Annotated in this window: 52 protein-coding genes (1 of these 52 cut by a window edge); 35 read left to right on the top strand and 17 right to left on the bottom strand. The window is 60.0% G+C overall.

Annotation, left to right across the window (positions count from 1 at the left end; genetic code table 11):
- Positions 1-81: 81 nt before the first annotated feature.
- On the bottom strand, positions 82-2673 hold the full coding sequence (locus tag AC4PS6_RS02325; protein ID WP_034126823.1) for a glycosyltransferase: 2592 nt from the start codon (positions 2671-2673) through the stop codon (positions 82-84).
- A gap of 217 nt (positions 2674-2890) precedes the next feature.
- On the opposite strand from AC4PS6_RS02325, the gene tcdA reads away from it, so the two are divergent.
- Positions 2891-3700, top strand: coding sequence for a tRNA cyclic N6-threonylcarbamoyladenosine(37) synthase TcdA (gene tcdA, locus AC4PS6_RS02320; RefSeq protein ID WP_019817865.1), 810 nt, complete (start codon positions 2891-2893; stop codon positions 3698-3700).
- A gap of 117 nt (positions 3701-3817) precedes the next feature.
- Here the strand turns inward: tcdA and AC4PS6_RS02315 are convergent, their stop codons facing one another.
- From AC4PS6_RS02315 to AC4PS6_RS02300, 4 genes are all read right to left on the bottom strand, one after another.
- Positions 3818-4231 carry a SufE family protein gene (locus AC4PS6_RS02315; protein ID WP_058410371.1) on the bottom strand — a complete coding sequence of 138 codons (414 nt, stop codon included), beginning with the start codon at positions 4229-4231 and terminating at the stop codon, positions 3818-3820.
- Positions 4228-5433: an aminotransferase class V-fold PLP-dependent enzyme gene (locus tag AC4PS6_RS02310; protein ID WP_019817863.1), complete on the bottom strand. Its 1206-nt coding sequence runs from the start codon at positions 5431-5433 to the stop codon at positions 4228-4230. The genes AC4PS6_RS02315 and AC4PS6_RS02310 overlap by 4 nt, the downstream gene beginning before the upstream one ends.
- Positions 5434-5500: 67 nt before the next feature.
- Positions 5501-6535 (bottom strand): 2,3,4,5-tetrahydropyridine-2,6-dicarboxylate N-succinyltransferase, encoded by a 1035-nt coding sequence (gene dapD, locus AC4PS6_RS02305; protein ID WP_014717226.1) that lies wholly within the window; start codon positions 6533-6535, stop codon positions 5501-5503.
- 31 nt (positions 6536-6566) lie between these two features.
- Complete coding sequence (locus tag AC4PS6_RS02300; protein WP_229999207.1) at positions 6567-6875, bottom strand: arsenate reductase; 309 nt, start codon at positions 6873-6875, stop codon at positions 6567-6569.
- 279 nt (positions 6876-7154) lie between these two features.
- Between AC4PS6_RS02300 and AC4PS6_RS02295 the strand changes: the two genes are divergently transcribed.
- The gene (locus tag AC4PS6_RS02295; RefSeq protein WP_014717228.1) at positions 7155-8798 is read left to right on the top strand and encodes a Na+/H+ antiporter; all 1644 of its coding nucleotides are present in this window, start codon (positions 7155-7157) and stop codon (positions 8796-8798) included.
- Between the two features lie 11 nt (positions 8799-8809).
- Here the strand turns inward: AC4PS6_RS02295 and dapC are convergent, their stop codons facing one another.
- From dapC to map, 3 genes are all read right to left on the bottom strand, one after another.
- Entirely contained in the window at positions 8810-10009 is a 1200-nt protein-coding gene (gene dapC / locus AC4PS6_RS02290) for a succinyldiaminopimelate transaminase (RefSeq protein ID WP_020300963.1), read from the bottom strand.
- 143 nt (positions 10010-10152) lie between these two features.
- Positions 10153-12855 carry a [protein-PII] uridylyltransferase gene (locus AC4PS6_RS02285; protein ID WP_014717230.1) on the bottom strand — a complete coding sequence of 901 codons (2703 nt, stop codon included), beginning with the start codon at positions 12853-12855 and terminating at the stop codon, positions 10153-10155.
- 64 nt (positions 12856-12919) lie between these two features.
- Positions 12920-13702 (bottom strand): type I methionyl aminopeptidase, encoded by a 783-nt coding sequence (gene map / locus AC4PS6_RS02280; protein ID WP_003189156.1) that lies wholly within the window; start codon positions 13700-13702, stop codon positions 12920-12922.
- A 387-nt stretch (positions 13703-14089) separates the two neighbouring features.
- On the opposite strand from map, the gene rpsB reads away from it, so the two are divergent.
- The 23 genes from rpsB to ispD all read left to right on the top strand — a co-directional run bounded on the left by rpsB (position 14090) and on the right by ispD (position 40256).
- Positions 14090-14827, top strand: a complete 738-nt coding sequence (gene rpsB / locus AC4PS6_RS02275) for a 30S ribosomal protein S2 (RefSeq protein ID WP_003189158.1) — start codon at positions 14090-14092, stop codon at positions 14825-14827.
- Between the two features lie 191 nt (positions 14828-15018).
- Positions 15019-15882 carry a translation elongation factor Ts gene (gene tsf, locus AC4PS6_RS02270; RefSeq protein ID WP_005785711.1) on the top strand — a complete coding sequence of 288 codons (864 nt, stop codon included), beginning with the start codon at positions 15019-15021 and terminating at the stop codon, positions 15880-15882.
- Between the two features lie 211 nt (positions 15883-16093).
- Positions 16094-16837, top strand: a complete 744-nt coding sequence (pyrH, locus tag AC4PS6_RS02265) for a UMP kinase (RefSeq protein WP_003189161.1) — start codon at positions 16094-16096, stop codon at positions 16835-16837.
- Positions 16834-17391, top strand: coding sequence for a ribosome recycling factor (frr, locus tag AC4PS6_RS02260; RefSeq protein ID WP_003189163.1), 558 nt, complete (start codon positions 16834-16836; stop codon positions 17389-17391). Before pyrH ends, frr begins: the two co-directional genes overlap by 4 nt.
- A 17-nt stretch (positions 17392-17408) precedes the next feature.
- Entirely contained in the window at positions 17409-18164 is a 756-nt protein-coding gene (gene uppS, locus AC4PS6_RS02255) for a polyprenyl diphosphate synthase (RefSeq protein ID WP_003189167.1), read from the top strand.
- Positions 18165-18971, top strand: a complete 807-nt coding sequence (locus tag AC4PS6_RS02250) for a phosphatidate cytidylyltransferase (protein WP_336826875.1) — start codon at positions 18165-18167, stop codon at positions 18969-18971. It begins immediately after the preceding gene.
- Positions 18968-20158, top strand: a complete 1191-nt coding sequence (ispC, locus tag AC4PS6_RS02245) for a 1-deoxy-D-xylulose-5-phosphate reductoisomerase (RefSeq protein ID WP_014717232.1) — start codon at positions 18968-18970, stop codon at positions 20156-20158. The genes AC4PS6_RS02250 and ispC overlap by 4 nt, the downstream gene beginning before the upstream one ends.
- 53 nt (positions 20159-20211) lie before the next feature.
- The gene (rseP, locus tag AC4PS6_RS02240) at positions 20212-21564 is read left to right on the top strand and encodes a sigma E protease regulator RseP (protein ID WP_014717233.1); all 1353 of its coding nucleotides are present in this window, start codon (positions 20212-20214) and stop codon (positions 21562-21564) included.
- 74 nt (positions 21565-21638) lie between these two features.
- Positions 21639-24026: an outer membrane protein assembly factor BamA gene (gene bamA, locus AC4PS6_RS02235; protein ID WP_020300966.1), complete on the top strand. Its 2388-nt coding sequence runs from the start codon at positions 21639-21641 to the stop codon at positions 24024-24026.
- Between the two features lie 45 nt (positions 24027-24071).
- Entirely contained in the window at positions 24072-24575 is a 504-nt protein-coding gene (locus tag AC4PS6_RS02230; RefSeq protein ID WP_003189173.1) for an OmpH/Skp family outer membrane protein, read from the top strand.
- Positions 24576-24578: 3 nt separating this feature from the next.
- Positions 24579-25634: a UDP-3-O-(3-hydroxymyristoyl)glucosamine N-acyltransferase gene (gene lpxD, locus AC4PS6_RS02225; RefSeq protein WP_020300967.1), complete on the top strand. Its 1056-nt coding sequence runs from the start codon at positions 24579-24581 to the stop codon at positions 25632-25634.
- 111 nt (positions 25635-25745) lie between these two features.
- Positions 25746-26186 (top strand): 3-hydroxyacyl-ACP dehydratase FabZ, encoded by a 441-nt coding sequence (gene fabZ / locus AC4PS6_RS02220; protein ID WP_003172281.1) that lies wholly within the window; start codon positions 25746-25748, stop codon positions 26184-26186.
- Positions 26183-26959: an acyl-ACP--UDP-N-acetylglucosamine O-acyltransferase gene (lpxA, locus tag AC4PS6_RS02215; RefSeq protein ID WP_492180634.1), complete on the top strand. Its 777-nt coding sequence runs from the start codon at positions 26183-26185 to the stop codon at positions 26957-26959. The genes fabZ and lpxA overlap by 4 nt, the downstream gene beginning before the upstream one ends.
- A 2-nt stretch (positions 26960-26961) precedes the next feature.
- Positions 26962-28101 carry a lipid-A-disaccharide synthase gene (gene lpxB / locus AC4PS6_RS02210; RefSeq protein ID WP_020300968.1) on the top strand — a complete coding sequence of 380 codons (1140 nt, stop codon included), beginning with the start codon at positions 26962-26964 and terminating at the stop codon, positions 28099-28101.
- Between the two features lie 2 nt (positions 28102-28103).
- Positions 28104-28730 carry a ribonuclease HII gene (gene rnhB / locus AC4PS6_RS02205; RefSeq protein WP_161793220.1) on the top strand — a complete coding sequence of 209 codons (627 nt, stop codon included), beginning with the start codon at positions 28104-28106 and terminating at the stop codon, positions 28728-28730.
- A 76-nt stretch (positions 28731-28806) separates the two neighbouring features.
- Positions 28807-32328 carry a DNA polymerase III subunit alpha gene (dnaE, locus tag AC4PS6_RS02200; protein ID WP_003189180.1) on the top strand — a complete coding sequence of 1174 codons (3522 nt, stop codon included), beginning with the start codon at positions 28807-28809 and terminating at the stop codon, positions 32326-32328.
- 129 nt (positions 32329-32457) lie between these two features.
- Entirely contained in the window at positions 32458-33405 is a 948-nt protein-coding gene (locus AC4PS6_RS02195) for an acetyl-CoA carboxylase carboxyltransferase subunit alpha (RefSeq protein WP_003189182.1), read from the top strand.
- Between the two features lie 174 nt (positions 33406-33579).
- A complete protein-coding gene (gene tilS, locus AC4PS6_RS02190; RefSeq protein ID WP_336826876.1) occupies positions 33580-34899 on the top strand; it encodes a tRNA lysidine(34) synthetase TilS in 1320 nt (439 codons plus the stop codon).
- A gap of 273 nt (positions 34900-35172) precedes the next feature.
- The gene (pyrG, locus tag AC4PS6_RS02185) at positions 35173-36804 is read left to right on the top strand and encodes a CTP synthase (RefSeq protein ID WP_003189189.1); all 1632 of its coding nucleotides are present in this window, start codon (positions 35173-35175) and stop codon (positions 36802-36804) included.
- A gap of 5 nt (positions 36805-36809) precedes the next feature.
- Complete coding sequence (gene kdsA, locus AC4PS6_RS02180; protein WP_014717240.1) at positions 36810-37655, top strand: 3-deoxy-8-phosphooctulonate synthase; 846 nt, start codon at positions 36810-36812, stop codon at positions 37653-37655.
- 157 nt (positions 37656-37812) lie between these two features.
- Positions 37813-39102, top strand: a complete 1290-nt coding sequence (gene eno, locus AC4PS6_RS02175) for a phosphopyruvate hydratase (RefSeq protein ID WP_003189193.1) — start codon at positions 37813-37815, stop codon at positions 39100-39102.
- A gap of 171 nt (positions 39103-39273) precedes the next feature.
- Positions 39274-39552 carry a cell division protein FtsB gene (gene ftsB / locus AC4PS6_RS02170; protein WP_003189195.1) on the top strand — a complete coding sequence of 93 codons (279 nt, stop codon included), beginning with the start codon at positions 39274-39276 and terminating at the stop codon, positions 39550-39552.
- Positions 39549-40256 (top strand): 2-C-methyl-D-erythritol 4-phosphate cytidylyltransferase, encoded by a 708-nt coding sequence (ispD, locus tag AC4PS6_RS02165; protein ID WP_014717241.1) that lies wholly within the window; start codon positions 39549-39551, stop codon positions 40254-40256. The genes ftsB and ispD overlap by 4 nt, the downstream gene beginning before the upstream one ends.
- 129 nt (positions 40257-40385) lie before the next feature.
- On the opposite strand, the gene AC4PS6_RS02160 is transcribed toward ispD, so the two are convergent.
- Entirely contained in the window at positions 40386-41282 is an 897-nt protein-coding gene (locus AC4PS6_RS02160; RefSeq protein WP_019817856.1) for a LysR substrate-binding domain-containing protein, read from the bottom strand.
- 109 nt (positions 41283-41391) lie between these two features.
- Between AC4PS6_RS02160 and AC4PS6_RS02155 the strand changes: the two genes are divergently transcribed.
- From AC4PS6_RS02155 to rpoS, 8 genes are all read left to right on the top strand, one after another.
- Entirely contained in the window at positions 41392-42504 is a 1113-nt protein-coding gene (locus AC4PS6_RS02155; RefSeq protein ID WP_014717243.1) for an S-(hydroxymethyl)glutathione dehydrogenase/class III alcohol dehydrogenase, read from the top strand.
- Positions 42505-42512: 8 nt separating this feature from the next.
- Positions 42513-43358, top strand: coding sequence for an S-formylglutathione hydrolase (fghA, locus tag AC4PS6_RS02150; RefSeq protein WP_020300971.1), 846 nt, complete (start codon positions 42513-42515; stop codon positions 43356-43358).
- Positions 43359-43412: 54 nt separating this feature from the next.
- Positions 43413-43886 carry a 2-C-methyl-D-erythritol 2,4-cyclodiphosphate synthase gene (gene ispF, locus AC4PS6_RS02145; protein WP_003189207.1) on the top strand — a complete coding sequence of 158 codons (474 nt, stop codon included), beginning with the start codon at positions 43413-43415 and terminating at the stop codon, positions 43884-43886.
- Entirely contained in the window at positions 43883-44941 is a 1059-nt protein-coding gene (truD, locus tag AC4PS6_RS02140; protein WP_014717246.1) for a tRNA pseudouridine(13) synthase TruD, read from the top strand. Before ispF ends, truD begins: the two co-directional genes overlap by 4 nt.
- Entirely contained in the window at positions 44929-45678 is a 750-nt protein-coding gene (gene surE / locus AC4PS6_RS02135) for a 5'/3'-nucleotidase SurE (protein ID WP_014717247.1), read from the top strand. The genes truD and surE overlap by 13 nt, the downstream gene beginning before the upstream one ends.
- Positions 45679-45719: 41 nt before the next feature.
- A complete protein-coding gene (locus AC4PS6_RS02130) occupies positions 45720-46355 on the top strand; it encodes a protein-L-isoaspartate(D-aspartate) O-methyltransferase (protein WP_169850588.1) in 636 nt (211 codons plus the stop codon).
- A 209-nt stretch (positions 46356-46564) separates the two neighbouring features.
- Positions 46565-47401: a peptidoglycan DD-metalloendopeptidase family protein gene (locus AC4PS6_RS02125; RefSeq protein WP_032893170.1), complete on the top strand. Its 837-nt coding sequence runs from the start codon at positions 46565-46567 to the stop codon at positions 47399-47401.
- A 106-nt stretch (positions 47402-47507) separates the two neighbouring features.
- A complete protein-coding gene (gene rpoS, locus AC4PS6_RS02120; protein WP_003189214.1) occupies positions 47508-48515 on the top strand; it encodes an RNA polymerase sigma factor RpoS in 1008 nt (335 codons plus the stop codon).
- Between the two features lie 156 nt (positions 48516-48671).
- Here rpoS and AC4PS6_RS02115 read toward each other — a convergent pair whose 3' ends face one another.
- Positions 48672-48881, bottom strand: coding sequence for a cold-shock protein (locus tag AC4PS6_RS02115; RefSeq protein ID WP_002554837.1), 210 nt, complete (start codon positions 48879-48881; stop codon positions 48672-48674).
- Positions 48882-49269: 388 nt separating this feature from the next.
- On the opposite strand from AC4PS6_RS02115, the gene dcd reads away from it, so the two are divergent.
- A complete protein-coding gene (gene dcd, locus AC4PS6_RS02110; RefSeq protein ID WP_003189215.1) occupies positions 49270-49836 on the top strand; it encodes a dCTP deaminase in 567 nt (188 codons plus the stop codon).
- A gap of 108 nt (positions 49837-49944) precedes the next feature.
- Entirely contained in the window at positions 49945-50142 is a 198-nt protein-coding gene (locus AC4PS6_RS02105; RefSeq protein ID WP_005785769.1) for a hypothetical protein, read from the top strand.
- A gap of 21 nt (positions 50143-50163) precedes the next feature.
- Here the strand turns inward: AC4PS6_RS02105 and pdeM are convergent, their stop codons facing one another.
- The 7 genes from pdeM to AC4PS6_RS02070 all read right to left on the bottom strand — a co-directional run.
- Positions 50164-50814, bottom strand: coding sequence for a ligase-associated DNA damage response endonuclease PdeM (gene pdeM / locus AC4PS6_RS02100; RefSeq protein WP_020300973.1), 651 nt, complete (start codon positions 50812-50814; stop codon positions 50164-50166).
- Entirely contained in the window at positions 50814-53294 is a 2481-nt protein-coding gene (locus tag AC4PS6_RS02095; RefSeq protein ID WP_032903245.1) for a ligase-associated DNA damage response DEXH box helicase, read from the bottom strand. The genes pdeM and AC4PS6_RS02095 overlap by 1 nt, the downstream gene beginning before the upstream one ends.
- A 216-nt stretch (positions 53295-53510) precedes the next feature.
- Positions 53511-54275 (bottom strand): ABC transporter ATP-binding protein, encoded by a 765-nt coding sequence (locus AC4PS6_RS02090; protein ID WP_014717251.1) that lies wholly within the window; start codon positions 54273-54275, stop codon positions 53511-53513.
- A 13-nt stretch (positions 54276-54288) separates the two neighbouring features.
- Positions 54289-55407: a succinylglutamate desuccinylase/aspartoacylase family protein gene (locus AC4PS6_RS02085; protein WP_032903244.1), complete on the bottom strand. Its 1119-nt coding sequence runs from the start codon at positions 55405-55407 to the stop codon at positions 54289-54291.
- A 9-nt stretch (positions 55408-55416) separates the two neighbouring features.
- Positions 55417-56127, bottom strand: coding sequence for an ABC transporter permease (locus AC4PS6_RS02080; protein WP_003189226.1), 711 nt, complete (start codon positions 56125-56127; stop codon positions 55417-55419).
- A complete protein-coding gene (locus tag AC4PS6_RS02075) occupies positions 56124-56852 on the bottom strand; it encodes an ABC transporter permease (RefSeq protein ID WP_014717254.1) in 729 nt (242 codons plus the stop codon). The genes AC4PS6_RS02080 and AC4PS6_RS02075 overlap by 4 nt, the downstream gene beginning before the upstream one ends.
- A 57-nt stretch (positions 56853-56909) precedes the next feature.
- Positions 56910-57671, bottom strand: the 3' portion of a protein-coding gene (locus AC4PS6_RS02070) for a transporter substrate-binding domain-containing protein (RefSeq protein WP_014717255.1). It continues 18 nt past the right edge of the window; the window shows 762 of its 780 coding nt (coding positions 19-780); the start codon falls outside the window, past its right edge; the stop codon is at positions 56910-56912.

Genomic DNA, 57671 nt, shown 5'->3' with positions numbered 1-57671 from the left:
CCAGGCCAAGTCTCACAAACGGCCGTTATCTTATAGCAAAACGGCGGCCAAGGGCCGCCGTTTAGTGCATCGCGTGACTTTTTACGCCGCCGGCGCAGCCTCAGGCGCCGTCGAAGGTTTGGGCAGCGACGACAAGAACGCCATGATCAGCGCCGCCACGTACGGCAGCGACTGCACCAGCAACATCACCACCCAGAAGCGAATGTCATTGCTCGGCAGGCCTTGCACCAGGTAGATCCCCAGCGCCGCGCCCCATAGCAGCAGCATGATGAACATTTCTTCGCGGGCTTCGGAAATCGCCACCCAGAAGCCGTGGTTATCCGCGTTTTTCGGTGTACGAAAGAACGGAATGCTGCTGGTGAAGAAGCCGTACAACACCGCTTTGGCGATGGTATGAGACAGCGCCAACCCGGCCAGTGCCGCGCAGAACGCATCTTTCAAGTTCACACCTACCGCACGACGATAGAGGAAGATGATCTTGCCGACTTTGAACACAAACAACGCCAACGGCGGGATCGCGAAAATCAGCAATGGCGGGTCGACCCGAGTCGGCACGATGATCATCGCCGCAGACCACAACAGGGCGCCGACGGTAAAGAAGATGTTCATGCCGTCGGCCACCCACGGCAACCAGCCCGCAAGGAAGTGGTAGCGCTGGCCACGGGTCAGTTCGGTGTCTTTACCGCGCAACAGGCTGGCGGTGTGGCGCTTGATGATCTGGATCGCGCCATAGGCCCAGCGGAAACGCTGTTTCTTGAAGTCGATAAAGGTATCCGGCATCAAACCCTTGCCGTAGCTGTCGTGGTAGTACGCCGCCGACAAGCCTTTCTCGAACACACGCAGGCCCAGTTCGGCGTCTTCACAGATGCACCAGTCGGCCCAGCCCAGCTCTTCGAGCACCGAGCGGCGGGTCATGGTCATGGTGCCGTGCTGGATGATCGCGTCGCGGTCGTTACGGGTGACCATACCGATATGGAAGAAGCCCTTGTATTCGGCGTAGCAGAGCTTCTTGAAGGTGCTTTCGTTCTGGTCGCGGTAATCCTGGGGCGACTGCACCACGGCGATTTTCGGGTCGGCGAAGTGCGGCACCATGTGCTTGAGCCAGTTGGGCGATACGCAGTAGTCCGAGTCGATCACCGCGATCACTTCGGCATCCTTGGCGGTGTGCGGGATCAGGTAGTTCAGCGCGCCGCCCTTGAAACCGGCCAGGGGCGCGACGTGGAAGAACTTGAAGCGCGGGCCCAGGGTTTCGCAGTAATCGCGCACCGGCTCCCACACCGCCGGGTCCTTGGTGTTGTTGTCGATGATCAGGACTTCGTAGTCCGGATAGTCGAGGGCGGCCAGCGCGTCGAGGGTCTGTTTGACCATTTCCGGCGGCTCGTTGTAGCACGGCACATGGATCGACACTTTCGGGCGGTAGTCCGAGTCGCCTTCCACGGGCAGGAATTCACGCCGACGCTTGTGGGTCCAGACTGCTTCTGCCAGCTCATGGGCTTCGGTCAGCAACACAATGAACACGCCCAGGGCGCCGAGTGCCAGCAACACACCGACCGTCACGCTGAACCAGGTGCTGTATTGCTGGCTGTAGTCGTAGCCGATCCAGACCAGCACCGACCCGCACAGGAACGCAATAAAGGTCAGGAAGGTGCGGCCACGCTGGCGCAGGGCCGAGCCATCGATCATCAACAGGGTCAGGGACAGCAGCGCAAGCACCACTGAACCGATGGCCAGTACCCGCCATTGCGGAATCGCCACCACCGGGCCGTCAAAATTGAATTTCTGCTGGCGCGCGGCGTTGAATACACCCCAATACGCACCCGCCGAACCTTCATCGCTGACCTTCCACGGCTGGTCGAAGGCCTCGATCACGAAGTAGTTGTAACCCTGGCGATTGAGCTTGTTGACCAGTGTACGCAGGTAAATCGCCTGGTCTGCCGGCGACGATTCATTGCCGCCGCGCATACGGCCGTTGCTCGGCCAGCCCACTTCCGACAGCAGCAGTGGCTTTTTCGGGAAGGCTTTCTTCAGGTCCTTGGCGCGGTCCAGGACGTACTGGCCGGCCTTGTCCATTGGGATGTATTCCCAGAACGGCAGGATGTGCGCGGCGATCAGGTCGACGTGCTTGGCCAGTTGCGGGTTCTTTTCCCAGATGTGCCATTGCTCGGAGGTGGTCACCGGGACTTTCACGGCGGCGCGCACGCGGTCGAGCAGCACGATCAGGGCTTCGGGGGTGATTTCTTCCCGGAACAACGCTTCGTTGCCCACCACTACGCGCACGACACTGCGCGAGGTGTTGGCGATCTCGATAGCGCGCTGGATCTCCCGCTCGTTACGCTCAAGGTCCGGGCTGATCCAGATCCCCAGGGTCACGCGCAGGCCAAACTCTTCGGCCAGCTTGGGAATATCCCCCAGGGGGCCGTCCACCGAGTAGGTACGGATGTTGTCCGTCAGCTTGCTCATGATCGCAAGGTCCTGACGCATCTGTTCGTCGGTAGGGTACTGGCCTTTCTGCGGGTACTGGCCTTGCTGGAACGGCGAGTAGGAAAAGCCGGAGATCTGATCTGGCCAGTTGGGAGCGGTGACCGGGCGGTTGATCAGCGCCCAGAAACCGGTGAACAGCGCGGCAATCGCCAGCACCACCACCAGGTTGAGTCCAAATTTACGCGATGCCATGGTTATGTCGGGTTCCAAAGGGTGCGGAACGAAAGAGGTGTCGGCCTACGCCGAACGGCGCGCATCCTACACTGGCGCTTCCCTGAGCGTACAGCAGACAGAGAAAAGCCGGACGTTAGTCTGCGAAACTCCATCTAAGTTCTTCACTTGTAACTTGTAGCTTAAAACTTGCTGCTGCGTAGCCCTATAATGCGCGCCGGTTTTTGGGGTAATGATGATGAGTACAGAAGATCCGCGGTTTGCAGGCGTTGCCCGCTTGTACGGCCTTGAGGGCCTGGAACGCTTGAAAGCGGCCCATGTGGCGATTGTCGGCGTCGGCGGCGTGGGTTCCTGGGCGGCAGAAGCGATTGCCCGCTGCGGGGTGGGTGAGATTTCGCTGTTTGACCTGGACGATGTCTGCGTCAGCAACAGCAACCGCCAGTTGCATGCCCTGGACAGCACCGTGGGCAAGCCCAAGGTCGAAGTGATGGCTGAGCGCCTGCGCGGCATCAACCCCGATTGCACCGTGCACGCGGTGGCAGACTTCGTCACCCGCGATACCATGGCCGAGTACATCACGCCGACTATCGACTGTGTGATCGACTGCATCGACGCGGTCAACGCCAAGGCGGCGCTGATTGCCTGGTGCAAGCGCCGCAAGATCCAGATCATCACCACCGGCGGCGCCGGTGGGCAGATTGACCCCACGCTGATCCAGGTGTGTGACCTGAACCGCACCTTCAATGACCCGTTGGCCTCGAAAGTGCGCTCTACCTTGCGCCGCGATTATGGCTTTTCGCGCACCGTGACTCGTCATTACAGCGTGCCGTGCGTGTTTTCCACCGAGCAACTGCGCTACCCCAAGCCTGATGGCAGCATCTGCCTGCAGAAGAGTTTTGTCGGTGATGGCGTGAAGCTGGACTGCGCGGGCGGGTTTGGCGCGGTGATGATGGTCACAGCCACGTTCGGCATGGTGGCGGCCACCAAGGCGGTAGACAAGATCGTGGCGGGAGTGCGCAGGCCGTCGGAGCGCATCAAACCCAGCTAAATCTCATTGCCGAACATAGATCCAAATTGTGGGAGCTGGCTTGCCTGCGATAGCGGTGTGTCAGCCACTGAAAATACTGACTGATTCGCCGCTATCGCAGGCAAGCCAGCTCCCACATTATTTCTGTGTACGCGTCAGGTCTCGCATGCGTTGCAGTACGGCATTCAAGCCATTGCTGCGCGACGGCGATAACTGGCGCGACAAGCCCAGTTGATTGAACCAGTCAGGCAGGTCAACGGCTTGCAGTTCATCAGCCGACAGCCCATTGACCCGCGCCAGCAGCAACGCCACCAACCCACGAATCATCCGCGCCTCGCTGCTCGCCGTAAACTGCCAATGGCCGTCCTGCAAGCGCCCCACCAGCCACACCAGGCTTTCGCAACCGTGCACCAGATTAGCGTCGACCTTTTCGTCATCAGCCAGGGCGGGCAAGCGTTCACCCCATTGCATCAGCACCCGGGCGCGCTGCTCCCAACTGCCAATGGCCTGGAAGGCTTGCAGTGCGGCGTGTGCCTCCAGCGGCAAGCTCATCGCAGCATGTCCAGCGCCTGGTCCAACGCTTCAAAAAAGCGCTCCAGGTCGTCGGAATCGTTGTAGAGCGCCAGTGAAACGCGGATGGCGCCTGACAGATTCATCGCCTTCAACAGCGGCATTGCGCAGTGGTGACCGGCACGCACAGCAATGCCTTGCTCGGTCAGCAGGTGGGCGAGGTCGGCGTTGTGCACGCCCGCCACCACAAAACTCACCAGCGCCACCTGCGGCGATCCCAGCACGCGTACGCCATTGCGGGCCTTAAGCCCACGCAGCAGGTAGTCATGCAGGGCGGCTTCGTGGGCGATCACCGCTGAGGGATCCAGTGAACTCAGGTAATCCAGGCTCGCGCCCAGGCCGATCACACTGGCAATCGGAGGAGTGCCGGCCTCGAAACCCAGCGGCGCGGGGCGAAAGCTGGCGCTGTGGTAGTCGGCCTGTTGCACCATCTCGCCGCCGAACTGCCAGTGGCGCAGGTGGTGCAGGGCCTCATTACGGCCATACAGCACACCCACGCCGTCCGGGCCGTAGAGTTTGTGGCTGGAAAATACGTAGAAGTCGCAGCCCAGGGCCTGCACGTCGTGACGGCCATGGACGATGCCTTGGGCGCCGTCCACCACCGTGAGGGCGCCGTGTGCCTGGGCCATCGTCAGCAAGGCTGGCAGCGGCTGCCAGGCACCGAGCACGTTGGATAACTGGCTCACCGCCAGCAAGCGTGTGCGTGGGCCAACCAAGCTGGCCGCGGCGTCCAGGTCGATGACGCCGTCATCGTCCAGAGGCAAGACCACCAGTGTGAGTGCGCGGCGTTTGGCCAATTGCTGCCAGGGCAACAGGTTGGCGTGGTGTTCCAGGGCGCTGATGGCAATCTCATCGCCCGCATTGAATAAGTGCTCCAGGCCATAGGCCAGGAGGTTCAGCGCAGAGGTTGCGCCGTGGGTAAACACGACCTGCCCGCTGTCACCTGCGTTCAACCACTGCGCGACCTTGCTGCGGCTGTCTTCGAACGCCTGGGTCGCATGGGCTCCGGGCAAATGCTGAGCACGGTGCACATTGGCTGCGCCATTGGCGTAGTAATGACTGATGGCATCCAGCAGGGCTTGGGGTTTTTGCGTGGTCGCGGCGCTGTCCAGATAGGTCTGGTCTTGCCGTTGCAGGGTGGCGATGGCCGGGAAATCGGCGCGCCAGGGGGAGGGCACAAGCATGGTGATCAAGACTCGTATAAGCGAGCCGCCCCCGAAGGTGCGGCCGCTAGTGGCATCGAGTGGCTGCTTAGTTGTGAGCGTGCAGCGCTTCGTTCAGTTCGATGGCCGATTTGTGGGTTTTGCACTCCACGGCACCGGTCTCGGAGTTACGACGGAACAGCAGGTCTGGCTGGCCAGCCAACTCACGCGCCTTGACCACCTTGACCAGTTGGTTCTGCTCATCCAGCAGGGCAACCTTGGTGCCGGCGGTGATGTACAGGCCCGACTCCACGGTGTTGCGGTCGCCCAATGGGATACCGGTACCGGCGTTGGCGCCGATCAGGCAGCCTTCGCCCACCTTGATCACGATATTGCCGCCGCCCGACAGGGTGCCCATGGTGGAGCAACCGCCGCCCAGGTCCGAGCCCTTGCCGACGAATACGCCCGCCGATACGCGGCCTTCGATCATGCCCGGGCCTTCGGTGCCCGCATTGAAGTTGACGAAGCCTTCGTGCATCACGGTGGTGCCTTCGCCTACGTACGCGCCCAGGCGGATACGTGCAGCGTCAGCGATACGCACGCCAGCCGGTACGACGTAGTCGGTCATTTTCGGGAACTTGTCCACCGAGAACACTTCCAGCAGGTCGCCACGCAGGCGCGCTTCCAGTTGGCGCTCGGCCAGTTCATTGATGTCGATAGCGCCCTGGCTGGTCCAGGCCACGTTCGGCAACTGCGGGAACACCCCGGCCAGGCTCAGGCCGTGGGGCTTGACCAGGCGATGGGACAGCAGGTGCAGCTTGAGGTAGGCCTCAGGCGTGGAGGTCAGCGCTGCGTCTTCGGCCAGCAAGGTCGCGACCAGCGGCGTGTGGCTTTCGGCCAGGCGGCTGAGCAGGGCGGCCTGGGTAGCATCGACGCCTTTGAGCGCGTCGGCCAGTTGCAGGGCCTGGCTCACGGTGAAGGTGATCGCCTGGTTGCCTTCGGTGTAACCGAGGATCGGTGCGATGGCGGCAACGATTTCAGCCGACGGGTTGAGCAAGGGCTGTGCGTAAAACACTTCCAGCCAAGCACCTTGGCGGTTCTGAGTGCCGACGCCGAAGCCCAGGCTGAACAGGGAATTGGACATGCTGTTACCTCTACAAAAATGGAAGGCTGGCCTACTTGAGGGCCGCCGAATAACTATCTGGCTTGAAGCCAATCAGGGTTCTGTCACCGAGATCGAGCACCGGGCGCTTGATCATCGAGGGTTGTGCGAGCATCAATTCAATGGCTTTCGACTGATCGAGATCGGCTTTGCGTTCGTCTTCGAGTTTGCGAAAGGTGGTGCCCGCACGGTTCAAAACCACCTGCCAACCGTGCTCGTTGCACCATTGGGTCAAGTGTTCGCGGTCGATACCGGCTGTTTTGTAGTCATGGAACTCATAGCTCACCCCGTGCTCATCGAGCCAGGTGCGCGCCTTTTTCATGGTGTCGCAGGCTTTGATGCCGAAAAGGTGCAAGGTTTTGCTTGAAGCACTCAAGGAATTGCCCCCCTTTGGACGTATGAAAATGAAAGATCGCCGATTATGCCACGACCAGCGGGTTTCGGCGCCGCTCGTCAACAGCGTGCGACTTTTGCGCAAAGTGCCAGTGCGCAGCATAGGCGAGTAACATAGCCAGGTAACATAGCCGGGTAATATGGCACTTCAACGGCCAGTTGTTGCCTGATGTGTCGTTGCAAGTCGATTGTCCGGGAAACCCGCGTTATGCAAACCGCCTACACCGTTCTTATCCTGCTGATGCTGGTCAGCCTTTCGCGCCTGGTCGGGCGCATCATCCCACTGCCGTTGCCTCTGGTGCAGATCGCCGCCGGCGCCTTGCTGGCCTGGCCCACGTTGGGGCTGCATGTGGCGCTGGACCCGGAGCTGTTCCTGTTTCTGTTCCTGCCACCGCTGCTGTTTTCCGATGGTTGGCGCATGCCCAAGCGCGAGTTGTGGCGCCTGCGTGGTCCGATCCTGACGTTGGCGGTGGGGCTGGTGCTGTTCACCGTGGTGGGCGCTGGTTACTTTATTCATTGGTTGCTGCCCTCGATCCCCTTGCCGGTGGCCTTTGCCCTGGCAGCGGTTTTATCCCCGACGGACGCCGTGGCAGTGTCGGCCATTTCCCAGAATCGTTTGCCCAAGCCGCTGATGCACATGCTCCAGGGCGAAGCCTTGATGAATGACGCGTCGGGCCTGGTGACCTTCAAATTTGCCCTGGCCGCGGCGTTGACCGGGGTCTTTTCCCTGGCGGATGCCAGCCTGACGTTTGTACTGGTGGCAGTGGGTGGGTTGGCGATCGGCGTGGCGCTGAGCTGGCTGGTCGGCCGCCTGCGCGCCTGGATGATCGCGCGCGGTTGGGATGACCCGGCGACCCATGTGGTGTTCATGTTGCTGCTGCCCTTTGCTGCGTACGTACTGGCTGAACGCCTGGGCGCGTCCGGCATTCTCTCGGCGGTGGCGGCGGGCATGATGCAAAGCTGGCTCGACCTGCTGCCGCGCCAGACCAGCACGCGTTTGCTCAACCGCAGCGTCTGGTCGCTGCTGGAGTTTGCCTTCAATGGCCTGATTTTCCTGCTGCTCGGCCTGCAACTGCCGGACATCATCAAGGCTGTGGTCAGTCATGAAACCACGCTGTGGCCCACCTTGATGTATCGCTGCCTGGATGTGGTGGCGATCTTTCTGGTGCTGGTGGTATTGCGCTTTATCTGGGTGCAGAGCATCTGGCGGCTGTCGGGGTTGCTGCGCAGGCTGCGTGGCAAAAGCGCGCTGACCCTGGTGCCGACGGCCCGCTCCTGCTGGTTACTGACCGTCGGCGGTGTTCGCGGAGCGGTGACCCTGGCGGGCGTCATGTCGGTGCCCTTGTTGCTGGCGCCGGGCCAGGATTTCCCTGAGCGTGACCTGCTGATCTTTATCGCTGCCGGGGTGATCCTGCTGTCGCTGGTCGCTGCCTGCATCGCGCTGCCGTTACTGCTGCGTGGCGTCGAAAAAGGCCCGGATGAAAAACGCCACAACGAAGTGCGCGAGGCCTGGAAAAAGACCGCCGTGGCTGCAATCCATGCACTGGAGGCCCAGGAACCCGCTGAAGCCGAAACACCGGACGCCGCTCAAGCGGCACTGGCCACCGAGCTCAAGGCGCGGCTGATGGCGGAGTATCGTCATCAACTGGACGTGTTTAATGATTCGGCTGAAGCCCAGGCGCTGGCGCTGCAGATGGACCAATTGGAGCGCAAGCTGCGGCTCAAGGCCCTACGCGCGCAACGGTTGGAGTTGTACAGCTTGAGCCGTCATCACCAGATTGGTGATGACGTGTTGAGGGAGGTGTTGGCGGAGTTGGATATGAGCGAGGCGAATTTGGGTCACATGAAGTGACCGGTAGGCCCTTAACGGCGACGCTGGATAAAGTCGCGAATCCGCTCAGCCGCTTCCACGCATTCGGCTAACGGCGCAACCAATGCCAGGCGCACACGCCCCGCGCCAGGGTTAAAGCCGTCCACTTCGCGCGACAGGTAAGAGCCCGGCACCACCGTCACATGTTCTTCCACGAACAAATCGCGGCAGAAAGTGGCGTCGTCACCCTCTACATTCGGCCACAGGTAAAAGCCGCCGTCCGGGCTTTGCACGTCCAGCACCGGCTTGAGGATCGCCAGCACCGCGTCGAACTTCTCGCGGTACAGGTCGCGGTTGGCCAGTACGTGGGCTTCGTCCTGCCAGGCCGCAATGCTTGCAAGCTGGGTTTGCACGGGCATCGCGCAGCCGTGGTAGGTGCGGTACAGCAAAAAGGCCTTGAGGATCTCGGCGTCGCCGGCCACGAAGCCTGAGCGCAGGCCTGGCAGGTTGGAGCGCTTGGACAGGCTGTGGAACACCACGCAACGCTTGAAGTCCTGGCGCCCCAGCTCGACGCAGGCGCTGAGCAGGCCCGGCGGTGGGGTTTGCTCGTCGAAGTACAACTCGCTGTAGCACTCGTCGGCGGCGATGACGAAGTCATATTCGTCGGCCAGGGCGATGAGTTTTTTCAGGGTGTCGACCGGGATCAGCGCGCCGGTCGGGTTGCCTGGGGAGCACAGGAACAGGATCTGGCAACGTTTCCAGATGTCGGGGGAGACGGCGTCGAAGTCCGGGTTGAAGCCATTGCTGTCCAGGCACGGCAGGTAATGCGGCTTGGCCCCGGCCAGGAACGCGGCGCCTTCGTAGATCTGGTAGAACGGGTTGGGGCTCACCACCAGCGCGTCGTCGCCACGGTTGACCACGGTCTGGGTGAAGGCAAACAGCGCCTCGCGCGTACCGTTGACCGGCAGGATGTTGCGTGCCGGGTCCAGCCAGCCCTTGGGCACGTTGAAGCGACGTTCGCACCAGGCGCCGATGGCTTCGCGCAGGGCCGGAATACCCAAGGTGGTGGGGTACACCGCCATTTGATCGAGGTTATTGCTCAAGGCCTCGGCAACGAAGGCCGGTGAGGTGTGCTTGGGCTCGCCGATGGATAGCGCAATCGGGCGCTTGTCCGGGTTCGGCGTCACGCTGCCGAGCAGAGCGCGCAGTTTCTCGAAGGGGTAGGGCTGCAACTGGTTAAGGGCGTTGTTCATATAAGCCTCTGTCACGGTGAGCGCGGATCCTGTGGGAGCTGGCTTGCCTGCGATGGCCTCACTGCGGTCGACCTGACGCACCGAGGTGTCTGCATCGCAGGCAAGCCAGCTCCCACATGACTCCTGTTCACAAAGTTAAGAATTCAAATGGTCAGGCGTGTCAGCTCGACGCCGGGTTCCTGGCTCACGCTCAATTGCTCCACGATCGCCGCTTGCAAACGCAGGCACAGCTGCGGGTCGGACAGCGGCTGGTTATCGGCATCGGTGATAAAGAACACGTCTTCCACACGCTCGCCCAGGGTCGCAATCTTGGCGTTCTGCAACGACAGGTCGAACTCCAGGAAAATCCCGCCGATGCGTGCCAGCAGGCCCGGGCGATCCGGTGCGCTGAGCTCCAGCACCGTCACCGGTCGCTGTGCGTCGTTGGAGATGGTCACCTGGGGCGCAAAGGCAAAGTGCTTGAGCTGGCGCGGCACCCGGCGCTGGATGATGGTGGGGTAGTCGTCGGGGTTGCGCAGGGCTTCGGTAAGACCTTCGCGGATCTTTTTCACCCGCGCCGGGTTATCGCCAATCGAGTCGCCGTCGGTGTCGAGCACGATGTAGGTGTCGAGGGTGAACTGGCTGCTGGAGGTGATGACCCGGGCGTCATGGATGTTCAGGTTGAGCTGGTCCATGGCCGCCACGGTCACGGCAAAGAAATCGTGCTGGTCGGGGGCGTAGATGAAGATCTGCGTGCCGCCTTCGAATTCGCGCTGGGTGGTTTCCTTGATCAAGACCAACGGGCCACCATCGGCGGGTTGCTGCAGGATCGCGTCGCTGTGCCAGGCCACGTCGCCGGCGGTGTGGCGCAGGAAGTAATCGTCACCCAGTTGCGACCAGAGTTGCTCGACGTCGTCCGGGTCGTTACCGCCGCGCACCAGGATATCCAGGGCTGCGCTTTGGGTGCGGCGGATCTGCTCTTCGCGGTCCACCGGGTTCTCCAGGCCACGGCGCAGGGCGCGCTTGGTCTCGGTGTACAGCTGGCGCAACAGGCTGGCGCGCCAGGAATTCCACAGCGTCGGGTTGGTGGCGTTGATGTCGGAGACGGTCAGCACATACAGGTAATCCAGGCGGGTCTCATCGCCGACGATGCCGGCAAAGTCGTGAATCACCTGCGGGTCGGACAAGTCCTTGCGCTGGGCCGTGGTCGACATCACCAGGTGGTTCTGCACCAGCCAGACAATCAGGCGGCTGTCCCACACCGGCAACTGGTGGCGCTGGCAGAAGGCTTCGGCATCGACCGCGCCGATCTCCGAGTGGTCGCCATGCCGGCCCTTGCCGATGTCGTGGTACAAGCCGGCCAGGTAAATCAACTCGGGCTTGGGCAGCTTGGCCATCAGCTTACTGGCCAGCGGGAATTTCTCTGACACCTGGGTGTACTGCAACTTACGCAGATGCTTGATCAGGTTCAGGGTGTGGGCATCGACGGTATAGATATGGAACAGGTCGTGTTGCATCTGCCCGACGATAAAGCCGAACTCCGGCAGGTAGCGCCCGAGAATGCCGTAGCGGTTCATGCGCCGCAGGTTGCGATGGATGCCGATGCGGCACTTGAACAGCTCGATAAACAGGCTGGTGTTACGGATATCGTTGCGAAAGTCGTCGTCGATCAGGTGACGGTTTTCCCGCAGCAAGCGGATGGTGTCGGCGCGCACGCCTTTGATCTCCGGCTGCTGGGCCATCAACACAAAGATTTCCAGCATGGCGAACGGTGTGCGGCGGAACACGTTGTCGTTACGCGCTTCGATATAGCCGTCATGCAGTTGGAAACGCGCGTTGATCGGCTGCGGCGGCGCTTCATCTTCGGGAGCCAGGATCACTTCTTCGAAGTGCTGGATGATCAAGTCGCTGAGCTGAGCAATGCTCATGACCACCCGGTAGTACTGCTGCATGAAGCTCTCGATGCTGGTCTTCGCATCTTCGCCTTCAAAGCCCAGAAGGGTAGCGATAGAGCGCTGGTGGTCGAAGAGCAGGCGGTCTTCGGAACGACCAGCCAGCATGTGCAGGGCGTAGCGCACCTTCCACAGGAATTCCTGGGACGAGGCCAGCAGAGTGTTTTCGCTCTCCACCAGAAAGCCTTCGCCAGCCAGGGCGCGCAGGTTCAGCGTGCCGTATTGGCGGCGCGCTACCCACAAAATCGTCTGGATATCCCGCAGCCCGCCCGGTGAGCCTTTGACGTTGGGTTCCAGGTTGTATTCGGTGTCGTTGTACTTGTGGTGCCGGGCTTTTTGTTCGGCGCGCTTGGCCAGGAAAAAGTCTTTGCTTGGCCACATGTGTGCGGTGCTGGTGACTTCGAGCATGCGCTGGCGCAGGCGCTCGGGGCCACAGATGGTGCGGCTTTCCATCAGGTTGGTGACCACCGTCAGGTCCGCACGGGCCTCTTCCGCGCATTCGTCCACCGAGCGTACGCTCTGGCCGACTTCCAGGCCGATGTCCCACAGCAACGTCAGAAAGCGCTCGATGGAATCGCGAAAGGTCTCGTGATCGGCTTTGTCCAGCAGGATCAGCAGGTCAATGTCGGAGTAGGGGTGCAGTTCGCCGCGACCGTAGCCGCCGACCGCCACCAGGGCGATATCGGCGTCGAAACTCCAATTGAACTGCTCCCAGGCCTTTTGCAGGATGTTATCGACGAACCAGGCGCGGTCTTCGATCAGGCGGCGAATATCCCGGCCACTGCGAAAGCGCGCATCGAGCACCTCGCGGGCTTGGCGGATGGCCTTCTTGAAGGCGGCGATGGGGCTTGCCTTCAATGCCAGTTCGGCCTGGAACTGGCCACGGTCGAAGAGTTCGGGATCCACCTGGGGCATCGATCGGCTTTCCTTTCTATCTATCAGTCAGTCACAACACGCTGTGGGAAAACCTGGGCAGCCTTCAGGCCGAAACGCGTGGAATGGTGTCGTCGGCGCGCAGGGTGAAGATCTCATAACCGGTGTCGGTGACCAGCAAGGTGTGTTCCCACTGGGCCGAGAGCTTGCGGTCCTTGGTGATGGCGGTCCAGCCGTCGCCCAACACCTTGGTGTCGGCCTTGCCCTGGTTGATCATCGGTTCGATGGTGAAGGTCATGCCGGCCTTGAGTTCCATGCCGGTGCCCGCACGGCCGTAGTGCAGAATCTGCGGCTCTTCGTGGAACACTTTGCCGATACCATGGCCGCAGAATTCGCGCACCACCGAGAAGCCGTTCTTTTCCGCGTGCTTCTGGATCACTTCGCCAATGTCACCCAGGCGGCAGCCGGGTTTGACGATCTCGATGGCCTTGTACATGCATTCCTGGGTGACCTGGGACAGGCGCTCGGCCCACACTGGCACGTTACCGACGTGGAACATGCGGCTGGTATCGCCGTGGTAACCATCCTTGATCACCGTAACGTCGATGTTCAGGGTGTCGCCGTCTTTCAGTGGTTTGTCGCCCGGAATGCCGTGGCAGACCACGTGGTTGATCGAGGTGCAGATCGACTTGGGGAAACCTTTGTAATTCAGCGGGGCAGGGATGGCTTTTTGCACGTCGACTATATAGTCGTGGCAGATACGGTCCAGCGCTTCGGTGGTGACGCCGGGCTTGACGTGTTCGGCGATCATTTCCAGCACGTCGGCAGCCAGTTTGCCGGCAACGCGCATGCCTGCGATGTCTTCGGCGGTTTTCAAGGTAACGGTCATACAGGCTCTCTCTAGCGCGACGCGCTGAAATCAATACGGTTCACGGGGGCGCGACAAAGGGTTACAACATTCGCGCAAGTCCCAAAAAACGCGATTCTAACAGACGATGCTGGCAAATCATGCGCGTCTGGTGATCGCTTCTCTCTATGAGGTAGAGGCATGTTGGCTGTATTCAAGGGCTTACGCAAAGGCGGCGACCGGCAAATGTGATTGCGGGTTTCGTTTTTGCCGATGCTGTGGTATAAAATGCGCCGCTTTCCGGGGATACCCCGCAAAGCTTAAATCCACACACGTGTCGACACGATGACCTGGGTGCCGGAGGCCTTGATGCCGCTGGTTGGTCATTGGGATACGTGGAGGCCAAACCCGACTTATTAAGGAACTATCATGTCCCAAGTCAACATGCGCGATATGCTGAAGGCCGGTGTGCACTTCGGTCACCAGACCCGTTACTGGAACCCGAAAATGGGTAAGTACATTTTCGGCGCGCGTAACAAGATTCACATTATCAACCTTGAAAAAACCCTGCCAATGTTCAACGAAGCGCTGACTTTCGTAGAGCGTCTGGCCCAGGGCAAAAACAAGATCCTGTTCGTCGGCACCAAGCGTTCCGCTGGCAAGATCGTTGCTGAAGAAGCAGCACGTTGCGGTTCGCCGTACGTCGATCACCGCTGGTTGGGCGGCATGCTGACCAACTTCAAAACCATCCGTGCTTCCATCAAGCGTCTGCGTGACCTTGAAGTACAAGCCGAAGACGGTACTTTCGCCAAGCTGACCAAGAAAGAAGCGCTGATGCGCTCCCGTGACCTGGAAAAGCTCGATCGTTCCCTGGGTGGTATCAAGGACATGGGCGGTCTGCCTGACGCACTGTTCGTGATCGACGTTGATCACGAGCGCATCGCGATCACCGAAGCCAACAAGCTGGGCATCCCGGTTATCGGCGTAGTCGATACCAACAGCAGCCCGGAAGGCGTTGACTACATCATCCCAGGCAACGATGACGCAATCCGCGCTATCCAGCTGTACATGGGTTCGATGGCTGACGCTGTAATCCGTGGCCGCAACCACGTTGCTGGCGGTACCGAGCAGTTCGTTGAAGAAGCTCCGGTAGCTGCCGCTGAGTAACTGACGCCCTGGCGTTGACTCAGTAAGCAAAAAGGGGGCTTGGCCCCCTTTTTGCCACCTCGAAAACCATTTGTCGGCAGCGCAGCTACATTATTTGTAACGTGCAGCGGCCTACAACGGAGATTCGGGAAGAATTGATCGCCCGTTTGATCGGGTGGAATGGTTGAAAACCTATCCAAGAGGATTTTGAAATGGCAGAGATTACTGCAGCGTTGGTTAAAGAACTGCGTGAGCGTACTGGCGAAGGCATGATGGATTGCAAAAAGGCCTTGACCAAGGCCGGCGGCGACATCGAAAAAGCCATTGATGACATGCGTGCTTCCGGCGCCATCAAGGCTGCCAAGAAAGCAGGCAACGTGGCTGCTGAAGGCGCTATCGCTCTGAAAGAAGACGGCAAATCCGCCGTTCTGCTGGAAGTGAACTCCCAGACCGACTTCCTGGCTCTGCAGGACGACTTCAAAGCATTCGTTGCTGCCAGCGTCGAAAAAGCTTTCGCTGACAAGCTGACCACTGTTGAGCCTCTGATCGAAGCTCAAGAAGCAGCTCGCCTGGTACTGGTCGGCAAGGTTGGCGAAAACGTCAACATCCGTCGCCTGGTTCGCGTTGAGGGTGATGTGGTTGGTGGTTACCTGCACGGTAACAAGATCGGTGTTGCAGTTGTTCTGAAAGGCGGCGACGTTGAGCTGGCCAAAGACATCGCGATGCACGTTGCTGCAAGCAACCCTGAGTTCCTGCTGCCTTCGGAAGTTTCGGCCGAAGCGATCGAGCGTGAAAAAGCTGTGTTCCTGCAGCTGAACGAAGAAAAAATCAAAGGCAAGCCAGAAAACATTGTTGAGAACATGGTCAAGGGCCGTATCAGCAAGTTCCTGGCCGAAGCAAGCCTGGTTGAGCAGGCGTTCGTCAAGAACCCTGAAATCAAGGTTGGCGAACTGGCCAAGAAAGCCGGTGCTGAAATCGTTTCCTTCACTTACTTCAAAGTAGGCGAAGGCATCGAGAAGCCGGTCGACAACTTCGCTGAAGAAGTTGCTGCCCAGCTGGCTGCCGCCAAGCAATAAGACAGTTCCAAACTGTCGCCGAAAGAGGCTGCCCGCTCACGCGCGCAGCCTCTTTTCAAATGGGAAGGCCAATTTTATTTGGTTTCCTCTCGGAACTGGCTTACAAAGCCGTGTTCCGATGGCGCTGTGACAGCGTCCAGCTAGAGTGAACGCAAGCCGTAAACGGCTCGCCAAGAATTTTTTAAAAAATACGCCGCAGGAGAGATTCGCAATGGCTCAGCAGGGCAGTGGTTATCAGGCTCGCTATAAACGCATTCTACTCAAGCTCAGCGGCGAGGCCCTGATGGGCTCGGAAGAGTTCGGGATCGACCCCAAGGTGCTTGACCGCATGGCGCTGGAAGTCGGCCAATTGGTCGGTATCGGTGTGCAGGTCGGCCTGGTGATTGGTGGTGGCAACCTGTTCCGCGGTGCGGCACTCAGTGCTGCCGGTATGGACCGGGTTACCGGCGACCACATGGGCATGCTGGCCACTGTGATGAACGCCTTGGCCATGCGCGACGCCTTGGAGCGCGCCAATATCTCGGCCATTGTGATGTCGGCTATTTCCATGGTTGGCGTGACAGATCATTATGATCGCCGCAAAGCCATGCGCCACCTGAACTCCAAGGAAGTGGTGATCTTTGCCGCTGGCACAGGTAACCCGTTCTTCACCACCGACTCGGCCGCATGCCTGCGTGCTATCGAAATCGATGCCGACGTGGTGTTGAAAGCGACCAAGGTGGATGGCGTTTACACTGCAGACCCATTCAAAGACCCGCATGCCGAGAAGTTCGATCATCTGACCTACGATGAAGTACTGGATCGCAAGCTGGGTGTCATGGACCTGACCGCTATCTGCCTGTGCCGCGACCACAAGATGCCGCTGCGCGTATTTAACATGAACAAGCCCGGCGCCCTGCTGAATATCGTACACGGCGGCGCAGAAGGGACTCTGATCGAGGAAGGCCAACAATGATCAACGAAATCAAGAAAGACGCCCAGGCGCGTATGCAGAAATCCCTGGAATCCTTGAGCCACGCCTTTGGCCAGATCCGTACTGGCAAGGCGCACCCAAGCATCCTGGGCAGCGTGATGGTGCCTTACTACGGTTCCGACACCCCGCTGAGCGGTGTAGCCAACGTGACCGTGAAGGATTCGCGCACCCTGCAAGTTGTGGCCTTCGAGCGCAACATGCTCGCGGCTGTCGACAAGGCTATCCAGAGTGCCGGCCTGAACCTCAACCCGACCAACCTGGGCGAGTTGCTGCTGATCTCCATGCCAGCCCTGACCGAAGAAACCCGAAAGGGCTTCACCAAGCAGGCGCGCAGTGCTGCTGAAGATGCGCGCGTTGCCGTGCGTAACATCCGCCGCGATGCGCTGGGCGACCTGAAGAAACTGGTCAAGGATAAGGAAATCAGCGAAGACGAAGAGCGCCGTGCCGTCGCTGATATCGACAAGCTGACCAAGGACGCCGAAGCCCAGATTACCAAGGCGACCGAAGAAAAAGAAAAGGACCTGATGGCCGTATAAGGGGTCAGGACGCCTTCATGGAAAAGACCAAGCAGACTGTGCCCTCCGTGGTGCCGCGCCATGTCGCGATCATCATGGATGGGAATAATCGCTGGGCGAAAAAACGCTTTATGCCGGGTGTTGCCGGGCATAAAGCGGGTGTTGACGCGGTAAGGGCGGTGATTGAAGTGTGCGCCGAGGCCAAGGTCGAAGTGCTGACCTTGTTCGCGTTTTCCAGTGAGAACTGGCAGCGGCCCGCCGATGAGGTCAGCGCCTTGATGGACCTGTTCTTCAAGGCCTTGCGTCGTGAGGCCAAGCGCCTCAATGACAACAACATCAGTCTGCGCATCATTGGTGATCGTTCGCGGTTCCATCCGGAGCTGCAAACGGCCATGCGCGAAGCCGAGGCCATCACTGCCGGCAGTAACCGTTTTGTACTGCAGATCGCAGCCAACTACGGTGGCCAGTGGGATATCGCCCAGGCTGCACAGCGGCTGGCCCGCGAAGTGCAGGCCGGCCATCTGCGCCCGGACGACATCACGCCCGAACTGTTGCAAACCTGCCTGGTGACCGGCGACCTACCGTTGCCGGACTTGTGCATTCGTACCGGTGGCGAGCATCGCATCAGCAATTTCCTGCTGTGGCAGCTGGCCTACACCGAGCTGTACTTCTCCGACCTGTTCTGGCCGGACTTCAAACACGATGCCATGCGTAATGCACTGGCCGATTTCGCTTCCCGTCAGCGTCGTTTCGGTAAAACGAGCGAGCAGATCGAAGCTGGAGCCCGGGTTTAAATGCTTAAACAACGAATCATCACGGCGCTGATCCTGCTGCCGATTGCCTTGTGCGGTTTTTTCCTGCTCGACGGTTCCGGCTTTGCGCTGTTCATCGGCTTGGTCGTGACCCTTGGGGCGTGGGAATGGGCGCGCCTGGCAGGTTTCGTCAACCAGTTGCCGCGTGTGGCCTACACCGCCGTGGTCGCGCTGTTGTTGTTCTTCATGTACATCCTGCCGGACATCGCGCCCTGGGTGCTGGGAGCAGCAGTGTTGTGGTGGGCGTTGGCGACGTTCCTGGTACTCACCTATCCACGCACCAGTGGCCAATGGTCCAGCGTGGCCTGCAAGCTGGTGATCGGCCTGGCGATCCTGTTGCCGGCCTGGCAAGGGCTGGTGGAAATCAAGCGTTACCCGCTGGGCAACGAATTGATCCTGGCTGTAATGGTGTTGGTATGGGGTGCTGATATTGGTGCCTACTTCTCGGGTAGAGCCTTTGGCAAACGCAAGCTGGCCCCGGCCGTCAGCCCCGGCAAGAGCTGGGAAGGCGTATACGGCGGCCTGGCCTTGACGCTGCTGATCACCTTGGTGGTCGGTGTGGTGCGTGACTGGTCGGTAAAGGAAGTGCTTCTGGCCTTGCTGGGGACGGCTATTGTCGTCTTCATCTCGGTGGTGGGCGACCTTACCGAGAGCATGTTCAAACGCCAGGCGGGCATCAAGGACAGCAGTAACCTGCTGCCAGGCCATGGCGGTGTGCTTGACCGTATCGACAGCCTCACCGCTGCGCTGCCTATTTTTGCCGTGCTGTTGTGGATGATCGCTTCGTGAGCCGCCTGCAGCAGGTTACGGTGCTGGGCGCGACCGGCTCGGTCGGGCTCAGTACCCTTGATGTCATAGCGCGTCACCCCGATCGCTATCAAGTTTTTGCCCTGACCGGCTTCACGCGTTTGCGCGAGTTGCTGGCCTTGTGCGTGCGTCACTCGCCGCGCTTTGCCGTGGTGCCTGAGGCGGCTGCGGCTCGTAATCTGCAGGAGGATCTGCGGGCTGCCGGGCTGGCTACTCAGGTATTGGTCGGCGAGGCAGGGTTGTGCCAGGTCTCGGCCGATGCGGACGTGGATACCGTCGTGGCGGCGATTGTCGGTGCAGCCGGTTTGCGCCCGACCTTGGCGGCAGTCGATGCTGGCAAGAAAATCCTGCTGGCCAACAAAGAAGCCTTGGTCATGTCCGGCGCACTCTTTATGCAGGCGGTGCGTAAGAGCGGCGCGGTGCTGCTGCCTCTGGACAGCGAGCACAACGCCATCTTCCAGTGCATGCCCGGTGATTTTGCCCGCGGCTTGAGCCAGGTCGGCGTGCGCCGGATTTTGCTGACGGCATCGGGTGGCCCATTCCGCCAGACTCCGTCGGCCGAGCTGGACCATGTGTCTCCCGATCAGGCATGCGCTCACCCGAACTGGTCCATGGGGCGCAAAATCTCCGTGGATTCGGCGAGCATGATGAACAAGGGCCTGGAGTTGATCGAGGCATGCTGGCTGTTCGATGCGCGGCCTGACCAGGTTGAGGTGGTCATTCATCCACAAAGTGTGATCCATTCCCTGGTCGATTACGTGGATGGCTCGGTGTTGGCGCAGTTGGGTAACCCGGACATGCGCACACCGATCGCCAACGCCTTGGCGTGGCCTGAGCGGATTGATTCCGGCGTAGCACCGTTGGACCTGTTTGCAATTGCGCGCCTGGACTTCGAAGCTCCAGACGAGCAGCGTTTCCCTTGTTTGCGCCTGGCGCGGCAAGCGGCCGAGGCGGGTAACAGTGCCCCGGCGATGCTTAACGCGGCCAACGAAGTGGCCGTGGCGGCGTTTCTTGAACGGCGCATCCGCTTTCCGCAGATCGCGAGTATCATCGAGGACGTCCTGGCGCGTGAGCCGGTAGTGGCAGTGAATGACCTGGAGGCGGTGTTTGAGGCCGACACCAAGGCCCGAGCCCTGGCCGGGCATTGGTTGGATCGCAATGCGGGTTAGGCCGCGGGCAGGTTTGAGTCTTCAGGCATTGGATTGAAATGCGGAGAAATTAGATGAGTGCGCTCTACATGATTGTCGGCACCCTGGTTGCTCTGGGTGTGTTGGTGACCTTCCACGAATTCGGCCACTTCTGGGTGGCGCGTCGTTGCGGCGTCAAGGTATTGCGCTTTTCCGTCGGTTTCGGCATGCCGTTGTTGCGCTGGCATGATCGCCGCGGCACTGAGTTTGTCATTGCTGCTATCCCGTTGGGCGGCTACGTCAAGATGCTCGATGAGCGGGAAGGCGAAGTGCCTGCAGACCAATTGGACCAATCCTTCAATCGCAAGACCGTTCGTCAGCGTATCGCGATTGTCGCGGCGGGGCCGATTGCCAACTTCCTGTTGGCGATGGTGTTCTTCTGGGTTTTGGCCATGCTGGGCAGCCAGCAGGTGCGCCCGGTCATTGGCGCGGTCGAAGCCGACAGCATCGCGGCCAAGGCGGGCCTGACGGCAGGGCAGGAAATTGTATCGATTGATGGCGAACCCACCACAGGGTGGGGCGCGGTCAATTTGCAGTTGGTGCGTCGCCTGGGTGAAAGCGGCACCGTCAATGTGGTGGTGCGTGACCAGGACTCCAGCGCCGAAACCCCGCGGGCATTGGCGCTGGACCATTGGCTCAAGGGCGCCGATGAGCCCGATCCGATCAAATCCCTGGGGATCCGCCCTTGGCGTCCGGCCTTGCCGCCGGTGCTGGCCGAACTCGATCCAAAGGGGCCGGCCCAGGCTGCTGGCCTGAAAACCGGTGATCGCCTGTTGGCCCTTGATGGTCAGGCGCTGGGTGACTGGCAGCAGGTGGTCGACCTGGTGCGTGTGCGCCCTGATACCAAAATTGTGCTGAAGGTTGAGCGCGAGGGTGCTCAAATCGACGTCCCCGTGACCTTGTCGGTGCGAGGGGAAGCCAAGGCGGCCGGCGGATACCTGGGTGCCGGGGTCAAAGGTGTCGAATGGCCGCCATCGATGGTGCGAGAGGTCAGTTTCGGGCCTTTGGCCGCGATTGGCGAGGGTGCGAAACGCACCTGGACCATGAGCGTGCTGACCCTCGAATCCCTCAAGAAAATGTTGTTCGGTGAGCTCTCGGTAAAAAACTTGAGTGGACCGATAACCATTGCTAAAGTGGCGGGCGCTTCTGCCCAGTCGGGTGTCGCGGATTTCCTGAATTTCCTGGCTTATCTGAGTATTAGCCTTGGGGTTCTGAATTTGCTGCCCATTCCAGTATTGGATGGGGGGCATCTGCTGTTTTATCTGGTCGAGTGGGTGCGTGGTCGCCCCTTGTCGGATCGGGTGCAGGGTTGGGGGATACAGATTGGTATCAGTTTGGTGGTCGGGGTGATGTTGTTAGCCCTGGTCAACGATCTGGGACGTCTGTAACGCTTCGCTGAATTGCGAATCTGCCGCATTTTGCGGCAGTTTGTTTATTGCCAGTTGGAATAAGAAAGGACTTCATGAAACGTCTGCTGCTAACTGCGGTTCTCACCGTATTGATGATCGCCGAAGTTCACGCCGAGTCCTTCACCATCTCCGATATTCGCGTCAACGGCCTCCAGCGGGTTTCCGCGGGTAGCGTCTTTGGTGCCTTGCCGTTGAACGTCGGGGAACAGGCGGATGATCGTCGCCTGGTGGAATCCACTCGTGCGCTGTTCAAAACGGGGTTCTTTCAAGATATCCAACTGGGTCGCGAAGGTAACGTCCTGGTCATCACGGTCGTCGAGCGACCTTCCGTCGCGAGTATCGCGATCGAAGGTAACAAGGCCATCTCCACTGAAGACCTGATGAAGGGCCTGAAGCAATCGGGCCTGGCCGAGGGCGAGATCTTCCAGCGCGCAACCCTTGAGGGCGTGCGTAACGAGTTGCAACGCCAGTACGTTGCCCAGGGCCGCTACTCCGCGACCGTGGAAACCGAAGTGATCCCCCAGCCTCGTAACCGTGTGGGCCTGAAGGTCAACATCAACGAAGGCACCGTGGCCGCCATCCAGCACATCAACGTCGTGGGCAACACCAAGTTCCCTGATGAAGACCTGGTCGACCTGTTCGAACTCAAGACCACCAACTGGTTGTCGTTCTTCAAGAACGATGACAAGTACGCCCGTGAAAAACTCTCCGGTGACCTGGAACGCCTGCGCTCCTACTACCTGGACCGTGGCTACATCAACATGGACATCGCTTCGACCCAGGTGTCCATCACCCCGGACAAGAAGCACGTCTACATTACCGTCAACGTCAACGAAGGTGAGAAGTACAAGGTTCGTGACGTCAAGCTCAGCGGTGACCTGAAAGTGCCTGAAGACCAGGTCAAGTCCCTGTTGCTGGTGCAGAAGGACCAGGTGTTCTCGCGCAAGCTGATGACCACTACCTCTGAGCTGATCACCCGCCGCCTGGGTAACGAAGGCTATACCTTCGCCAACGTCAACGGCGTGCCGACCCCGAATGATGAAGACCACACCGTGGACATCACCTTCGTCGTCGATCCGGGCAAGCGTGCCTACGTCAACCGCATCAACTTCCGAGGCAACACCAAGTCTGCGGACGAAGTGCTGCGTCGTGAAATGCGTCAGATGGAAGGTGGCTGGGCTTCGACCTACCTGATCGACCAATCCAAGACCCGTCTTGAGCGCCTGGGCTTCTTCAAGGAAGTCAACGTCGAAACCCCGGCCGTACCGGGTGTGGATGACCAGGTTGACGTGAACTACGCCGTTGAAGAACAAGCCTCGGGTTCGATCACTGCCAGTGTCGGTTTCGCCCAGAGCGCCGGTTTGATCCTGGGTGGTTCCATCACGCAGAACAACTTCCTGGGTACCGGTAACCGTGTGTCCATCGGCCTGACCCGCAGCGAATACCAGAGCCGATACAACTTCGGCTACACCGACCCCTACTGGACTGCAGACGGCGTGAGCCTGGGCTACAACGCCTTCTACCGCACCACCGACTACAAAGACCTCGATGTTGACGTTGCAAGCTATGCGATCGACAGCCTGGGTGCTGGTGTCAACGTGGGTTACCCGATCAGCGAAACCTCGCGCCTGACCTTTGGCCTTACCGCCCAGCAGGATGAGATCAAGACCGGTGTGTACACCGTGGACGAAATCTTCGACTTCACCCGTCGTGAAGGCGACAAGTTCCTGAACTTCAAGGCGTCTGCCGGTTGGTCCGAGTCGACCCTGAACAAAGGCGTACTGGCAACCCGCGGCCACTCCCAGAGCCTGACTGCGGAAGTCACCACGCCGGGCAGCGACCTGTCGTTCTTCAAGCTCGACTACCGCGGCCAGTTGTTCCAGCCGTTGAGCGATAACTACACCATGCGCCTGCACACAGAGCTGGGCTATGGCGACGGCTATGGTTCGACCAATGGCCTGCCGTTCTATGAAAACTACTATGCAGGTGGCTTCAACTCGGTACGTGGCTTCAAGGACAGTACCCTGGGGCCGCGTGGCACGCCGAGCCGTGGCCAGGCCTTTACAGGTAACCAGGGGACGCAAGTGGACTCCGACAACGACCCGCTTCCTTTTGGTGGTAACGTGCTGATCCAGGGTGGTGCCGAAATTCTGTTCCCGCTGCCATTCGTAAAAGATCAGCGTTCCCTGCGTACTTCGGTCTTCTGGGACGTGGGTAACGTGTTCGACTCCAAGTGCGATCAGATCACCAACCCAAGTGGCGTGAAGTCCAACACTCAATGCAACGACGTAAGCCTCAGCAACCTGGCGAGCTCCGTGGGCGTGGGTGTGACCTGGGTGACTGCGCTGGGCCCGTTGAGCTTTGCTCTGGCCATGCCGATCAAGAAACCGGATAACGCTGAAACCCAGATTTTCCAATTCTCCCTCGGCCAGACGTTCTAAGCGTCTGACCTAAGATAACGACAACGGATTCTGTAGGAGTACATCGTGCGTAAGTTGACTCAATTGGTCTTGCTGGCCACTGTGCTGGTCACCACCCCGGCCTTCGCCGAAATGAAAATCGCGGTCCTGAACTATCAGATGGCCCTGCTGGAATCCGATGCGGCCAAGCGATATGCCGTGGATGCCGAGAAGAAATTCGGTCCGCAACTGACCAAACTCAAGACGCTGGAAAGCAGCGCCAAGGGTATCCAGGACCGCCTGGTAGCCGGTGGCGACAAAATGCAGCAAGGCGAGCGCGAGCGTCTGGAGCTTGAATTCAAGCAAAAGGCCCGTGACTACCAGTTCCAATCCAAGGAGCTGAACGAAGCCAAGGCTGTGGCCGACCGCGAAATGCTCAAGCAGCTCAAGCCTAAATTGGACAGCGCTGTGGAAGAAGTCATCAAGAAGGGTGCCTTTGACCTGGTGTTCGAGCGTGGCGCCGTGATCGACGTCAAGCCTCAATACGACATCACCCGCCAGGTGATCGAGCGCATGAACCAGCTGAAGTAAACCATGACAGCGACTATCAAGCTCGGCGAGTTGGCCGAGTTCCTGGGGGCCACCTTACGTGGCTCCAAGGAGAAAGAAATCACTGGGCTAGCCACCTTGCAGGAGGCTGGCCCAGCTCAGTTGAGCTTCCTCGCAAATCCTCAATACCGTAAATACCTGGTCGACTGCCAGGCCGCAGCCGTGTTGCTGAAGGCCGCTGACGCCGAAGGGTTTACCGGGGATGCGCTGGTGGTGGCCGACCCGTACCTGTCGTACGCCAAGGCGTCGCACCTGTTCGATCCCAAGCCGAAGGCGGCTGGCGGTATTCACCCGTCTGCCGTGATCGCCGAGGATGCCCAGGTTGACCCTGCCGCCAGCATCGGTGCGTTTGCCGTGATCGAGAGCGGGGTGCGTATTGGTGCTGGTGTCACCGTGGGTGCCCACTGCTTTATCGGTGCACGCTGTGAAATTGGTGCCGATGGTTGGCTAGCCCCCCGCGTGACGCTCTACCACGATGTGCGTATTGGTCAACGTGTGGTCATACAGTCCGGTGCTGTTATCGGCGGCGAAGGCTTTGGCTTTGCCAACTCCAAAGGTGTCTGGCACAAGATTGCCCAGGTCGGTGGCGTATTGATCGGCGATGATGTGGAGATCGGCGTGAACACCGCCGTGGATCGCGGGGCCCTGGCCGATACTGTGATCGGTAACGGTGTAAAGCTCGATAACCAGATCCAGATCGCCCACAACGTACAGATTGGCGATCACACCGCCATGGCCGCCTGCGTAGGTATTTCCGGCAGCACCAAGATCGGCAAGCATTGCATGCTCGCCGGTGGCGTAGGGCTGGTGGGGCATATCGACATTTGCGACAACGTCTTCATCACCGGCATGACCATGGTGACCCACTCGATCACAGAGCCAGGGGCCTACTCGTCCGGTACCGCGATGCAACCTGCGGCCGAATGGCGCAAGAGTGCCGCGCGTTTGAGGAAGATCGACGACATGGCACGACGTATCAAACAGCTTGAAAAGCGTGTCGGGGACGTGACCCCTGGCGGTAATGCTTCATCAGAAGGCTGATACCATTTCCATATCAAGTGTGCGCGGCCGCTAGACGGCCTCCTTGATTTGCTAGCGGGGCGTGCGCCTGGTGCGCCCGCCCCCAATCTTTATTACAGGCTTCCCCCCGAAATGATGGACATCAACGAGATTCGCGAATACCTGCCTCACCGTTACCCGTTCCTGCTGGTGGACCGCGTAGTGGACCTCAACGTCGAGGAAAAGCGCATTCGTGCCTACAAGAATGTCAGCATCAACGAACCATTCTTCAATGGTCACTTTCCTGCGCATCCAATCATGCCAGGTGTGTTGATCATCGAAGCCATGGCCCAGGCTGCCGGTATCCTTGGTTTCAAAATGCTCGACCTCAAGCCTGCCGACGGCACGCTTTACTATTTCGTGGGTTCGGACAAGCTGCGTTTTCGCAACCCGGTCACCCCGGGTGACCAGTTGATCCTGGAAGCCAAGTTCATCAGTTGCAAACGCCAGATCTGGAAGTTTGAATGCCAGGCCTCGGTAGATGGCAAGCCGGTGTGCTCTGCCGAGATCATCTGTGCGGAACGCAAACTATGAGTTTGATTGACCCTCGCGCAATCATCGATCCGTCGGTCGTACTGGCCGCCGACGTTGAGGTCGGCCCTTGGTCGATCGTCGGCGCAGGTGTGGAAATCGGCGAGGGGACTGTCATCGGGCCGCACGTGATCCTCAAGGGTCCCACCCGAATTGGCAAACACAATCGTATCTACCAGTTTTCCTCGGTAGGTGAAGACACCCCGGACATGAAGTACAAGGGTGAAGAAACACGCCTGGTCATCGGTGACCACAACATCATTCGTGAAGGCGTCACCATTCACCGCGGCACCGTGCAGGATCGCGCCGAAACCACCTTGGGTGATCACAATCTGGTCATGGCCTATGCGCACATCGGCCATGACAGCGTGATCGGCAACCATTGTATTCTGGTCAACAACACTGCGTTGGCAGGCCATGTGCACGTTGATGACTGGGCGATCCTCTCCGGTTTTACCCTGGTGCATCAATACTGCCACATCGGCGCCCACAGCTTTTCCGGCATGGGCACCGCCATCGGCAAGGATGTCCCGGCGTTCGTGACGGTGTTCGGCAACCCTGCCGAAGCCCGTAGCATGAACTTCGAGGGCATGCGTCGTCGCGGTTTCAGCGAAGACGCCATCCACGCCCTGCGCCGTGCCTACAAGACGGTTTACCGCCAAGGGTTGACCGTGGAACAGGCCTTGGCCGAGTTGGCCGAGCCTGCCACGCAGTTCTCGGAAGTCGCGGTGTTCCGTGACTCCATCCAGACCTCGACTCGCGGCATCACTCGCTGATCATGGCCACTCTGCGTATTGCGCTCGTGGCCGGTGAAGCTTCCGGCGATATCCTGGGTGCCGGCTTGATGCGGGCGCTCAAGGCCCAGCATCCGGCGGTGGAATTTATCGGCGTCGGTGGCCCGTTGATGCAGGCCGAAGGCCTGACCTCCTACTTCCCCATGGAGCGCCTGTCGGTCATGGGGCTGGTGGAAGTCTTGGGGCGCCTGCGTGAGCTGCTGGCTCGCCGCAAGCTGTTGATCAAGACACTGATCGAAGAACAGCCTGACGTCTTTATCGGCATCGATGCGCCGGATTTCACGCTCAATATCGAACTCAAGTTGCGCCAGGCCGGGATCAAGACCGTGCACTACGTCAGCCCATCCGTGTGGGCGTGGCGCCAGAAGCGTGTGTTGAAAATCCGCGAAGGTTGCGACCTGATGCTGACCTTGCTGCCATTCGAAGCCCGGTTCTACGAAGAGAAGGGCGTGCCGGTGCGGTTTGTCGGCCACACCCTGGCTGACGCCATTCCCTTGCAAGCTGATCGTGCGGCTGCGCGTGCCGAGCTGGGCTTGCGCGATGGCCCCTTGGTTGCGTTGATGCCAGGGAGCCGTGGCGGCGAGGTAGGACGTTTGGGAGCGCTGTTTTTTGATGCCGCCGAACGTCTCCAGGCGCAAAAGCCGGGGATCCGCTTTGTACTGCCCTGTGCCAGCCCACAACGCCGTGCCCAGATCGAAACCCTGCTGGAAGGTCGCAGCCTGCCGTTGACGCTGCTCGATGGCCAGTCCCACCTGGCCCTGGCAGCCTGCGATGCGGTGTTGATCGCCTCGGGCACTGCCACGCTTGAGGCCTTGCTGTACAAGCGGCCGATGGTCGTGGCCTATCGCCTGGCGCCACTGACCTTCTGGATCCTCAAGCGCATGGTCAAGAGCCCTTACATTTCCTTGCCCAACCTGCTGGCCCAGCGCCTGCTGGTCCCGGAGTTGTTGCAGGACGATGCAACGCCCGAAGCGCTTGCGCAAACCCTACTACCCTTGATTGACGGCGGCGAAGAGCAGACCCGTGGTTTCGACGATATTCACCGCACGTTACGCCGTGATGCCTCGAACCAGGCGGCCGACGCCGTGTTGACCTTGATCGGCCATAAACAGGAAGCCTTATGACCATGCAAATGGGCCTGGATTTCAGCCTCGTTGCCCAGGCCCACGAACTGGTGGCGGGTGTTGACGAAGTCGGGCGCGGTCCGCTCTGTGGCGCAGTGGTTACGGCGGCGGTGATCCTTGATCCGAACCGCCCGATCCTGGGGCTCAACGATTCGAAGAAGCTCACCGAAGCCCGTCGCGAAAAACTCTATGACGAAATCTGTGAAAAAGCCCTGAGCTGGCATATCGCCCGGGCTGAAGTCGAAGAAATCGACGAGCTGAATATCCTGCACGCCACCATGCTGGCGATGCAGCGTGCTGTGGAAGGGCTGCACATCACCCCGAAAATGGCGATGATCGACGGTAACCGCTGCCCTAAACTGACAATGCCGTCCGAAGCGGTGGTCAAGGGCGATAGCAAGGTTCCGGCCATTGCGGCTGCCTCGATCCTGGCCAAGGTCAGCCGCGACCGTGAAATGGCCGCGTTCGAATTGATCTATCCCGGCTACGGCATTGGTGGCCATAAAGGCTACCCGACCCCCGTTCATCTGGAAGCTCTGGCTCGGCTCGGCCCCACCCCGATCCATCGCCGCTCGTTTGCCCCGGTGCGCCAGGCTTATGAGGCCCGTGAAAGCCTGATCGAGGTTTAGCAGCAAGGCTGATGTTTTTACCCAGGCCCGGTACAATCCGGGCCTTGTTGTTTTCATGTATCAAGACAGGATCACTATGCCGGCTTCATTCGTTCATCTACGCCTGCACACTGAGTACTCCCTGGTCGACGGCCTGGTACGGATCAAACCGCTGGTCAAAACCCTGGTGGGCATGAACATGCCTGCGGTCGCGGTTACCGACCAGAACAACATGTGTTCCCTGGTCAAGTTCTACAAGAACGCCATGGGCGCCGGCATCAAGCCGATCTGCGGCGCCGACCTCTGGCTGTCCAACAAAGACCCGGATAACCCCCTGAGCCGCATCAGCCTGCTGGCGATGAACGGCGTGGGTTATCGCAACCTCACCGAACTGATCTCCCGTGGCTTTATCGATGGCCAGCGTAACGGCTCGATCATCATCGAGCGCGAGTGGGTGGCCGAAGCCAGCGAAGGCCTGATCATGCTCTCGGCGGCCAAAGAGGGCGAAATCGGTATCGCGCTGCTGGGCGGCAACCCTCAGGAAGCCGAAGTGCTGGCGCGTGAGTGGATGCAGGTGTTCCCAGGCCGGTTCTACCTGGAAGTCCAGCGCACCAACCGTCCCAACGATGAAGAACATCTGCACGCTGCCGTCGCCCTGGCCGATAAGCTGGGTGCGCCGCTGGTGGCGACCAACGATGTGCGCTTTATCAAGAAAGAAGACTTCGAAGCCCACGAAACCCGTGTGTGCATCGGTGAAGGCCGGGCCCTGGATGACCCGCGCCGCTCGAAGAACTACAGCGAAGAGCAGTACCTCAAAAGCGCCGAGGAAATGGCGGAGCTGTTCAGCGACTTGCCCGAGGCCCTGGAAAACTCCGTCGAGATCGCCAAGCGCTGCAACATCGAAGTAAAGCTGGGCAAGCACTTTTTGCCCAACTTCCCGATTCCCGATGGCATGACCATCGACGAATACTTTCGCAAAGTGTCGTTCGATGGCCTGGAGGAACGCCTCAGCGTCCTGCTGCCCAAGGACACCACCGAGGACTACGAAGCCAAGCGCCAGGTGTATGTCGATCGGTTGAATTTCGAGCTGGATATCATCATCCAGATGGGGTTCCCCGGCTACTTCCTGATCGTAATGGACTTTATCCAGTGGGCGAAAAACAACGGCGTGCCGGTAGGTCCGGGCCGGGGGTCAGGTGCTGGCTCGCTGGTGGCCTACGTACAGAAGATCACCGACCTTGACCCGCTTGAATATGACCTGCTGTTCGAACGGTTCCTGAACCCGGAACGGGTATCCATGCCCGACTTCGACGTCGACTTCTGCATGGATGGTCGTGACCGCGTCATTGAATACGTGGCCGAGAAATACGGCCGCAACGCAGTAAGTCAGATCATCACCTTCGGTTCTATGGCCGCCAAAGCGGTAATTCGCGACGTGGCGCGGGTGCAGGGCAAGTCCTACGGTTTGGCCGACCGCCTGTCGAAGATGATCCCGTTCGAAGTCGGCATGACCCTGGAAAAAGCCTACGAGCAGGAAGAAATCCTGCGCGACTTCATCAAGGTCGATGAAGAAGCCGCCGAAATCTGGGACATGGCGCGCAAGCTCGAAGGCGTGGTGCGTAACGTCGGTAAACACGCTGGTGGCGTGGTTATTGCGCCGACCAAGCTCACCGACTTTTCGCCGATCTATTGCGATGAAGAAGGCGACGGCCTGGTCACCCAGTTCGACAAGGACGACGTGGAGGCCGCCGGCCTGGTGAAGTTCGACTTCCTCGGCCTGCGGACCCTGACGATCATCGACTGGGCACTCAAGACCATCAACCGCGACCGTGCCAAGGTCGGCGAAGAACCGCTGGATATCGCGTTTATCCCGCTGGACGACAAACCGACCTATAGCCTGCTGCAAAAAGCCGAAACCACGGCGGTGTTCCAGCTTGAATCCCGGGGCATGAAGGAGCTGATCAAAAAGCTCAAGCCCGACTGCCTGGAAGACTTGATCGCACTGGTGGCCCTGTTCCGTCCGGGCCCGCTGCAATCGGGCATGGTGGATGACTTCATCAACCGTAAACACGGCCGCGCCGAGCTGGCTTACCCGCATTCCGACTATCAGTATGAAGGCCTCAAGCCCGTACTGGCGCCGACCTACGGCATCATCCTGTACCAGGAACAGGTGATGCAGATCGCCCAGGTGATGGCCGGCTACACCCTCGGCGGTGCGGACATGCTGCGTCGCGCCATGGGTAAGAAAAAGCCCGAGGAAATGGCCAAGCAGCGCGGCGGTTTCATTGAAGGTTGCGCCACCAACAACATCGATGCCGACCTGGCCGGTAACATCTTCGACCTGGTAGAAAAATTCGCCGGTTATGGCTTCAACAAATCCCACTCCGCCGCCTATGGCCTGGTGTCGTACCAGACCGCCTGGTTGAAAGCCCACTACCCGGCACCGTTCATGGCGGCGGTACTCTCGGCGGATATGCACAACACCGACAAGGTCGTGACCTTGATCGAGGAAGTGCGCACCATGAAGCTGCGCCTCGACGCGCCGGACGTGAACGCTTCGGAGTTCAAGTTCACGGTGAACGACGAAGGCCGCATCATCTATGGCCTCGGCGCGATCAAAGGCGTGGGCGAAGGTCCGGTGGAGGCCATTACCGAAGCGCGTCAGGACGGGCCGTTCAAGGACCTGTTCGATTTCTGCGCGCGGGTGGATCTCAAGCGCATCAACAAACGTACCCTCGATGGCCTGATCCGCAGCGGCGCACTCGACCGTCTTGGCCCGTATTTTCATGATGAGCCCAAGGCTTACCAGGCCAATATCGATCGTAACCGGGCGGTGCTGCTGACCGCCATGGAAGAGGCGATCAAGGCCGCCGAGCAGACCGCTCGTACCCATGACAGCGGCCACGCCGACCTGTTTGGCGGGCTGTTCGTCGAAGAGGATGCGGATGTCTACGCGAATCACCGCAAGGCCAAGGAGCTGACTCTGAAGGAACGCCTCAAGGGTGAAAAAGACACCTTGGGCCTGTACCTCACCGGTCACCCGATTGACGAGTACGAAGGCGAAATCCGCCGTTTTGCCCGTCAGCGCATCATCGACCTCAAACCGGCGCGGGATACCCAGACCGTCGCCGGTATGATCATCGCCCTGCGGGTGATGAAAAATAAGAAGGGCGACAAGATGGGCTTCATCACCCTCGATGACCGCTCGGGCCGCATCGAAGCGTCATTGTTTGCCGACGCGTTTCACTCCGCCCAATCGCTGTTGCAGACCGACGCCATGGTGGTGGTGGAAGGGGAGGTCAGCAATGATGACTTCTCCGGTGGCCTGCGCCTGCGCATCAAGCGCGTGATGAGCATGGAAGACGCCCGCACCAACCTGGCCGAAAGCCTGCGCCTGAAGGTCAAAACCGAAGCGCTTAAAGGCGATCAGCTACGCTGGTTGGGTGACCTGCTAAAACGCCATCGTGGCGCATGCCCGGTGACCATGGAGTACACCGGCAGCGATGCCAAGGCCATGTTGCAGTTTGGTGAGACGTGGCGAATTGATCCCGCTGATGGCTTGATTCAAGCTTTGCGTGACCAGTTCGGGCGAGACAACGTCTTCCTCCAATACCGTTGACGGTCAGATAGATCTGATCTCGACTAAACATTTAATCTCGACCTAAACGCGCCTCTCCCTTAAGGTAGGGCGCGAATAGACAACCGGCTGGCCAGGCACCCCTTGGCCGTCGACCCAAGACGGACGCTTATGAACCCGAATTTTCTTGATTTCGAACAGCCGATCGCTGACCTGCAAGCCAAGATCGAAGAGCTGCGCCTGGTCGGCAATGACAATTCGCTGAACATCGGTGATGAAATCGCTCGCCTGCAAGACAAGAGCAGCACGCTCACCGAAGACATCTTCGGCAAGCTGACCAGCTGGCAGATCGCGCGCCTGGCTCGCCACCCGCGCCGTCCCTACACCCTGGACTACATCGAACACATCTTCACCGAGTTCGACGAGTTGCACGGCGACCGTCACTTCTCCGACGACGCGGCCATTGTGGGCGGTATCGCTCGCCTGGACGATCAGCCGGTTATGGTGATCGGTCATCAGAAAGGCCGTGAAGTGCGCGAGAAAGTACGCCGCAACTTCGGCATGCCGCGCCCGGAAGGCTATCGCAAGGCGTGCCGCCTGATGGAAATGGCCGAGCGCTTCAAGATGCCGATCCTGACCTTCATCGACACGCCGGGTGCCTACCCGGGTATCGACGCCGAAGAGCGCAACCAGAGCGAAGCGATTGCCTGGAACCTGCGCGTCATGGCGCGCCTGAAAACCCCGATCATTGCCACCGTGATCGGTGAAGGTGGTTCCGGCGGTGCCCTGGCCATTGGTGTCTGCGACCAATTGAACATGTTGCAGTACTCGACCTACGCGGTGATCTCGCCGGAAGGTTGTGCCTCGATCCTGTGGAAAACCGCCGAAAAGGCGCCGGACGCTGCCGAAGCCATGGGCATCACCGCCGATCGCCTCAAAGGCCTGGGTATCGTGGACAAGGTCATCGCCGAGCCACTGGGCGGCGCTCACCGTGATCCGGCTGCCGCTGCTGCGACCATCCGTGCCGAGTTGGGGTCGCAACTGGCGATGCTCAAGAAGCTGGATAACGAAGCGCTGCTGGCTCGTCGTTATGAGCGCCTGATGAGCTACGGCCTCTAAGCCGACGCTGTACCCAATGTAGTAGCCGGCTTGTGTGGGAGCTGGCTTGCCTGCGATAGCATCACCTTGGTATCACTGATACACCGAGGTGCCTGCATCGCGGGCAAGCCCGGCTCCCACATTTGCTTTGTGTATGCTGACGAACGTATTCAAGCTTTGCGGCGGTGACGTGTGATGAAACCAACCCTGCCGGCCACACTCCTGCACACCCTGGCCCCCTGGCGCAACGCCCCGGCCTGGCATATCGCGTTCTCCGGCGGTCTCGACTCCACCGTCCTGCTGCACCTCCTGGTCTCACTGGCCAACATCGAAAATCTGCCTCCTGTCAGCGCCGTCCATGTCCACCATGGCCTGCAAGCTGCTGCCGAGGCGTGGCCTGCTCATTGCCAATCGGTCTGCGACAGCCTGGGCGTACCCTTGCGCGTCATGCGCGTGCAGGTGAGGCCCGGCGCGAGCATTGAACGTGCGGCGCGCGATGCGCGCTACCAAGCGTTCATGCAAATCATGGGGGCAGGGGAGGTGCTTTTCACTGGCCAGCATCGCGACGATCAAGCCGAAACCCTGCTGTTTCGCCTGCTGCGTGGCGCCGGTGTGCGAGGGTTGGCGGCTATGCCTGAGCATCGCCCGTTGGCCCAAGGCCGCTTGGTGCGGCCGTTGCTGGCGTGCACCCGTAGCGAGCTGGAAGCCTACGCCCATCAGCATCAGTTGCAGTGGATCGAAGACCCCTCCAACGTTGATTCCCGGTTTTCCCGCAATTACTTGCGTCACCGTGTACTCCCTGCCGTGACGGAGCGCTGGCCCCAGGCCATCACCCACCTGGCTCGCACGGCTGAACACATGGCTGAGGCTCAGGGGCTGCTCGACGAATTGGCGCTGATGGACCTGCAGCGCGCCGATCAGCCTTCTGCGTTTCCCTGGTTGCCTCTGCAGTCCCTGGCGCTTGAACCATTGCGTGAATTGTCCGATGCCCGCCAGCGTAACGCCCTGCGGCATTGGCTCATGCCACTGACCCGTTTACCCGACAGCGATCACTGGGCCGGTTGGCATGCCCTGCGCGATGCCAAGCGTGACGCACAGCCTCTGTGGCGCCTGGCCGACGGCCAAATGCAGCGTAGCGGTGAACGCATCTGGTGGTTGCCCACAACATGGTCGGAGTTTTCCGACGCATCGGTGAGCTGGCCCGATCCGCAAAATCCACTAGAGTTATCGGGTAATGGCCAACTGAGATTTATCGGCAAGGCCCCCGAAGGCCCGCTGCAGGTGCGTTATCGCCAGGGTGGCGAAATCATCGACGTACCGGGCCGAGGCCGGCGCGATCTCAAGCGTCTGCTGAATGAAAGCGGCATGCCGGGCTTCGTCCGTGGCAGATTGCCGCTGGTCTATCGGGGCGAGCAATTGCTGGCTGTGCCAAGCGTTGCGGGGGCATGGGCCCGGTCGATGGGTGAGGCGCAATTGGATTGGTTGCCACAGACCTGCGATCAAGGTTTGAGCTGATAGCGCCTTTCCGGTAGACTACGCTCCCTTCTTGATACAACTTCTGTGGATTCGCCTGAATCGCAGTCGTTGCCGATTACCAAGCAGTCTTTGCTGGGCGATTCCAAAAAATGTGTAGCGATCAACGTACCGGTGTTTCATTGCTGGTCTGTCACAACGCGGCGGTTTTTTTGAAAGGTGCACTGTGATTAATGCAGGTGATCGGGGGCTTCGGCCTTCCTTCGCTTTCCCCGGCGGCTCGGACCGCTTTAACGCAGACTTCTAGGGTTTTTCATGACGCGCTACATATTCGTCACGGGCGGTGTTGTTTCTTCATTGGGGAAAGGCATTGCCTCCGCTTCATTGGCGGCCATCCTGGAGGCGCGGGGACTTAAGGTCACCATGCTCAAGCTGGACCCGTACATCAACGTCGACCCGGGCACCATGAGCCCGTTCCAGCACGGTGAAGTGTTCGTCACCCACGACGGCGCCGAGACCGACCTGGACCTGGGCCACTACGAGCGGTTCATCCGCACGACCATGACCCAGAACAACAACTTCACCACCGGCCGTGTCTACGAGCACGTGTTGCGCAAAGAGCGCCGTGGTGACTACCTGGGTGCAACCATCCAGGTGATCCCGCACATCACCGACGAAATCAAGCGCCGCATCATCAAGGGTGCAGGCGATGCCGACGTGGCCATGGTCGAGATCGGTGGCACCGTGGGTGACATCGAGTCCCAACCGTTCCTCGAGGCCATCCGCCAGTTGCGTTTCGAAGTCGGCGCCAAGCGCGCGATGCTGATGCACCTGACATTGGTGCCGTACATCGCCACTGCCGGCGAAACCAAAACCAAGCCTACCCAGCACTCGGTCAAGGAACTGCGTTCCATCGGCCTGCAGCCGGATGTGCTGGTATGCCGCTCCGATCACCCGATCGATATTTCCTCGCGCCGCAAGATTGCGCAGTTCACCAACGTTGAAGAACGTGCGGTGATTGCCCTGGAAGACGCCGACACCATCTACAAGATCCCGGGCATCCTGCATTCGCAAGGCCTGGATGATTTTGTGGTCGAGCGTTTCGGCTTGCAGTGCGGGGGTGCAGACCTGTCCGAGTGGGAAGCGGTTGTCGACGCCAAGCTCAACCCAGAGCATGAAGTCACCATCGCCATGGTCGGCAAATACATGGAACTGCTGGACGCGTACAAGTCGCTGATCGAAGCAATGAGCCACGCCGGTATCAGCAACCGTACCAAGGTCAACCTGCGCTACATCGACTCCGAAGACATCGAGAACCAGGGCACCGCGCTGCTCGAAGGTGTTGACGCTATCCTCGTTCCCGGCGGTTTCGGCCTGCGTGGTGTGGAAGGCAAGATCACTGCCGTGCAGTACGCCCGTGAAAACAAGGTGCCGTACCTGGGTATCTGCCTGGGCATGCAAGTGGCCGTTATCGAGTTCGCCCGTAACGTGCTGGGCTGGAAAGACGCCAACTCCACCGAGTTCGATCACAGCAGCGGCCATCCGGTCGTGGGTCTGATCACCGAGTGGGAAGACGCCACTGGCGCCGTTGAAACCCGTACCGAAACGTCCGACCTGGGCGGCACCATGCGCCTGGGTGCACAGGATTGCCTGCTGGAAGCTGGCTCGCTGGTACACGACTGCTACGGCAAGGACGTGATCGTCGAGCGTCACCGCCACCGCTATGAAGTGAACAACAACCTGCTGCCGCAGATCAAAGAAGCTGGCCTGAAAATCTCCGGCCGCTCCGGTGATGGCAAGCTGGTTGAAGTGGTCGAGGCACCGGATCATCCGTGGTTCGTGGCGTGTCAGTTCCACCCGGAGTTCACCTCGACGCCGCGCGACGGTCACCCGTTGTTCAGTGGTTTCGTCAAAGCAGCACTGACGCAACATCAGAAGAAGGCGTAAACCTGATGGCCCAGAAGATCATTCGCGTAGGCGACATCGAGATTGCCAACGACAAGCCCATGGTGCTGTTCGGCGGCATGAACGTGCTGGAAAGCCGTGACATGGCGATGCAGGTGTGTGAGGAGTACGTGCGGGTCACCCAGAAACTGGGTATCCCTTACGTCTTCAAGGCCAGCTTCGACAAGGCCAACCGTTCGTCCGTGACCTCCTATCGCGGCCCGGGCCTTGAAGAAGGCATGCGGATCTTCCAGGACATCAAGCAAGCCTTCGGCGTGCCGATCATCACCGACGTCCACGAGCCTGATCAGGCTGCCGTGGTCGCCGAGGTGTGCGACATCATCCAGTTGCCGGCCTTCCTGTCGCGCCAGACCGACCTCGTGGTCGCCATGGCCAAGACCGGCGCTGTGATCAACATCAAGAAAGCCCAATTCCTCGCTCCTCAGGAGATGAAACACATCCTGAGCAAATGCGTGGAAGCGGGTAACGACCAGTTGATCCTCTGCGAGCGGGGTTCGAGCTTCGGCTACAACAACCTCGTGGTGGACATGCTCGGTTTCGGCATCATGAAACAGTTCGAATACCCCGTGTTCTTCGACGTGACCCACGCGCTGCAAATGCCCGGTGGTCGTTCGGACTCCGCTGGCGGGCGACGTGCCCAGGTGACGGACCTGGCCAAGGCGGGCATGAGCCAGTCCCTGGCGGGCCTGTTCCTTGAAGCTCACCCGGACCCGGACAACGCCAAATGTGATGGCCCATGCGCCCTGCGCCTGGACAAGCTGGAGCCATTCCTGGCCCAACTCAAGCAGTTGGACGAGCTGGTCAAGAGTTTTCCGACGGTAGAGACCGCGTAACTGGCATTTCTCCGGTAGAATTTCCCACGCTTTACGCTCAGGCCCCCGGGCCTGAGCCTTGTCGTCTGCAAGCCTGCCCCGTTGTTCCACCCTTGCGGTCGGTCAAAAGATTTCCTTCAGCTGCGTCGTTTTCGTCAACTTTGGAGTGTTTACAACAATGGCAAAAATCGTCGACATCAAAGGTCGTGAAGTTCTCGACTCCCGTGGCAACCCCACCGTCGAAGCCGACGTGCTTCTCGATAACGGCATCATCGGCAGCGCCTGCGCGCCGTCCGGTGCTTCCACCGGTTCGCGCGAGGCGCTGGAACTGCGTGATGGCGACAAGAGCCGTTACCTGGGCAAGGGTGTACTCAAGGCTGTAGCCAACATCAACGGTCCGATTCGTGACCTGTTGCTGGGCAAGGACCCGCTGGACCAGAAAGCCCTGGACCACGCGATGATCAAGCTCGACGGCACTGAAAACAAAGGCAGCCTCGGCGCCAACGCCATTCTCGCGGTGTCCCTGGCAGCTGCCAAGGCGGCTGCGCAGGACCAGGACCTGCCGTTGTACGCACACATTGCCAATCTGAATGGCACCCCGGGCGTCTACTCGATGCCGGTGCCGATGATGAACATCATCAACGGTGGCGAGCACGCAGATAACAACGTCGACATCCAGGAATTCATGGTACAGCCGGTTGGCGCCAAGTCCTTCTCCGAAGGCCTGCGCATGGGTACCGAGATTTTCCATCACCTCAAGGCTGTACTGAAGGCTCGTGGCCTGAGCACTGCCGTGGGTGACGAAGGCGGTTTCGCGCCGAACCTGGCCTCCAACGAAGACGCACTGAAAGTCATCTCCGAAGCCGTGGCCAACGCTGGCTACAAGCTGGGCACCGACGTGACCCTGGCCCTGGACTGCGCCGCCAGCGAATTCTATGAAGACGGCAAGTACAACCTGTCCGGCGAAGGCCAGGTGTTCAACTCCGAAGGCTTCGCTGAATACCTCAAAGGCCTGACCCAGCGCTACCCGATCATCTCGATCGAAGACGGCCTGGACGAGTCCGACTGGGATGGCTGGAAAATCCTCACCGACAAGATCGGCGAAAAAATCCAGCTGGTGGGTGACGACCTGTTCGTGACCAACACCAAGATCCTGAAAGAAGGCATCGACAAGAAGATCGCCAACTCGATCCTGATCAAGTTCAACCAGATCGGCACCCTGACCGAAACCCTGGAAGCCATCCAGATGGCCAAGGCCGCGGGCTACACCGCCGTGATCTCCCATCGCTCCGGCGAAACCGAAGATTCCACCATTGCCGACCTGGCCGTGGGTACTTCGGCGGGCCAGATCAAGACCGGTTCCCTGTGCCGTTCCGATCGCGTGTCCAAGTACAACCAATTGCTGCGCATCGAAGAGCAATTGGCAGGTAAAGCCAAGTACAACGGTCGCGGCGAGTTTCGCGGCTAAGCAGTAAATGGTAAAAAGTCGGCGGATTGCGTCAGAAATCTCACGAAAATGTGAATTTCGGCGCTAATCTGCTGACTGACAAGCGCAAGCCTGGTTTTTCCAGGCTTTGTGCTATCAGTTGCTGCAAAAGGTTTGCATGACTGTCTTTTTTCACTGGATACCCGGATTTCGATGCGCAGTCCCAATTGGTTGTTCCTCGTCTTACTCTTGTTGCTGGCTGGCCTGCAGTACCGCCTATGGGTCGGTAATGGCAGCTTTGCGCAGGTGGAAGAGCTGACCCAGCAAATTGCCGACCAGCGTGCCGAAAACGAACGCCTGCTGGAGCGCAACCGTGTCCTGGACGCTGAAGTGCTTGAGCTGAAAAAAGGCACGGAGACCGTTGAAGAGCGGGCTCGTCATGAGTTGGGCATGGTCAAGGAGGGCGAGACCCTCTACCAGTTGGCCCAATGAGCCACGATTTACCGGCCTTCTGGGCCGTGATCCCTGCCGCGGGCGTCGGTGCCCGTATGGCCGCAGACCGTCCCAAGCAGTACCTGCAACTGGGCGGGCGCACTATTCTCGAACACAGCCTCGGCTGTTTTCTCGACCACCCACGCCTCAAGGGCCTGGTGGTCAGTCTTGCAATTGACGATCCTTATTGGCCCACCTTGGCATGCGCCACTGACCCGCGTATCCAGCGTGCCGACGGGGGCTCGGAACGTTCCGGCTCGGTGCTCAATGCGCTGCTGCAACTCAACGCCCTGGGCGCCAGTGATGACGACTGGGTGTTGGTGCACGACGCTGCGCGGCCTAACCTGAGCCGTGATGACCTCGACAAATTGTTGGCGGAACTGGCTGACGATCCGGTAGGCGGCCTGCTGGCGGTGCCGGCGCGCGACACCCTCAAGCGTGTCGACAAGCATGGCCGTGTGGTGGATACCGTTGATCGCAGCCTGATCTGGCAGGCTTACACGCCGCAGATGTTCCGCCTGGGCGCCTTGCATCGCGCCTTGGCCGACAGCCTGGTGGCCGATGCGGTGATCACCGATGAAGCGTCGGCCATGGAATGGTCCGGGCAGGCGCCGCGCCTGATCGAAGGGCGTTCGGACAATATCAAGGTGACTCGGCCGGAAGACCTGGAGTGGTTGAAGTTGCGCTGGGCTAACCGGCGGTAACCTGTCAGGCCGGGTCTGCGTCATCGCAGGCAAGCCAGCTCCCACATTTGATCGCTGCCACATCAAACAACACGTCCAACTGTGGGAGCCGGGCTTGCCCGCGATGAGGCCGGTGCAGACCACCTCAATTCAATGCTTGTACTCCGGCCTCTGCGCCAACCCCACCTTCAAAAAGTCCACCAGCTTCCTCACCTTCGGCGACAAATGCCGCTGCTGCGGATACAACGCCCACACCGCAGTATTTGGCGGTTGATGAGCCTCCAGCAACGACACCAACGCCCCGCTGTGCAGATGCTCCAGCACGTAGTAATCCGGCAACTGGCACAAGCCCATGCCTTGTAACGCCGCATCCAGCACCGCTTGCCCGCTGTTGCAGCGCCAATTGCCTTGCACGCGCTGGGAAAATTCCCGCCCATCCTGGGCCATTTGCCAGATATCCGAGCTGCCAATCAGGCAGTTATGCCGGCTCAACTCCGACAAACTGTGTGGCCGACCGTACCGTTCGAGGTAGGAGGGCGACGCGCACAGGTACATGCGTCGAGGTGCCAGGCGGCTGGCAACCATGCGCGAGTCTTGCAGGCGTCCCAGGCGGATGGCCAGGTCGAGGCCTTCATGCACCAGGTCCAGCGAGCGGTTGGTCAACTCGATGTCCACGCGCAGTTGCGGATAGTGCGCCATGAATCGTGTCACCAGCGGCACGATAAAGCGTTCGCCATAGGCCACGGCGCAGGTCATGCGCAACATGCCCTTGGGTTCGCTGGTCAGGTCGCCCACCGCCCGCAACGCTTCCTCGCGACCGTCCTGCAGGCGTTGGCAGTGCTGCAGGAAGGTCTGACCGGCTTCGGTCAAAGTCACCTTGCGCGTACTGCGGTACAGCAATCGGGTTTGCAGGCGTTCTTCAAGGCGCGCCACTTGCCGGCTGACATGGGATGAAGACACCCCCAACCGTTCGGCCGCCGCCGTGAACTGGCTGCATTCGGCCACCGCGACAAACTCGTCAATGCCTTCCCAGCGGTTCTCCAGCATGGTGATTGTCCCTGTACAGCAATAATGTTTTGCTTTAGCCCGAATTATTCATCAATAAGTGATGATTTACACTCACCGTCTCAGTTTTTAACCCGATGGAGAAACCCGGATGATCAAGTCCCGTGCCGCCGTAGCCTTCGAGGCCAAGAAGCCCCTTGAGATTGTTGAAGTGGATGTCGCCATGCCCAAGGCTGGCGAGGTGCTGCTGCGGGTGGTCGCGTCCGGCGTGTGCCACACCGATGCCTACACCTTGTCGGGGGCTGACCCGGAAGGCATCTTCCCGTCGATCCTCGGCCATGAAGGCGGCGCAGTGGTGGAAGCCATCGGCGAGGGCGTAACTTCGGTGGCTGTGGGCGATCACGTGATCCCGCTGTATACCCCGGAATGCGGCAAGTGCAAGTTCTGTCTGAGTGGCAAGACCAACCTGTGCCAGGCCATTCGCGCCACGCAGGGCAAGGGCTTGATGCCGGATGGCACCACGCGTTTCTCCTACAAGGGCCAGCCGATTTTCCACTACATGGGCACCTCGACGTTCTCCGAGTACACCGTGCTGCCGGAAATCTCCGTGGCCAAGATTCCTAAAGAAGCGCCGTTGGAAAAAGTCTGCCTGCTCGGTTGTGGTGTCACCACCGGCATCGGTGCGGTGATCAACACCGCCAAGGTCAAGCCGGGCGACACCGTGGCCGTCTTCGGCCTGGGCGGTATTGGCCTGTCGGCGATTATCGGTGCAGTCAAGGCCAAGGCCGGTCGCATCATTGCTATTGATATCAACCCGGCCAAGTTCGAAATCGCCAAGCAACTGGGTGCCACCGATTGCATCAACCCGAAAGACTACGACCGCCCAATCCAGGACGTGATTGTCGACCTGACTGACGGCGGCGTGGACTTCTCTTTCGAGTGCATCGGCAATGTGCAACTGATGCGTGCGGCCCTTGAGTGCTGCCACAAAGGCTGGGGCGAGTCAGTGATCATCGGCGTGGCCGGTGCTGGCCAGGAAATTGCCACTCGCCCATTCCAGCTGGTCACCGGTCGCGTCTGGCGTGGTTCGGCGTTTGGTGGCGTGCGCGGTCGTACCGAATTGCCAAGCTACGTGGAAATGGCTCAGTCCGGTGAAATTCCGCTGGATACCTTCATCACCCACACCATGGGCCTGGAAGATATCAACAAAGCGTTTGACCTGATGCATGAAGGCAAGAGCATTCGTACCGTCATTCACTTCTGAGGTCGGCCATGAGTCTGGAAAACCTGTCATGCCAGAAGAGCTTCGGCGGCTGGCATAAACGCTACAAGCATCATTCCGATGTGCTCGGTTGCGACATGACCTTTGCCGTCTACCTGCCACCGCAAGCGGAGCAGGGCGGCAAGCTGCCGGTGTTGTATTGGCTGTCCGGTTTGACCTGTACTGACGAAAACTTCATGCAGAAGGCCGGCGCCCAGCGCATGGCCGCCGAGTTGGGCTTGATTATCGTCGCGCCGGACACCAGCCCCCGTGGCCCCGGCGTGCCGGGCGACCCGGACAATGCCTGGGACTTCGGCCTCGGCGCCGGCTTCTACCTCAATGCCACCCAGGAACCCTGGGCCAAGCACTATCGGATGCATGACTACGTGGTGCAGGAATTGCCGGCACTGGTGGAGGTGCATTTCCCTGCGTCGGATAAACGCGGCATCAGCGGCCACTCCATGGGCGGTCACGGTGCGCTGGTCTGTGCGCTGCGCAACCCTAGACGTTACCTGTCGGTGTCGGCATTTTCGCCGATCAACAATCCGATGGACTGTCCGTGGGGCCAGAAGGCCTTTTCCCGTTATTTGGGGGAAGAGCGCTCGAAGTGGCGTGAATGGGATGCCTGCGTGCTGATCAGCGAAGCCTCGGAAAAGTTGCCGCTGTTAGTGGACCAGGGCGATCGCGACGATTTCCTCGCCGTTCAGCTCAAGCCCGAAGCCCTGCTGCAAGCAGCCAAGGCAGCCAACCATCCGCTGGAACTGCGCCTGCAGCCTGGCTACGACCACAGCTACTTCTTCATCGCCAGCTTCATCGAAGACCATTTGCGGCATCATGGTCGTGCTTTGCTCGGTTAATCTGAGGCAAAAGTAGGTAGAATCACGCCCTGAATTAAATCGGGGCGTTTTTTTATGCGTATTGGCCACGGCTACGATGTGCACCGTTTCGCTGAAGGCGATTTCATCACCCTGGGCGGCGTGCGTATTGCACACCACCATGGGTTGCTGGCTCATTCTGACGGCGACGTGGTCTTGCACGCCTTGAGCGATGCCTTGCTCGGCGCGGCTGCATTGGGCGATATCGGCAAGCACTTCCCGGACACCGATCCCACCTTCAAGGGCGCGGACAGCCGTGTGTTGCTGCGCCATGTGGTCGGCCTGATCCATGCCAAGGGCTGGAAGGTTGGCAACGTCGATAACACCATCGTCGCCCAGGCGCCGAAAATGGCCCCCCATATCGAAGCGATGCGCACTGCGATCGCCGCAGACCTGCAAATTGAATTGGATCAAGTCAACGTGAAAGCCACCACCACCGAAAAGCTCGGGTTTACCGGTCGTGAAGAGGGCATCGCGGTGCACTCCGTCGCCTTGTTGCTGCGCGCATGAACGACCTGCAACTGCTGGGCCCGAGGGCCTATGGCGAGGCCCTGGGCAGCGCGGTACTCAAGGCCACAGCCGAAGACTTCCAGGTTGATGAGGTGCTGGACATCCCGCTGACCGGCGACGGCGAGCACCTGTGGCTGTGGGTGGAAAAGCGCGGCTTGAACACTGAGGAAGCGGCACGGCGTATCGCCAAGGCTGCTGGGGTGCCATTGCGCACCGTCAGCTATGCCGGGCTCAAGGACCGTCAGGCCCTGACCCGCCAGTGGTTCAGCGTGCAATTGCCCGGCAAGGCCGACCCGGACATGAGCGGCGCAGAAAACGACACCCTCAAGATCCTGAAAACCGCCCGTCACAAACGCAAGTTGCAGCGTGGGGCTCATTCGGCCAACGGCTTCACCTTGCGCCTGACCCAACTGGTCGGCGACACCGCTGCCATCGACGCACGTCTGCAGTTGATTGCCCGGCACGGCATCCCCAATTATTTCGGCACCCAGCGTTTTGGCCACAACGGCGGCAATGTGGCGGATGCTCGCGAGTGGGCTGCCCGCAAGGCCCTGCCCGAGCAGCGCAACGTGCGCTCGCGCTTGCTGTCCACCGCTCGCAGTTACCTGTTCAACCAAGTGTTGGCGGCTCGCGTCGCCGACGGTTCATGGCAGCGAGCCCAAGTTGGCGATCTGCTGGCGTTTACCGACAGTCGCAGTTTTTTTCCGGCCGGGGAAGCTGAGTGCAGTGACCCGCGCCTGGCGATTCTGGACCTGCATCCCACCGGCCCGCAGTGGGGCGAGGGCGATTCACCGGCGAAAGGTCTTACATACGAGCTGGAACAATCTGTCGCCGCTGGCGAAGCTGACCTACGTGATTGGCTGGTGAAGGCGGGAATGAGCCAGGAACGTCGCATTCTGCGACTGCCCATTGGCGGGTTGACGTGGCATTATCCCGGGCCTGACATTCTGCAATTGGAATTCGTCCTGCCGGCCGGATGCTTCGCCACTGTCTTGGTGCGCGAGCTTGTTGATCTGGTGCCGGTGGGGCAGACGGACAGCCCATGCGTATTCTGATATCAAACGATGACGGTGCCACCGCACCCGGTCTTGCCGCGCTCCATGCTGCGCTGCAGGATTACGCCGAGTGCGTGGTGGTTGCCCCCGACCAGGACAAGAGCGGCGCCAGCAGTTCGCTGACGCTCGACCGTCCGCTGCACCCGCGGGTCCTGGCCAATGGCTTTATCAGCGTTAACGGCACCCCCACCGACTGCGTGCACCTGGCGATCAACAGTCTGCTGGAGCACCAGCCAGACCTGGTGGTCTCGGGGATCAACCTGGGCGCCAACCTGGGTGATGACGTGCTGTATTCCGGTACCGTGGCGGCCGCCCTTGAAGGGCGCTTCCTGGGCCGCACCGGCTTTGCCTTTTCCTTTGCCTCGCGGCAATTGGATAATCTGGCGACGGCGGCGTATTACGCGCGCAAGCTGGTGGAGGCCCATGGCTCCCTGGACCTGCCGCCGCGTACGGTGCTCAACGTCAATATCCCCAACTTGCCCCTCGACCATATTCGCGGTATCCAACTCACGCGCCTGGGCCATCGCGCCCGTGCTGCGGCGCCCTTGAAGGTGGTCGACCCACGCGGCAAGGAAGGATACTGGATCGCTGCGGCCGGTGACGCCGAAGATGGCGGCGAGGGCACGGACTTTCATGCGGTGATGCAAGGCTATGTCTCCGTTACCCCGTTGCTGTTTGATCGCACCTTCAGTGATGCCTTCAGTGGCCTTGATGGCTGGCTGGAGGGACTGCGTTGATGGCTCGTGAACAAGACGACTTGTTGCGCCGCGGCATCGGGATGACCTCCCAGCGCACCCGGGAGCGGTTGATCCAGCGTCTGTATGAAGAAGGCTTGTCCAACGCACAGGTGCTGGAAGTAATCCGACGCACGCCGCGGCATCTGTTTGTTGATGAGGCACTGGCGCATCGCGCCTATGAAGACACAGCGTTGCCCATCGGCCACAACCAGACCATCTCTCAGCCCTATATGGTTGCGCGTATGAGCGAGCTATTGCTGGCGGCGGGGCCGTTGGACAAGGTGCTGGAGATTGGTACCGGCTCTGGCTATCAGACGGCCGTGCTGTCGCAATTGGTAGAGCGGGTGTTTTCGGTCGAGCGCATCAAGGTGCTACAGGACCGGGCCAAAGAGCGTCTGGTGGAGCTGAACCTGCGCAACGTGGTATTCCGCTGGGGCGATGGCTGGGAGGGCTGGCCGGCGCTGGCGCCCTACAACGGTATCATCGTCACCGCCGTGGCCACCGATGTGCCGCAAGCCTTGCTGGATCAATTGGCACCTGGCGGGCGGCTGGTCATCCCGGTGGGCTCCGGCGAAGTGCAACAGTTGATGCTTATTATCCGTGAGGACGAAGGTTTTTCCCGGCATGTACTCGGTGCCGTGCGTTTCGTCCCCTTGCTCAACGGCCCGCTGGCCTGATCATTTATTCGCGGGCAGTGAATTCTGTAAGCGGGGATGTGTCTTACGGCGGGGTCTATTGAATCAACATGCCTGGCAGCCACGATTAAACATGGTGAATTTTTCCTTTCAGTCAGGTGCCAGTAAAAAGCCAATGCCCAGTTATACTTGCGTCATATTTCAAGCCTGATACAGGCGTTAACGTTCAGCCACCACAAAGGGAGCGGCGGGTGAGTCTCACAGGTCCTGCGCAGCGAATGAGTAAAACAAGCTTTCAGCGACTGGTGCTTGGCCTTGTCTTGAGTTCCTTATTGGCAGCCTGCTCGAGCACGCCATCCGGCGGTGCGCGGGTCGTTGACCGTACCAACGCAACCCCCCAGAGACCTACGGTCACCACTGGCCAATACGTGGTGCGCAAAGGCGACACCCTGTTCTCGATTGCCTTTCGTTATGGCTGGGACTACAAGGCGCTGGCCGCCCGTAACAACATTCCTGTGCCGTATACGATCCATCCGGGGCAGACCATTCGTTTCGATGGTCGCTCAGGTTCTGCACCTACGGCAGTTGTGACAAAGTCGGGATCTTCGCCATCGTCCTCGAGCAAGACCACCATCATTACCCGGCCTGCAGGCAGCGCCGCGCCTACGGTTGCGAGCAAGCCGGCACCCGCGCCGTTGCCACCCGCCGGGCCTGCGCCGACCGGTTGGGGATGGCCTTCAAACGGAGTGTTGATTGGAAAATTCTCTTCAAACGGTAGTTTGAATAAAGGCATTGATATCGCCGGGGATTTGGGACAGCCTGTTTTAGCTGCGTCTGATGGGACAGTGGTGTACGCCGGGAGTGGTTTGCGGGGCTACGGCGAGCTGGTCATCATCAAACACAGCGATACCTACGTCAGTGCCTACGGTCATAACCGCAGGTTGTTGGTTCGGGAGGGGCAGCAGGTCAAGGTCGGACAGACGATTGCCGAAATGGGGTCAACGGGCACAGACCGGGTGAAACTGCACTTTGAGATTCGCCGCCAAGGGAAGCCTGTAGATCCGCTGCAATTCCTGCCCCGTCGTTGATGTGTTGCACAGCCTGTTCCCTCACGTAGAAGGAACAGGCTCCAGCGTTGCCAAGGATAGAGGCGTCGCTTGAGCTTGAGGTCGAACTCACCAAAGGACTATAACAATGGCTCTCAGTAAAGAAGTGCCGGAGTTTGACATCGACGATGAGGTTCTCCTTATGGAGGCCGGTATCGATTTGGAAACGATGTCAGATAATGAAGGGGTATCACCACCTTCAGTTCGCACCAAATCCAAGAATGCTGCCGCGTTGAAGCAGCACAAGTACGTTGACTATACGCGGGCGCTCGACGCGACCCAGTTGTACCTCAATGAAATCGGCTTTTCCCCTCTGTTGACCCCCGAAGAAGAAGTCCATTTTGCGCGTCTGTCGCAAAAGGGCGATCCGGCTGGGCGTAAGCGCATGATTGAAAGCAACCTGCGCCTGGTGGTGAAAATCGCCCGACGCTACGTCAATCGTGGGCTGTCCCTGTTGGACCTGATCGAGGAGGGCAACCTGGGCTTGATCCGGGCTGTGGAAAAATTCGACCCTGAGCGGGGCTTCCGTTTCTCCACCTATGCCACCTGGTGGATTCGCCAGACCATCGAACGGGCGATCATGAATCAGACCCGCACGATCCGGTTGCCGATCCATGTGGTCAAGGAGCTCAACGTCTACCTGCGGGCGGCGCGTGAGCTGACGCAAAAACTCGATCATGAACCTTCGCCTGAAGAGATCGCCAACCTGCTGGAAAAACCGGTAGGGGAGGTCAAGCGCATGCTCGGCCTTAACGAGCGTGTCTCTTCGGTCGATGTCTCGCTGGGGCCGGACTCGGATAAGACCCTGCTGGACACCCTGACCGATGATCGTCCGACGGACCCTTGCGAGCTGTTGCAGGACGATGATCTTTCCCAAAGTATTGACCAGTGGCTCTCAGAGCTCACGGACAAGCAGCGTGAAGTGGTGATTCGCCGCTTCGGCCTGCGCGGTCATGAGAGCAGCACTCTGGAGGATGTAGGTCTGGAGATTGGTCTGACCCGTGAGCGGGTGCGGCAGATCCAGGTAGAGGGCCTCAAGCGCTTGCGCGAGATCCTGGAGAAGAATGGCTTGTCGAGTGAGTCGTTGTTCCAATAACGATTGGTAGGGCAGCGATGACAAAACGCCCGATGCATGTGAATGCATCGGGCGTTTTGCTGTGCCCTGATCGTTCCCACGCAGAGCGCGGGAACGATCAGGCATAAAAAAACCCCGCTTTTAAGGGCGGGGTTTTTTCGACTAAGTCAGTACAAGTTAGATAACTTGAACTTCTTCAGCTTGCATGCCTTTCTGACCGCGGGTAGCGATGAAAGAAACCTGTTGGCCTTCTTTCAGGCTTTTGAAGCCGTCGGATTGGATAGCTTTGAAGTGAACGAACAGGTCGTCACCGGATTGTGGAGTGATGAAGCCGAAGCCTTTTTCATCGTTGAACCACTTAACGGTACCAGTTTGGCGATTAGACATGGTGTATCTCCTTGGACAAAGTTAACTGCGACTCAGGAAAAGCCCTGGCCGAGACTGAGTGCAAAGAGCAGGAAAAATTCTTGGAGATGGTTGGATCGAAATTCAACATATCGTGTAGAGATTCTCAGTGACACAAGCAGCACAGTGGCGCCACCTTAACCCTTTTTCCGGAACGTGCCAATGGTATTTCCGAAGGTTTCTCTATTTTCGTGACTGGCGGTGGTATTTACAGTCATTGGCGCCTGCCGTCCGGGTCCCGGCCACGCTCGCTATGGCTTATAACTGGCCGTGCATTGATCAAGAAAACCCGTACGGCCTTTGAACCCCAACGCCGGCCCCGGTAAGATGGCCCACAGATTTTTTTCGCCTCGCTATTCAGGACACCGCCATGAGCATCAAATCGGACAAGTGGATTCGCCGCATGGCGCAGGAACACGGCATGATCGAGCCGTTCGTCGAACGTCAGATTCGTGGCGAAGGCGACGAGCGCGTGATTTCGTACGGTGTTTCCAGCTATGGCTACGACGTGCGTTGCGCCGATGAATTCAAGGTGTTCACCAACATCAATTCGGCGATCGTCGATCCAAAGAACTTCGACGAAAAGAGCTTCGTCGACGTCAAGAGCGACGTGTGCATCATCCCGCCCAACTCTTTCGCCCTGGCGCGCACCGTGGAATTCTTCCGTATTCCGCGCGACGTGTTGACCATCTGCCTGGGTAAAAGCACCTATGCCCGCTGCGGCATTATCGTCAACGTCACACCGCTCGAGCCGGAGTGGGAAGGCCACGTGACCCTGGAATTCTCCAACACTACCACCTTGCCGGCGAAAATCTACGCCAACGAAGGCGTGGCACAGATGCTGTTCCTGCAGTCCGATGAGGCTTGTGAAGTGTCTTACAAGGACCGTGCGGGCAAGTATCAGGGCCAACGCGGCGTCACTCTCCCACGCGCTTGATCGAAAGCGCCTTCGGGTAAAGGGAATTTGTCTGCAGAAAGTGACTCTATCTAGGTGTACTGCTTCGGCGCGTGTGAAACGCGCCGGGCCATACTTGAGGAGTACCTTATGAAGATCGACCCGCGAATCAGCGCAGAACTCGCCCGGCTTGAACCCAACCAGATTGGTGTTCTGGCCTGGTCCTTGATGGCCAACCCCGCGCACGCGGGGGGCATCCCTGGTCAACCCGAACCTGATTACCCACAGCCTACCGAACCGGGTGAGCCGACCTTACCGGACGAGCCGCCACCCGCGCCCGTTGCCTGATCCCTGAGCAGGCCTTATCGATCATTGAATCGGCCAGACCTGGTGATCGCCGATCACATAGATTCGGCGGTCTGGGGCCTGCTCCACGGCATAGCCCCCTGTAAACGCGCCAAAGGCTGGCAGCAGGCTTACCCGCCCGCCGACCTGGAAGCACGGCAGGCGTAGCCGTTGGCGCCCTTTACCGCGCAGGTGGTACACAGGATGCACATGCCCCGCCAGTACATGATGGCTGGCATGGGCGTCGGGCTCATGTTGCAAGGCGAAAGGGCCCATCAGCAGAGGCTCCGCGACCACGTCGATGCGCAAGTCCAGTGGTGGGTCGCCGGCACGTTTGTCGTGATTGCCGCGAATCAAGATCAAGGCCAGTGTGCGATTGCGCTCACGCCAGGCCCGGATTGCGTTCAGGGTGCCGCTGGCGTGAGAGCCGGGGCCGTGCAGGAAATCGCCGAGAAAGATCAACTGTTCGCAGGGTAGGGCCGATAACAGCCTGTCCAGGCCTTCCAGGTTGGCCGTAGTCGTGCCCTGTGGCACCGGCTGCCCCAGGCTGCGATAGGCCGACGCCTTGCCAAAATGCGCGTCGGCGATCAGCAAACATTTACGCGCGGGCCAGTACACAGCTTTCTGCGGCAATAGCCATAGCTCTTCACCTTCCAGTGTCAGTGGGTAATGCATCAGCCTTGCCCTTTGTCGGCGACTTTTTCCAGGTCCTTGACCATCCGCGCGATGCGCTCCGAGAGTTTTTCCGAGCTCATGCTTTCGCGCATCCGTTCTACCAGCAGCGGAAAGGCCAGGGGCGTGGGCCGCTGGATCCTGTGCAGGTCCAGCTTCAGCGTCGACAGATGATTCAGCGTCTGTTCCAGCCGGCGAATATCCAGCTCGTCCCGCAGAACTTCTTCTCCTGCCTGGGCCAGCAGCAGATTTTGTGGGTCATATTGCTTGAACACTTCAAAGAACAAACCACTGGAAGCCTGCACTTGTCGCGTGCTTTTTGGCGCGCCGGGATACCCGGCAAATACCAGCCCGGCGATTCGCGCAATCTCGCGAAAGCGGCGCAGGGCCAGTTCGCCGGCATTGAGGCTGGCGACCACATCCGCCAGCAGGCCTTGGGGGCTCAGCAACCTTGTATTCAACAACTGGGGCCACTGCACCTCGGTGGCGCTCAAGAGCTCCAGGCCATAATCATTCACCGCAATCGAAAAGGTCAGCGGCTGCTGCTGGCTGACCCGCCATGCCAGCAAACTGGCTAGGCCCAGGTGTACCTGGCGGCCAGCGAATGGGTACAGAAACAGGTGCCAGCCCTCTCGCGACCGCAGGGTTTCAGCCAGCAAATGCTCGCGGGTCGGCAGCCCGGACCAGCGCAGTTGGGTATGCAGCAACGGTTGCACCGCCTTCATCTCTGGGCCGTCGAAGTGCCCATGCGCGGCGGCATCAAAACGCTCGACCACCGCCTGGGCCAGTTCGTTGGAAAGGGGCATGCGCCCGCCATTCCAGCGTGGCACGGCGGCTTTTTTCGCGTTGCTGCGGCGTACGTAAGCGGTCATGTTTTCCACGCGCACCAATTCCAGCAACCGCCCCGCGAACAAAAACCCATCCCCCGGCTTGAGCCTTGCAATAAAGCCTTCCTCGACACTGCCCAGGTTCTTGCCGCCGCCGCCTTTGCTCCAGAACTTGAGCTGGATGCTGGCGTCACTGACGATGGTGCCCACGCTCATGCGGTGGCGGCGTGCCAGGCGGGCATCCGGAACGCGCCAGATGCCGTGCTCATCGGGCTCCACCCGGCGGTAATCCGGATAAGCGGTGAGTGACAGGCCACCATGGCGCACAAACCCCAGGGCCCAGGCCCAGTCCGCTTCGGTGAGGTCGCGATAGGCCCAGGCGCCGCGCACTTCGTCCAACAGTGCCGCCGGAGTAAACCCGCCACCCAAGGCCATGCTGACCAAGTGTTGGACCAGCACATCCAGCGGCTTGTACGGTGATTCCCGCGCTTCGATGCGCCGTTGGGCGATCGCATCCTGGGCGGCTGCGGCTTCCACCAGCTCCAGGCTGTGGGTGGGCACCAGCGTTACCCGTGAGGGCCGCCCTGGCGCGTGGCCGGAGCGCCCGGCGCGTTGCATCAGCCGCGCTACGCCCTTGGCGGAGCCGATTTGCAGCACCCGTTCCACCGGCAGGAAGTCAACGCCCAGGTCGAGGCTGGAAGTGCACACCACTGCCTTGAGCTGTCCATCTTTCAACGCTCGCTCCACCCAGTCCCGGGTCTCTCGCGATAACGAACCGTGGTGCAGGGCAATCAAGCCGGCCCAGTCCGGACGAGCGCCCAGAATCGCCTGGTACCAGATCTCGGATTGCGCGCGGGTGTTGGTAAATACCAGGCAACTGCTGCTGGCCTCTACCTCGGCGACCACTTGCGGCAACATCTTCAAGCCGATATGCCCGGCCCAGGGAAAGCGCTCGGTGACGGGCGGCAGCAAGGTGTCGACCTTCAGTGCCTTGGCCGTTTGCCCCTGTACATTGATGCCGCCGCCCTGTGGGACCAGTACTTCCAAGGCGTGGGCCTGATTACCCAGCGTCGCGGAAATACCCCACACCATCAACTCAGGATGCCAGCGCCGCAAGCGTGCCAGTGCCAGTTGCAACTGCACGCCACGCTTATTGCCGATCAGTTCGTGCCATTCATCCACGATGACCATGCGCAGGTGCGCCAGGCTGGTTTCACTGTCGGCACGGGCCAGCATCAGGGTCAGGCTTTCCGGGGTGGTGACCAGGGCGGTGGGCTGGCGGCGGGTCTGGCGTGCGCGTTCGCTGCTGCTGGTATCGCCGGTGCGCAGGCCCACGCTCCAGGGAATGTGCAGGGCCTCCAGCGGTGCTTGCAGGGCGCGTGCGGAGTCGGCGGCCAGGGCGCGCATCGGCGTGATCCACAGGACGGTCAGCGGCTGGGCAGGCGGTTTGCGCTTGCTTGTAGCGGGCGGGCGGGTAATGGCGAAACGGTTGAGTGCGGCAAACCACAAGGCATAGGTTTTACCCGCCCCCGTGCTGGCATGCAGTAACCCCGACTGGCCGGCCTTGACCGCGGCCCATACCTCTTTCTGAAAGGCGAATGGCTTCCAGCCTTGGGTGGCAAACCATTGCTTGGCGAAGTCGTGGGTTTTTGCCATGCGGCAGCGGACGCTCTGGAGGGGTTAGTTCAAAGACCCCTGAGGCAGCGCCGACGTTCAACTGCCTAATGCCATTCAGTCAAGCAGAAGCGCTGCCCTGTGGCGAGGGAGCTTGCTCCCGCTGGACTGCGTAGCAGTCTCCGTCTTTTTGAACAAAGAGCGGGGCCGCTTCGCGCCCTAGCGGGAGCAAGCTCCCTCGCCACAGCAAGCTCGCGCCTACTTCAAATTGCCACTCAGAAACTGCTGCAGGCGTTCGCTTTTCGGATTGCCCAGCACATCCTCCGGCAAGCCCTGCTCCTCCACCAGACCCTGGTGCAGGAACAGCACCTGGCTTGAAACCTTGCGCGCAAAGCTCATCTCGTGGGTCACCATGATCATGGTGCGGCCTTCCTCGGCCAGGCCCTGGATCACCTTTAACACTTCGCCCACCAACTCCGGGTCCAGCGCCGACGTGGGTTCATCGAACAGCATCACCTCCGGCTCCATGGCCAGGGCGCGGGCGATGGCGACACGCTGCTGCTGGCCGCCGGAGAGGAATGCCGGGTATTGATCAGCCACCCGCGCCGGCAGCCCGACTTTGTCCAGGTAGCGGCGGGCACGGTCTTCGGCGTCCTTCTTGCTGCAACCCAGCACGCGGCGGGGGGCCATGGTGATGTTTTCCAGCACGCTCATGTGGCTCCACAAGTTGAAGTGCTGGAACACCATCGCCAGCCGTGTGCGCAAGCGTTGCAGCTCGGCGTCGTCAGCCACCCTCATGCCCTGGCGATCGCTAACCATGCGGATCGCTTGGCCGTCCAGGGTCATGGCGCCATCGTTGGGGGTTTCCAAAAAGTTGATACAGCGCAGGAAGGTACTCTTGCCTGAGCCACTGGCGCCGATCAGGCTGATCACATCACCGGTCTTGGCCTTGAGCGACACACCTTTGAGCACTTGATTGTCGCCATAGCTTTTGTGCAGGCCTTCAACGGTCAGTTTGTACATGGGGCATGCATCCTCAAGGCGAAAGTAGATAACCGCTGCGGTAGGCCTGTGTGCCGGCGACATGGCAGATCACCATGCCGGCCGTGGCCATGCGGCGTAGCGAACGGGCGTAAAGCAGCCCGGCGTGCTGGCAGTGCACAGGCGTTACGCGGTCTGTAATGGGGTCGATGATGTCGGCGACCCATTGCCCGGCCTCCAGGTATTGGCCTGGCAGGGCGTTGAATACCAGCAAGCCACCCACCGCCGTGGTCACCGGCTCCACCGCCGCCAACGGCGTAGCCGGGTAGGCCAGGGCAGGCAAGGGGGCTGCATTGCCGCGAATGGCGCCGAAGTGGATCAAATAATCAATGATGGCCTGGCAGTCCAGCGCGGCGAGGCCGTGGTTGACATCGCCCTGGCCACGCAGCTCGACGGTCACCGACAAGCTGCCCATGGGGATCGGGTAGCGTTCGCCGAAGCGTTGCTGCAACTGCCACCACACCAGGGTGAGACACTCATCAAAAGACTGCCCGCCGGAATCGGTGGCCAACAGGTTGGCCTGCGAACCCAGGTAGCGCGCCAACGGTTCTACCTGTGGCCAGGCTTCGGGCGTGGTGTACAGGTGGGCCACGGCTTCGAAGTCGCAATGCAGGTCCAGCACCACGTCGGCATCACAGGCCAGGCGTTGCAGCACCAGGCGTTGGGAGTGCAACTGGGTCTGGGCGGTGTGCGCGGCCAGGGCGTGGGACAGTGCGCTGCGGATCAATTGGGCATTGCGCTGGGGATCATCGCCCAGCAGGTCTTCGACCTGGTTACCGACGTCTTCGCTGAGATCGACGAACAGGCGATTGAAGTTCTGCCCGCTTTCCAGTTCGTAGCGGCCCAAGGGGATATCCATCAATACCTGTTCCAGGCCCACCGGGTTGGCGACGGGCACCAGCACGATTTCGCTACGCAAGCGCCCGGCCGTTTCAAGTTCTGCCAGGCGCGCCTTCAGATGCCAGGCCACCAGCATGCCCGGCAATTCATCGGCATGCAGGGAGGACTGGATGTACACCTTGCCTTCGGGCTGCTGCGGGCCGAAGTGAAAACTGTGGATCTGCCGCGCCGTGCCGGGCACCGGCGCGATCAAGTCATGTAGCTGATGGTGCATGCAAACTCCTTAGTGGCTCGGCCCGAGAAAGGCCAGCCAACGGCGTTCCGCCAGGCGGAACAGGCCGACCAGGGCAAAGGTCACCGTCAGATAGATCAGTGCGGCAATGCCAAATGACTGGAAGGTCATGAAGGTGGCGGAGTTGGCATCCCGGGCCACTTTGAGGATATCCGGGATCGTCGCGGTAAAGGCCACGGTGGTCGAGTGCAGCATCAGGATCACCTCGTTGCTGTAGTAGGGCAACGAGCGTCGCAACGCAGAAGGCATGATCACGTAGGCGTACAGCTTCCAGCCGCTTAGGCCATAAGCCTTGGCCGCCTCGACTTCGCCGTGGGCCATGCTGCGGATCGCCCCGGCGAAAATCTCCGTGGTGTAGGCGCAAGTGTTGAGGGCGAAGGCGAGGAGGGTGCAGTTCATCGCATCGCGAAAGAACGCATCCAGCACCGGTTGTGCTCGTACAGCGGCAAGGCTGTAGATGCCGGTGTAGCAGATCAGCAGTTGGATATAGAGCGGCGTGCCACGAAACAGGTAGGTGTAGAACTGCACGGGCCAACGCACCAGGCGCTTGCGCGAAACGCGGGCGATGGACAGCGGGATCGACACCAGAAAGCCGATGACCAGTGAGGCGCTGAGCAGCCACAAGGTCATGGCCAGACCGGTGATGTGCTGGCCGTCGCTATAAAGAAAGGGGCGCCAGTATTCCTGCAATAGCTCGATCATCGCACGGCCTCCCGGGCGCCTGCGGAGTAGCGACGTTCAAGTCGGCGCAAGACAAAGTTGGACGCGCTGGTGATCAACAGGTAGATCAGCGCCGCCAGCACCAGGAAATAAAACAATTGATAGGTGCTCTTGCCAGCGTCCTGGGCGGCTTTTACCAAGTCTGCCAGGCCGATGATCGACACCAGTGCGGTGGCCTTGAGCATCACCATCCAGTTATTGCCGATGCCCGGCAGCGCAAAGCGCATCATCTGCGGGAAGGTCACATAGCGAAACCGCTGTCCGCGCTTGAGCCCGTAAGCGGTGGCGGCTTCGAGTTGGCCACGGGGCACGGCGAGGATCGCACCGCGAAAGGTTTCGGTGAAATACGCACCGTAGATAAAGCCCAGGGTGATCACCCCGGCGCTGAACGGGTCGATCTCGATGTATTCCCATTCCATAAAGTCGGTAAAGCCACTGAGCCAGGTTTGCAGGCTGTAGAAAATCAACAGCATCAGCACCAGGTCCGGTACCCCGCGAATCAGGGTGGTGTAGAGCTGGGCGGGGATACGCACAATGGCCAGGCTGGACAATTTGGCGCTGGCGCCGAGCAGGCCCAGCACTACGCTGACGGCCAGGGACAGCACCGACAACTTGATGGTCATCCAGGTGCCTTGCAGCAACAGCGGGCCGAAACCCTTCAGGCTGAATGCGCTCAGCCCGAGGGTTTGCAACAGATCTTCGAACATAAATCAGGACCTATGGCGATAAAAAAGCGCCCCACCCGAAGCAGGGCGCCCCAGGCATTATTTGCCGCTGTACAGGTTCAGATCGCCAAAGTGTTTCTTCTGGATAGTGGCGTAGGTGCCATCATCGTGTAACGCTTTGATACCTTTATCCAAAAGCGCCTTGAGTTCAGTGTTACCTTTTTTGATACCGATGGCGGTTTTTGACGGCAGCAGCGGGTCGTCGATAGCGGCGCTCACTTCATAGCCAGCACCGGCGGGCGACTTGAGAAAGCCCAGTTCGGCTTGCAGCATGTCCTGCACGGAAGCGTCGAGGCGCCCGGAGGTCAGGTCGGCGTACACCTGGTCCTGGTTGGCGTAAGCCTTGGTGGTCACCCCGGCTTTATCCAGTACGGCCTTGGCGTAGGCTTCCTGGATGGTGCCTTGCTCATAACCCACGGATTTGCCCTTGAGAGATTCTGGCGTCGAATAGCCAGCGCCTTTCTTGAACACCAGCGAAGTCGGGCCGGAGAACAGCTCGGAGGAGAAGTCGATGGCCTTCTCGCGCACTGGAGTCACGGTCATCGACGAAATCACGCCATCGAATTTATTGGCTTTCAGGCCCGGGATCATGCCGTCGAAGTCACTTTCGACCCACTTGCACTTGACCTTCAGCTCTGCGCAGATCGCATTGCCCAGGTCGATATCGAAGCCCACCAGGCTGCCGTCGGCGGCCTTGGATTCGAACGGTGCGTAGGAAGGGTCGACACCAAAACGCAATTCCTTGTATTCCTTGGCTGTAGCAACACCAGCAGCCATGCACAGAGCCAGTGCAGAAAGGGT

It is taken from the genome of Pseudomonas sp. DW-iso17, assembly GCF_058725345.1.
This window is presented reverse-complemented; position numbering and strand designations above follow the sequence as displayed.

Bases quoted from the DNA above. Each gene is read 5' to 3' on its own strand.
- ftsB (WP_003189195.1), top strand. From the start codon at position 39,274: ATGCGCAGTCCCAATTGGTTGTTCCTCGTCTTACTCTTGTTGCTGGCT.
- rnhB (WP_161793220.1), top strand. From the start codon at position 28,104: ATGCAAATGGGCCTGGATTTCAGCCTCGTTGCCCAGGCCCACGAACTG.
- frr (WP_003189163.1), top strand. From the start codon at position 16,834: ATGATCAACGAAATCAAGAAAGACGCCCAGGCGCGTATGCAGAAATCC.
- tsf (WP_005785711.1), top strand. From the start codon at position 15,019: ATGGCAGAGATTACTGCAGCGTTGGTTAAAGAACTGCGTGAGCGTACT.
- AC4PS6_RS02115 (WP_002554837.1), bottom strand. From the start codon at position 48,881: ATGTCTAATCGCCAAACTGGTACCGTTAAGTGGTTCAACGATGAAAAA.
- AC4PS6_RS02080 (WP_003189226.1), bottom strand. From the start codon at position 56,127: ATGATCGAGCTATTGCAGGAATACTGGCGCCCCTTTCTTTATAGCGAC.
- AC4PS6_RS02325 (WP_034126823.1), bottom strand. From the start codon at position 2,673: ATGGCATCGCGTAAATTTGGACTCAACCTGGTGGTGGTGCTGGCGATT.
- lpxB (WP_020300968.1), top strand. From the start codon at position 26,962: ATGGCCACTCTGCGTATTGCGCTCGTGGCCGGTGAAGCTTCCGGCGAT.
- kdsA (WP_014717240.1), top strand. From the start codon at position 36,810: ATGGCCCAGAAGATCATTCGCGTAGGCGACATCGAGATTGCCAACGAC.
- AC4PS6_RS02090 (WP_014717251.1), bottom strand. From the start codon at position 54,275: ATGTACAAACTGACCGTTGAAGGCCTGCACAAAAGCTATGGCGACAAT.
- fghA (WP_020300971.1), top strand. From the start codon at position 42,513: ATGAGTCTGGAAAACCTGTCATGCCAGAAGAGCTTCGGCGGCTGGCAT.
- AC4PS6_RS02310 (WP_019817863.1), bottom strand. From the start codon at position 5,433: ATGCTTGTGCCCTCCCCCTGGCGCGCCGATTTCCCGGCCATCGCCACC.
- AC4PS6_RS02130 (WP_169850588.1), top strand. From the start codon at position 45,720: ATGACCTCCCAGCGCACCCGGGAGCGGTTGATCCAGCGTCTGTATGAA.
- map (WP_003189156.1), bottom strand. From the start codon at position 13,702: ATGACCGTTACCTTGAAAACCGCCGAAGACATCGCAGGCATGCGCGTT.
- rpsB (WP_003189158.1), top strand. From the start codon at position 14,090: ATGTCCCAAGTCAACATGCGCGATATGCTGAAGGCCGGTGTGCACTTC.
- rseP (WP_014717233.1), top strand. From the start codon at position 20,212: ATGAGTGCGCTCTACATGATTGTCGGCACCCTGGTTGCTCTGGGTGTG.
- tilS (WP_336826876.1), top strand. From the start codon at position 33,580: ATGAAACCAACCCTGCCGGCCACACTCCTGCACACCCTGGCCCCCTGG.
- AC4PS6_RS02285 (WP_014717230.1), bottom strand. From the start codon at position 12,855: ATGCCCCAGGTGGATCCCGAACTCTTCGACCGTGGCCAGTTCCAGGCC.
- dnaE (WP_003189180.1), top strand. From the start codon at position 28,807: ATGCCGGCTTCATTCGTTCATCTACGCCTGCACACTGAGTACTCCCTG.
- dapC (WP_020300963.1), bottom strand. From the start codon at position 10,009: ATGAACAACGCCCTTAACCAGTTGCAGCCCTACCCCTTCGAGAAACTG.
- AC4PS6_RS02295 (WP_014717228.1), top strand. From the start codon at position 7,155: ATGCAAACCGCCTACACCGTTCTTATCCTGCTGATGCTGGTCAGCCTT.
- surE (WP_014717247.1), top strand. From the start codon at position 44,929: ATGCGTATTCTGATATCAAACGATGACGGTGCCACCGCACCCGGTCTT.
- rpoS (WP_003189214.1), top strand. From the start codon at position 47,508: ATGGCTCTCAGTAAAGAAGTGCCGGAGTTTGACATCGACGATGAGGTT.
- fabZ (WP_003172281.1), top strand. From the start codon at position 25,746: ATGATGGACATCAACGAGATTCGCGAATACCTGCCTCACCGTTACCCG.
- ispF (WP_003189207.1), top strand. From the start codon at position 43,413: ATGCGTATTGGCCACGGCTACGATGTGCACCGTTTCGCTGAAGGCGAT.
- bamA (WP_020300966.1), top strand. From the start codon at position 21,639: ATGAAACGTCTGCTGCTAACTGCGGTTCTCACCGTATTGATGATCGCC.
- AC4PS6_RS02195 (WP_003189182.1), top strand. From the start codon at position 32,458: ATGAACCCGAATTTTCTTGATTTCGAACAGCCGATCGCTGACCTGCAA.
- AC4PS6_RS02155 (WP_014717243.1), top strand. From the start codon at position 41,392: ATGATCAAGTCCCGTGCCGCCGTAGCCTTCGAGGCCAAGAAGCCCCTT.
- dapD (WP_014717226.1), bottom strand. From the start codon at position 6,535: ATGTCCAATTCCCTGTTCAGCCTGGGCTTCGGCGTCGGCACTCAGAAC.
- AC4PS6_RS02085 (WP_032903244.1), bottom strand. From the start codon at position 55,407: ATGCACCATCAGCTACATGACTTGATCGCGCCGGTGCCCGGCACGGCG.
- tcdA (WP_019817865.1), top strand. From the start codon at position 2,891: ATGAGTACAGAAGATCCGCGGTTTGCAGGCGTTGCCCGCTTGTACGGC.
- pdeM (WP_020300973.1), bottom strand. From the start codon at position 50,814: ATGCATTACCCACTGACACTGGAAGGTGAAGAGCTATGGCTATTGCCG.
- lpxD (WP_020300967.1), top strand. From the start codon at position 24,579: ATGACAGCGACTATCAAGCTCGGCGAGTTGGCCGAGTTCCTGGGGGCC.
- truD (WP_014717246.1), top strand. From the start codon at position 43,883: ATGAACGACCTGCAACTGCTGGGCCCGAGGGCCTATGGCGAGGCCCTG.
- ispD (WP_014717241.1), top strand. From the start codon at position 39,549: ATGAGCCACGATTTACCGGCCTTCTGGGCCGTGATCCCTGCCGCGGGC.
- AC4PS6_RS02250 (WP_336826875.1), top strand. From the start codon at position 18,165: ATGCTTAAACAACGAATCATCACGGCGCTGATCCTGCTGCCGATTGCC.
- AC4PS6_RS02105 (WP_005785769.1), top strand. From the start codon at position 49,945: ATGAAGATCGACCCGCGAATCAGCGCAGAACTCGCCCGGCTTGAACCC.
- pyrG (WP_003189189.1), top strand. From the start codon at position 35,173: ATGACGCGCTACATATTCGTCACGGGCGGTGTTGTTTCTTCATTGGGG.
- uppS (WP_003189167.1), top strand. From the start codon at position 17,409: ATGGAAAAGACCAAGCAGACTGTGCCCTCCGTGGTGCCGCGCCATGTC.
- AC4PS6_RS02075 (WP_014717254.1), bottom strand. From the start codon at position 56,852: ATGTTCGAAGATCTGTTGCAAACCCTCGGGCTGAGCGCATTCAGCCTG.
- eno (WP_003189193.1), top strand. From the start codon at position 37,813: ATGGCAAAAATCGTCGACATCAAAGGTCGTGAAGTTCTCGACTCCCGT.
- lpxA (WP_492180634.1), top strand. From the start codon at position 26,183: ATGAGTTTGATTGACCCTCGCGCAATCATCGATCCGTCGGTCGTACTG.
- AC4PS6_RS02160 (WP_019817856.1), bottom strand. From the start codon at position 41,282: ATGCTGGAGAACCGCTGGGAAGGCATTGACGAGTTTGTCGCGGTGGCC.
- pyrH (WP_003189161.1), top strand. From the start codon at position 16,094: ATGGCTCAGCAGGGCAGTGGTTATCAGGCTCGCTATAAACGCATTCTA.
- dcd (WP_003189215.1), top strand. From the start codon at position 49,270: ATGAGCATCAAATCGGACAAGTGGATTCGCCGCATGGCGCAGGAACAC.
- AC4PS6_RS02300 (WP_229999207.1), bottom strand. From the start codon at position 6,875: ATGAAAAAGGCGCGCACCTGGCTCGATGAGCACGGGGTGAGCTATGAG.
- AC4PS6_RS02095 (WP_032903245.1), bottom strand. From the start codon at position 53,294: ATGGCAAAAACCCACGACTTCGCCAAGCAATGGTTTGCCACCCAAGGC.
- AC4PS6_RS02315 (WP_058410371.1), bottom strand. From the start codon at position 4,231: ATGAGCTTGCCGCTGGAGGCACACGCCGCACTGCAAGCCTTCCAGGCC.